26 protein-coding genes are annotated in these 44537 nt (G+C 70.8%); 15 read left to right on the top strand and 11 right to left on the bottom strand.

Annotated features, from left to right (window positions below):
- Positions 1 to 290: 290 nt before the first annotated feature.
- Complete coding sequence (locus EJ903_RS04675) at positions 291 to 998, top strand: TetR/AcrR family transcriptional regulator (RefSeq protein ID WP_126612628.1); 708 nt, start codon at positions 291 to 293, stop codon at positions 996 to 998.
- Between the two features lie 59 nt (positions 999 to 1057).
- Here EJ903_RS04675 and EJ903_RS04670 read toward each other — a convergent pair whose 3' ends face one another.
- On the bottom strand, positions 1058 to 2041 hold the full coding sequence (locus tag EJ903_RS04670) for an aldo/keto reductase (RefSeq protein ID WP_126612626.1): 984 nt from the start codon (positions 2039 to 2041) through the stop codon (positions 1058 to 1060).
- 109 nt (positions 2042 to 2150) lie between these two features.
- Between EJ903_RS04670 and EJ903_RS04665 the strand changes: the two genes are divergently transcribed.
- On the top strand, positions 2151 to 3041 hold the full coding sequence (locus EJ903_RS04665; RefSeq protein ID WP_126612624.1) for a LysR family transcriptional regulator: 891 nt from the start codon (positions 2151 to 2153) through the stop codon (positions 3039 to 3041).
- Between the two features lie 30 nt (positions 3042 to 3071).
- Here the strand turns inward: EJ903_RS04665 and EJ903_RS04660 are convergent, their stop codons facing one another.
- The 7 genes from EJ903_RS04660 to EJ903_RS04630 all read right to left on the bottom strand — a co-directional run bounded on the left by EJ903_RS04660 (position 3072) and on the right by EJ903_RS04630 (position 23162).
- Positions 3072 to 4466, bottom strand: coding sequence for an MFS transporter (locus EJ903_RS04660; protein ID WP_210211376.1), 1395 nt, complete (start codon positions 4464 to 4466; stop codon positions 3072 to 3074).
- A 48-nt stretch (positions 4467 to 4514) separates the two neighbouring features.
- Positions 4515 to 5324 (bottom strand): alpha/beta fold hydrolase, encoded by an 810-nt coding sequence (locus EJ903_RS04655; RefSeq protein ID WP_126612622.1) that lies wholly within the window; start codon positions 5322 to 5324, stop codon positions 4515 to 4517.
- 165 nt (positions 5325 to 5489) lie between these two features.
- Positions 5490 to 11474, bottom strand: coding sequence for a non-ribosomal peptide synthetase (locus tag EJ903_RS04650; protein ID WP_126612620.1), 5985 nt, complete (start codon positions 11472 to 11474; stop codon positions 5490 to 5492).
- Between the two features lie 60 nt (positions 11475 to 11534).
- Positions 11535 to 13301 (bottom strand): non-ribosomal peptide synthetase, encoded by a 1767-nt coding sequence (locus tag EJ903_RS04645; protein WP_126612618.1) that lies wholly within the window; start codon positions 13299 to 13301, stop codon positions 11535 to 11537.
- A complete protein-coding gene (locus EJ903_RS04640) occupies positions 13301 to 14338 on the bottom strand; it encodes a TauD/TfdA family dioxygenase (protein WP_126612616.1) in 1038 nt (345 codons plus the stop codon). The genes EJ903_RS04645 and EJ903_RS04640 overlap by 1 nt, the downstream gene beginning before the upstream one ends.
- 3 nt (positions 14339 to 14341) lie before the next feature.
- Positions 14342 to 22111, bottom strand: coding sequence for a non-ribosomal peptide synthetase (locus tag EJ903_RS04635; RefSeq protein ID WP_126612614.1), 7770 nt, complete (start codon positions 22109 to 22111; stop codon positions 14342 to 14344).
- A 10-nt stretch (positions 22112 to 22121) separates the two neighbouring features.
- A complete protein-coding gene (locus EJ903_RS04630; RefSeq protein ID WP_126612612.1) occupies positions 22122 to 23162 on the bottom strand; it encodes a TauD/TfdA family dioxygenase in 1041 nt (346 codons plus the stop codon).
- A gap of 346 nt (positions 23163 to 23508) precedes the next feature.
- Between EJ903_RS04630 and EJ903_RS04625 the strand changes: the two genes are divergently transcribed.
- The 10 genes from EJ903_RS04625 to EJ903_RS04580 all read left to right on the top strand — a co-directional run bounded on the left by EJ903_RS04625 (position 23509) and on the right by EJ903_RS04580 (position 37176).
- Positions 23509 to 23718, top strand: coding sequence for an MbtH family protein (locus EJ903_RS04625; RefSeq protein ID WP_126612611.1), 210 nt, complete (start codon positions 23509 to 23511; stop codon positions 23716 to 23718).
- A 46-nt stretch (positions 23719 to 23764) separates the two neighbouring features.
- Positions 23765 to 25228 (top strand): diaminobutyrate--2-oxoglutarate transaminase, encoded by a 1464-nt coding sequence (locus EJ903_RS04620; protein WP_126612609.1) that lies wholly within the window; start codon positions 23765 to 23767, stop codon positions 25226 to 25228.
- Positions 25229 to 25246: 18 nt separating this feature from the next.
- Complete coding sequence (locus tag EJ903_RS04615) at positions 25247 to 28444, top strand: non-ribosomal peptide synthetase (protein ID WP_158627873.1); 3198 nt, start codon at positions 25247 to 25249, stop codon at positions 28442 to 28444.
- Entirely contained in the window at positions 28441 to 30108 is a 1668-nt protein-coding gene (locus tag EJ903_RS04610) for a cyclic peptide export ABC transporter (protein ID WP_126612605.1), read from the top strand. Before EJ903_RS04615 ends, EJ903_RS04610 begins: the two co-directional genes overlap by 4 nt.
- Before the next feature lie 83 nt (positions 30109 to 30191).
- A complete protein-coding gene (locus tag EJ903_RS04605; protein ID WP_126612603.1) occupies positions 30192 to 31334 on the top strand; it encodes a GNAT family N-acetyltransferase in 1143 nt (380 codons plus the stop codon).
- A 3-nt stretch (positions 31335 to 31337) separates the two neighbouring features.
- Positions 31338 to 32699, top strand: coding sequence for a lysine N(6)-hydroxylase/L-ornithine N(5)-oxygenase family protein (locus EJ903_RS04600; RefSeq protein WP_126612601.1), 1362 nt, complete (start codon positions 31338 to 31340; stop codon positions 32697 to 32699).
- 17 nt (positions 32700 to 32716) lie between these two features.
- Entirely contained in the window at positions 32717 to 34924 is a 2208-nt protein-coding gene (locus EJ903_RS04595; protein ID WP_158627872.1) for a TonB-dependent siderophore receptor, read from the top strand.
- Positions 34924 to 35271: an iron uptake protein gene (locus EJ903_RS04590; protein WP_126612597.1), complete on the top strand. Its 348-nt coding sequence runs from the start codon at positions 34924 to 34926 to the stop codon at positions 35269 to 35271. The genes EJ903_RS04595 and EJ903_RS04590 overlap by 1 nt, the downstream gene beginning before the upstream one ends.
- Entirely contained in the window at positions 35268 to 36863 is a 1596-nt protein-coding gene (locus EJ903_RS04585; RefSeq protein WP_126612595.1) for a PepSY-associated TM helix domain-containing protein, read from the top strand. The genes EJ903_RS04590 and EJ903_RS04585 overlap by 4 nt, the downstream gene beginning before the upstream one ends.
- Positions 36856 to 37176 (top strand): DUF3325 family protein, encoded by a 321-nt coding sequence (locus EJ903_RS04580; RefSeq protein WP_126612593.1) that lies wholly within the window; start codon positions 36856 to 36858, stop codon positions 37174 to 37176. The genes EJ903_RS04585 and EJ903_RS04580 overlap by 8 nt, the downstream gene beginning before the upstream one ends.
- Positions 37177 to 37194: 18 nt before the next feature.
- On the opposite strand, the gene EJ903_RS04575 is transcribed toward EJ903_RS04580, so the two are convergent.
- A complete protein-coding gene (locus tag EJ903_RS04575) occupies positions 37195 to 38958 on the bottom strand; it encodes an ABC transporter ATP-binding protein/permease (protein WP_126612591.1) in 1764 nt (587 codons plus the stop codon).
- A gap of 252 nt (positions 38959 to 39210) precedes the next feature.
- Between EJ903_RS04575 and EJ903_RS04570 the strand changes: the two genes are divergently transcribed.
- Positions 39211 to 40182: a glutathione S-transferase family protein gene (locus tag EJ903_RS04570; RefSeq protein ID WP_126612589.1), complete on the top strand. Its 972-nt coding sequence runs from the start codon at positions 39211 to 39213 to the stop codon at positions 40180 to 40182.
- Here EJ903_RS04570 and EJ903_RS04565 read toward each other — a convergent pair.
- Together EJ903_RS04565 and EJ903_RS04560 are read right to left on the bottom strand one after the other, a co-directional pair.
- Positions 40170 to 40544 carry a hypothetical protein gene (locus tag EJ903_RS04565; protein ID WP_126612587.1) on the bottom strand — a complete coding sequence of 125 codons (375 nt, stop codon included), beginning with the start codon at positions 40542 to 40544 and terminating at the stop codon, positions 40170 to 40172. The two genes, EJ903_RS04570 and EJ903_RS04565, sit on opposite strands and share 13 nt — an antisense overlap.
- Positions 40545 to 40639: 95 nt before the next feature.
- Positions 40640 to 41041, bottom strand: coding sequence for a response regulator (locus EJ903_RS04560; RefSeq protein WP_126612585.1), 402 nt, complete (start codon positions 41039 to 41041; stop codon positions 40640 to 40642).
- Between the two features lie 210 nt (positions 41042 to 41251).
- Here EJ903_RS04560 and EJ903_RS04555 point away from each other — a divergent pair, with 210 nt between their 5' ends.
- Positions 41252 to 43228 (top strand): PP2C family protein-serine/threonine phosphatase, encoded by a 1977-nt coding sequence (locus tag EJ903_RS04555; protein WP_126612583.1) that lies wholly within the window; start codon positions 41252 to 41254, stop codon positions 43226 to 43228.
- Between the two features lie 107 nt (positions 43229 to 43335).
- Positions 43336 to 44421, top strand: coding sequence for a bifunctional DNA-binding transcriptional regulator/O6-methylguanine-DNA methyltransferase Ada (ada, locus tag EJ903_RS04550; protein ID WP_126612581.1), 1086 nt, complete (start codon positions 43336 to 43338; stop codon positions 44419 to 44421).
- The last annotated feature ends 116 nt before the right edge of the window (positions 44422 to 44537 follow it).

Genomic DNA, 44537 nt, shown 5'->3' with positions numbered 1-44537 from the left:
GGGGGGGGGGGCGGTGATGCGGCAGGATAGGCCGGGTGATCGCCGGGCGGCCTGTCGGTGGTTCTGCTCCGGTGCCGCCCGCCCTCGAAAGAGAACGTACTAGTTCGTACATTTTGCCGCAACTGATTTCTTCACCAAACAATCCGATTTCCGATAGTCCTTACTAGGATTGAGTGTTTGGGCGGCTATCGCCCAAATCCGGCGGCGTTTGCGGGATTGAGATTTTGGTCCGGTTGGTTCATTACACGGGGCTTCGGGGTGTGCGATCCCGACCGCGCAGGGATGAAGGCATGACCGCAGACGACCCGACGACGCCCGACGCCTCCACCGCGTCCAAGCCCGGCCGCAAGAACAACCCGGAAGCGACCAGGCAAAACATCCTGGACGTCGCGCGGGAGGAGTTCGCCAATCTGGGGTTCAGCGGCGGGCGGGTGGACGCCATCGCCGAGCGGACGCGCACCACCAAACGGATGATCTATTACTATTTCGGCAGCAAGGAGGGGCTGTATCTGGCCGTGCTGGAGCAGGCCTACAGCGACATCCGCCGCATCGAAAACACGCTGAATCTGGACAATCTGGAACCGGAACAGGCGATCCGCACCCTGATCGACTTCACCTTCGATTACCAGGAGCAGCACGAGGATTTCATCCGGCTGGTGAGCATCGAAAACATCCACCGCGCCGAACACATGAAGGATTCCACCGTCATCGCCAATCTGAACGTGACGGTGATCGACACGATTGGCCGGATCCTCGACGCGGGCCGCGCGACGGGCGTGTTCCGCAACCCGATCTCACCGACCGACCTGCATCTGATGATCAGCGCCTTCTGTTTCTTCCGGGTGTCGAACCGCCACACCTTCACCCTGATTTTCCACCAGGATCTCGCCGCCCCCGCCACCCGCGCCCGCCACAAGGCGATGATCGCCGACGCCATCATCAGCCTGCTGAAATCCGACGGAACTGCTCCGGTCCTTCCTCTTGCCCATTCAACGTGAAAACGCCCCCGCTCCGGGGGGAACGGGGGCGTTGCGGCGGGTCCGGCGCGTGTGGTGGATCAGCGCCCGACCATTCGGGTCAACTGCTCTGGGTAACGGTCCCCCTGCACCGGGATCGTGGCCAGCGCGTCGGCGATGGCGTTGAGGTCGGCCTCGGTCAGCGTCAGATCGGCGGCCCCGATGTTTTCCTCCAGTCGGTGGAGCTTGGTGGTCCCGGGGATCGGCACGATCCAGGGGCGTTGCGCCAGCAGCCAAGCCAGCGCGATTTGCGCCGGGGTGGCCCCCTTGTCCGCCGCGATGGCGGCCAGACGGTCCACCAGCGCCAGATTCGCCCGCCGGGCGTCGGCTGCGAAGCGGGGCACGCTGTTGCGGAAGTCGCTGGGGCTGAAGCTGGTGTCGGCGGTGATCGCCCCGGTCAGGAATCCGCGCCCCAACGGGCTGAAGGGAACGAAGCCGACCCCCAACTCCGCCAGGGTTGGGAAGAGGTCGGTTTCCGGGCTGCGCCACCACAGCGAATATTCGCTCTGCACCGCCGCCACCGGCTGGACCGCGTGGGCGCGGCGGACGGTGGCGGCCCCGGCCTCCGACAGGCCGAAATGGCGGACCTTGCCCGCCGCGATCAGGTCGCGCACCGCGCCCGCCACCTCCTCGATCGGCACATCGGGATCGACGCGGTGCTGGTAGAACAGATCGATCACGTCGGTGCGCAACCGCCGCAGCGACGCGTCGGCCACGGCGCGGATGGTCTCGGGGCGGCTGTCCAGCCCGTCTTGCGGGTTGGCGTTGCGGAAACCGAATTTGGTGGCGATCACCACCCGGTCGCGCAGCGGGGCCAGCGCCTCGCCCAACAGATCCTCGTTGGTGTGCGGGCCATAGACCTCGGCGCTGTCGAAAAAGGTGACGCCGCGTTCGACCGCCCCGCGCAACAGAGCGATGGCCGCGCCGCGTTCCATCGCCGGACCATAGGCGAAGCTCAACCCCATGCAGCCCAGTCCGATGGCCGACACCGTCGGGCCGCTGGTTCCAAGCGTGCGCGTGTGCATGACTTTTTTGCTCCCAAGATCGCCGGTGTGGTGGGGCGTCACTATATGGAGGGAGAGGTTCAGCGATTAGGCGATAAAGTGGGCATGAACTTATGCTTGGAATTCATGAATGAAGCGTGAGGAGTTGGGCGATCTGGTCGCCTTTGCCACCGTGGCGGAAACGCGGAGCTTCACCCGTGCGGCGGCCCGGCTGGGGGCCTCGCAATCCTCCCTCAGCCACACCATCCGCCGGTTGGAGGCCGATCTCGGCATCCGTCTGCTGGCGCGCACCACCCGCAACGTGGCCCCGACGGAAGCCGGGGAGCGGTTGCTCGCGTCCCTGCGTCCGGCCTTGCAGGAGATCGATGGCGCGCTGGCCAACCTCAGCGCCCTGCGCGACAAGCCCGCCGGTCTGGTCCGCATCACCACGGCCCGCCACGCCGCCGAAACGGTGCTCTGGCCGAAACTGGCCCGGCTGCTGCCCGATTACCCGGACGTGAAGGTGGAATTGTCGATTGACAGCGCGCTGACCGACATCGTGGCCGAACGCTTTGACGCTGGCGTGCGTCCAGGCGAACGGGTGGACAAGGACATGGTGGCGGTGCGGATCGGGCCGGATTTGCGGATGGCGGTGGTCGCCGCGCCGTCCTATCTCGCCAACCACCCGCCGCCGGACTCCCCGCACGACCTGACGCGCCATTCCTGCATCAATCTGCGCCTGCCCACCCTGGGCGGGATGTACGCCTGGGAGTTCGAAAAGGACGGCCGCAGCCTGAATGTCCGCGTCGATGGGCAATTGGCCTTCAACGACCTGCCGATGGTGGTGCAGGCGGCGGTGGCGGGCTTCGGCCTTGCCTGTGTGCTGGAGGATCAGGTGGTCGGGATGCTGGCCGACGGGCGGTTGGTCCGCGTGCTGGAGGACTGGTGCCCGCCCTTTTCCGGCTATCACCTCTATTACCCCAGCCGCCGCCAGCCGACTCCGGCCTTTGCTCTGCTGGTGGACGCGCTGCGCTACCGGTGAGGGTGGGGTGCCGGCGAAGGTGGGGGCCGCTCACCGCCGATGCCCGCTGACCTCCGCCCCGGCGTTGGGCGTCAAGCGCAGGAACAGCAGCGCTCCGCTAAGGCCGACGACACCGACGATCGCGAAAGCCAAACGGAACTCCGGCAGACCGAGCGATGGTGCGCCGTGCAGCGTTTGGGCGCGTTCCAGCAGGAAGGCGGCGAGCGCCACGCCCAGACAGACCGCCATCTGCCCGGACAGACTGGACAGGGTGGCGGCGGACGCGCGGTGTTCGGCATCGATGTCGGCAAAGGCCAGCGTGTTCATGCCGGTGAATTGCAGGGATCGGGTCATCCCGGCGATCAGCAGCAGCGGCAGAAGGATGGCCAGAGGCGTGTCGGGCCGCAGGAAACCGCAAGCGATGATGGCCCCGCCGCACAGCGCCCCGTTCACGGTCAGGACGGTGCGAAAGCCCCAGCGCCGCAGGATCGGCGTCGTCACCGTCTTCATGCCGAGATTCCCGGCGAAATAGACCAGAACCAGCGTCCCCGCCTGCCACGCCGACCAGCCGAAACCCAGTTGGAACAGCAACGGCAACAGGAACGGGGTGGCGTTGATGGCAACCCGGCACAGGGTTCCCGCCCGCAGGGTGGCGATGGCGAAGCTGGGCGCGTCGAGCGTTCGCAGGTCCAACAGCGGGGCCGGTGCCCGGCGCAGATGCGCCACGGCCAGCCACCCGGTGGCCAACCCAACCAGCGCCACCGTGGCCGGTTCCCCCCAATCGGCCCCGGCGTGGGCAACGCCATCCAGCCCGCCAAGCAGGCAGACCAGCGCGGTGGCGGTCAGCGCGACGCCCTGGCGGTCGAGCGGTGCGCGCTCCGTCGCCCGGCTGTTGGGAATGTGCCGCAGCACGAGGGCCAGCCCAATCAGGCCCAGCGGCAGATTCATCAGGAAAATCCAGGGCCACGACGCGTGCGTGGTGATGAAGCCGCCCAGGGCGGGGCCAAGCACCGGCGCGGTCAGCGCGGGCCAGGTGATGATGGCGACGGCCCCCATCAACTGGGTCTTGTCGGCGCTGCGCAAGACCACCAGCCGACCCACCGGCCCCATCAACGCCCCGCCGACGCCCTGGCACAGGCGGGCCAGGGCAAAGCCGGTCAAGCTGGTGGACAGGGCGCAGGCCAACGACGCCAGCGTGAACAGGACAATAGCCCCGGCGAAGATCCGGCGCGCGCCGAAACGGTCGGCCAACCAACCGCTGATCGGCAGACAGGCGGCGGTGGCCAGCAGATAGGCGGTGATGCCGACGCTGAGATCGGTCGGGGTGACGCCGAAACTGGTGGCCATCTGCGGCAGAGAGGTGGCGATGATCGCCTCGTCCAACCCCTGCATGAAAAAGGCGCTGGCGACGATCAGGGCGATGCGCCGCGAAGGCAGTGTCGTCACGATGGAAACACCGGCAGCCGAACGGGGTGGGCGGGGCGAGGGGGACGGTCAGTGCGATGCGGCCAGGAAATCCCGGATTACCCCCACCGTCTCCGCCTCGCGCTCCCGGTGGGGGACGTGGCCGGTGTCGGCCAGCAGGCGCAGGGTCCCGCGCCCGGCGGCGATGCGGGTGGGGTGGGCGACGGAGCCATACTCGTCGCGGTCGCCGTGCAGCGCCAGCACCGGGCAGGCGATCCGCTCCAGCGCGGCGGACAGACTCCAGTCGGCGAAGGCGGGCGACAGCCAGGTCCTGATCCAGGCGTTGACCACCCACGCGGCCTTGTCGCCGTGGTACTTCGCCAGCCGCGCCAATTGGCCGGGATCGCGGAACCCCTCCTCCGCCACGCGGATTCCGGCCAGGGTCCGGTCTTCGACAAAGGCTTGCGCGGCGATCGTGACCAGCGCCCGGCAGCGCTCCGGCCAACGGGCGGCGGTTTCCACCGCCATGCCGCCGCCGACGCTGTGCCCGCAGGCGACGAAATCGGCAATGTCCAACGCCTCGCAAAGCGGGTGAACGATGCGGTCGGCCTCCTCGCGGACGAAATCCAGGCCAAGGGAGCCGGGGTGCGGGTCGGACGCGCCAAAGCCAAGCCGGTCATAGGCGACGACGCGCCGCCCGGTCGCGGCGGCCAGCGCGGCGGGAAAACCGCGCCACAGATCGACGCAGCCCAAGGAATCGTGAAACAGCAGGATCGGCGCACCCGAACGGCGGTCGGTGCCGTCGGGTGTCCAGCGCTTGACGAACAGGCGGCCCCCCGGCCCCGCAACCAAACCATCCTGTTCGATCACGGTGCGGGGTGGGGCGTCAGGCGAAACCATGGCGGGCGGGTCCGTGCAATCCACAGGGAAGCGTTCGGTCGCCACTCTTCCGCAAGACGCCCGCGCGAACAAGGGCGCATTCGAGGCGGTTTGGCGTCTGGCCACGCCCAGCGCTCCGCCGCTTCCAGGCTCCTTGCCCCAGGAACGGACCAGAAGGCTCACCGGTCAGCGGGCCAGGCGCATCACCTCCGCGATCAGCCGGTCGGCCAGGGCGGCGATGTCCGCCGCGCGGAAGCACGCGCCGTTGTGCTCCAGCCGCAGGGTCAGCGTGTCGCGCGGGACCACCACCAGGGTCAGCGGGTGGCTCATCCGCCCCCGGTTGCCGACGTCGCGAAAGGACAGGGTGGCCCGCTCGCTCTGGCGCAGCGCGTCATCGACCGGGTAATTTTCGAAGATCATCAGGCTGTCGTAGGGCGCTCCCTCCGGGTCGGTCCAGCATTGCCGGTCGGGCGGCGGGGAATGCTCGTGCTGGCGCGCGGCGATGTTGGCGGCGAGCAGGCCGCGCAGCCACGCGCCGTCCGTCTCCCCTTGCGGGTTGGCCGGATGCACCAGCGGCAGCGCGCCGACCAGCAGGCCGGTGATGTGGTCGATCCCCGGCAGGTCGATGGAGCGACCCGACATCACCGCGCCGAAGGCCACCCGGTCCTGTCCGGTCATCGCCCCCAGCACGCGCAGCCATCCGGCTTGCACCAGGGTGTTGAGCGTCACCTTGTCCGCAGCGGCGGCACGCTGGAGTCGCCGCACGTCGTTGGCGTCGAGCGTGCGTTCCACCGCCCCGTCCGGTTCCGGCGCGTCGGGTCTGGGCAAAACGGCGGTCAGGCGGGTGGGGGCGGTCAGGCGGGCCAGCGTGTCGCGCCAATGGGCGTGCGCGGCGGCGCGCATCGCCGCGCGTTCCGGCGCGAGAAGCCACGCGGCGTGCGCCCGCAGCTCCACCGCTGGCGGCGGCACCGCTTCACCGTCGTACAGGCGCAGAATGTCGCCCAAGAGGCGCGACATGCTCCAGCCGTCGAGCAAGGCGTGGTGCCAGGTCCACAGGAAACGGTGGGTGCGCGGGCCGGTCTGGACCAGGGTCAGGCGCATCAACGGGGCTTGGCTCAGGTCGAAGCGTTGCGCGAACTCCGCGTCGCACAGCGTGTTCCACGCGGCCTCCACGTCGGGCCGGTCCCGCCAGTCCAGCGCGCGGATCGGCGGTTCGCCGTGTTTGCGCACGACCAGCAGCGGCGGTTCGCCATCCTCCCCGTCCGTCCCATCCACCAGGGCGGCGCGCAGGATGGTGTGGCGGGCGATCACCGTGCGCCAGACCGCCGTCAGCCGTTCCACCTCCAGCCCGTCGATGGTGGCCCAGACCTGAACCATGTAGGCGTCGGAGGTCGGGTTGAGGCGGCCATGGCGCAACATCCCGGCTTGCATCGGCGTCGGCGGCAGGATGTCGGCGATCTCCGGGGCTGGAATCGGCAGCGCGTCGAGCCGCGCCTGCGTCAGCGCCACCAGCGGGAAATCGGAGGGTGTGGCCTGCCCCGGCACGGTGGCGGCGCAGTGGGCGGCGATGCCCGTCAGCGCGCGGTCCACCGCGTCCATCAGGTCGCGCAAAGCGTCGGCGGGCAGCAGGGCGGCGCTGGCGCGGGCGTGCAGGGTCAGCTCGCCCCCCGACACCTGCCCGTCGAAGGCCAGCCACGCCCCCAGCGGCGCGTCGGGGTCGGTGCCGTCGCCGCAGTCTTCCGGGGCGACGCGCCACGGCCCATCGGCGGCGGTCCCGTCGAACTGGCCCAGATAGTTGAAGGACACCCCCACCGGTGGGTCGGACAGGGCGGCGCGGTCCTCCGCCGATCCCAAATGGCGCAGCAGGTTGAAACCGATGCCGCCGTCGGGCACGGCGCGCAACGCCTCCTTGGTGTGGCGGATCGCGCGGTCCCAATCGGTGGAGGACGGATCGGCGGGCAGATCCAGCCGCAGCGGGTAGACGCTGGTGAACCAACCGACCGTGCGCCCGATGTCGAGGTCGGGGAACAGCGCCTCCCGCCCATGCCCCTCGACATGGATGGTCACGCGGTCCAGCCCCCAACGCGCGCCGACCGCCTGGGCGACGGCGGCGAGCAACAGCGTGTCGATCCGGGTCCGGTGGGTGGCGGGGGCGTCGGTCAGCAGCGCGCGGGTGCGGGCGCGGTCCAGCCGCAGGCTGTGGGCGACGGCGTGGCGGCGGCTGTGCGGGCGACCGGGGTCGGCCAGCGGCAGGGGCGGGGCGTCCAACGCCGCGCGCCAGAACCCCCGCTGCGCCTGGAAGCGGGGCGAGAGCGCCGCGTCGGCCAAACGCCGCGCCCACAGGGCAAAGGGCGCGCCGGGGGTGGGTTGACGGTCGAGCACGCAGGAGCCTTGCAGGGCGGCGGCCAGCTCGTCGAGCAGGATGCGCCAGGACACGCCGTCCACCACCAGATGATGGGCGACCAGGAACAGCCGTTGCCCGCCATCGGCCATGGCGATCAGCAGCGCCCGCATCAATGGCCCGTGGGTCCGGTCCAAACGGCCCTGAAGCGCATGGCACAGGCGGGTGACGTCGGCGTCGTCGCGGGCCTCGGCCCGTTCCAGCGGCAGGGCGGCGGGGCCGTCGGCGTGGGTTTGCGTCCACACCCCGTCCACGTCCTGCGTGAAGCGCAGGCGCAGGGCGTCGTGGCGCGCGGCCACCAGCGCCAGGGCCGCCGCCAACCGGTCGGCCTCCACCGGTTGGGTGGCGGCGAGCAGCACCGATTGGTTCCAGCGGTTGGGCTGCGGGATCGGCTGGGCGAAGAACCAGGCCTGGATCGGGGCCAGCGGCGACGGGCCGTCGGGGACCGTCATGGCCTGGGCGTCGTCCGCCGTCACCGGTTCGGCCACCAGCGCCAGCGCGGCGACGGTCTGGCGTTCCAGAAGCTGTTTGGGGGTGATGCGCAGACCGGCGGCGCGTGCGCGGGCCACGATTTGCAGGGCGATGATGGAATCGCCGCCGATGTCGAAGAAATTGTCGGTGGTCCCGACGCGCTCCAGCGCCAGCGCCTCGGCCCACAGGCGGGCGAGCGTGTCCTCGGTCGGGGTGGCGGGGGCAACCTGCGCGGCGGCCTCCCAACGCGGCAGCGGCAGGGCGGCGCGGTCGAGCTTGCCGGTGGGCGTGACCGGCAGGCGGTCCAACAGCAGCAGCCGGGCCGGAACCATGTGGGCGGGCAGGACGGCCGCCAGCCCCGCCGTCAGCGCGGCGGCGTCCAGCGCGCGCCCGGCCTCCGGCACAGCATAGCCGATCAGGCGGGTGACGCCGCCGCCGTTGCTCTCTTCGTCCTCGCCGCTGTGGGCGATCACCACCGCCTCGCGCACGTCGGGCAGGGCGGTCAGGTGGGCCTCGATCTCGCCCAGTTCGATGCGGAAGCCGCGCAGCTTCACCTGATGGTCGCGGCGGCCCAGATACTCCACCGTGCCGTCGTCACGCCAGCGGGCCAGATCGCCGGTGCGGTAGAGCCGCCCGCCGGGCGGGCCGAAGGGGTCGGGGATGAAGCGCTCCGCCGTCGCCGCCGGACGGTCGAGGTAGCCGCGCGCCAGCCCGCCGCCGCCGATCCACAGCTCCCCGGTCACGCCGATGGGTTGGGGGGCCAGTTCCTCGTCCAGAATGTGGGCGCTGCGGTCGCCCACCGGGCGGCCGATGGGGACATAGGGGCAATCGGGCAGGGTGGAGCCGTCGCCCTTCCACACCAGCGGCGTCACCACGGTTTCGGTGGGGCCATAACCGTTGATGGCGTGGCGCGGGCGCAGGCTGCGGAACAGCCGCTCCAGCCCGGCGCGCGGCATGGCTTCCCCGCCGAAGGAGCAGATCGTCAGGGCCGGGCGGTCGCCATCGGGATCCCGTGCCGCTTGCTCCTCGGCCCAGGCGGCGAGCTGTTGCAGGTATTTCGGCGGGAACCCGGCGTGGGTCAACCGGTGGCGGCGCAGGGCGTCATAGGTCTGTTCGACCGTCCACAGGCTGTCGTCGCGCAGCAGGATGGCCCCGCCCGCCGTCAGCGCCGTCATCCAACGTTCGTGCGCGCCGTCGAAGGTGAAGGACAGGAAATGCAGCTCGCGGCTGTCCGGCCCCATGTCGTACAGGACGGCGGTGGCGGCGCAATGCATGGCGAGCGCGCCATGCTCCACCGCCACCCCCTTGGGCGCTCCGGTGGATCCCGAGGTGTGGATGACATAGGCGAGGCTGCGCGGGTGCGGGGTGACGGCGGGGAGCCGGTCGAGTGCTGCATCGTCCTCATCATCCGCCACGCGCGGATCCAGCGTCTCCAGCCCGTCGAGCGGTTGGTCGGACAGCAGCAGCGTCACCCCCGCCCGCGTGGCGATGGCGCTGCGGCGCTCCGCCGGGTCGGCGGGGTCGAGCGGGACGAAGGCCGCCCCGGATTTCAGCACCGCCAGCAGGGCGACGATCAGATCGGGCGTGCGCGGCAGACAGACGCCGATCCGCCGTTCCGGCCCCGCCCCGCGCGCGATCAGGCGATGGGCCAGCCGGTTGGATCGACGGTCGAGCGCGCCACGGCTGACCACCGCGTCACCGAACAGCACAGCGGGGGCGTCGGGCCGTTCGGCGGCCAACGCCGCCAGCCGCAGCGGGACCGTCGGCGGCTCCCCACCGGGGCCATCCCCACCCCGCCACGCGGGATCGCGCGACCATTGGGCGATGGCGGCGCGTTCGTCGGGGCTGCGCGGGTCAAGCGCACGCAGGGGCTGGTCCGGGTCGGCGGCGATCCGGTCGAGCAGCGCCCGCCAGCGCCGCAACAGGCGCTGCGCTGGGGCGGCGTCGCCCCGGTGGGCCAGCCGGACCAGCACCGACCCGTCGGGTTGCTCGGTTCCGGCCAGCGCCAGATCGAATTTCGCGGTGCGGACGGGCAGTTCCACCGGCTCCACCGCCACCCCATCCAGATCGGTGAGGGTGGGCGGGGCCGGGCGGTGGTCGAACATCACCGACAGCAGCGGGCTGTTGCCGCGCTCCGGCTTCAGCGCCGCGACGATGCGGTCGAACGGGGTGTCGGCGTGGTCCTGCGCGTCGGTGACGACCCGCGCCACCGCGTCCAACCATTGGCGGAAGGGCTGCGCCGGAACCAGCGTCAGCCGCAGCGGCAGAATGTTGACGAAGCAGCCGATCAGCCGTTCCGCCTCCGGTGCGCGGCGACCGGCAAAGGGAACGCCGACGATCAGGTCGGCCTGTCCGCTCATCCGCCCCAACAGCAGGGCGTAAGCGGCCAGCAGCAGGGTGAACAGGGTGCAGCCCTGCTCCATCGCCAGCCGTTGCAGGGCGCGGGTCAGGTCGGGCGGCAAACGGTCGGTCTGCTCCGCCCCCGCATCGTCGCTGCCGGTGGTGGTGCCGCCGGTGGTGGGACGGTCGGGCAGGGTCATGCGGTCGGGCGCGCCGCGCAGGCTGGTCCGCCAATGGTCCAACTGCCGGTCGCCCTCCCCGGCCTCCAGCCACGCGGCGGTCCAGGCGGCGACGTCGGCGGGCTGCACCGGCGGCGGGTTGCGGTCCGGCTCCTCCCCCCGGCGCAACGCGCTGTAGGCGGCCGACAGCTCCGCCATCAGCAGGCCGACGCTGGCCCCGTCGGCGGCGATGTGGTGCAGGGTGACGAGCAACCAGTGCTCCTCCGCCCCCAGCCGCAGCAGATCGGCGCGCCAGGGCGGGGCGCGTTCCAGGTCGAACGGCACGGCGGCCAACCGTTCGGCCAGCGCCCTTGCGGCTTGCGGGTCGCCGGGTGTGTCATGGCGATTCAGCGCGACGGGCTGTCGTGGCAACACCGTCGCCCACAGGGTCCCGTCCGTGTCCTCGTGATAGACGGTGCGCAACATCTCATGACGGTCGGCGACCACACCCAGGGCCGTTTCCAGCGCGTCGATGTCCAGCGGTCCGCGCAGGCGGAACAGCCCCGGCATGTGATAGGCGGCGGAGTCCGGGGCCAGCCGGTGCGCGGCCCACAGACGCTGTTGCGCGGACGAGGCCAGCGCCGGAGCCGTCGGATCCTCGCGGCGCAGGACCGGCAGCCGGGAAAAGGCGATGCCGCGCCCCCGCAGGGCGTCGAGGAAGGCCCGCCGCCGCGCGCTGGGCAAACGGGCGAATCCCCGCGCGATGTCGTGCAGGGATGGGGCGGCGAGCGTGTCGGGCATGGCAACGAACCGTTTGTGTGGGGAAGACAAGGTGGGAAGACCGGGACGGACGCGCCGCCGTCAGGCGGCGGCGCGGTCGAGTTGACCCGGTTCCGCCTCGTCCGCGCGCAGGGCGCGGGCGAGCGCGGCGGGGGTTGGGTGGTCGAAGACGAGGCCGGGCGGAACCTCCACCCCCAGGCGGCGGCGCAGGCGCGACACCAGCTTGATGACCATCAGCGAATGGCCGCCCAGATCGAACAGGTTGTCGGACGGGCCGACCCGCTCGCGCTCCAGCAACCCGGCGATCAGGTCGGCGATCAGCGTTTCCAGCGGATCGCTGTCACCGCCGGGCGTTGCCGGGACCGCTGGTGCCGTTGCCGTGGCGGGGGCCGCCGGTTCGGGCAGGGCGGCGCGGTCGATCTTGCCGTTGCCCAGCCGGGGCAGGTCGTCGAGGATCACCAGCGCCGTCGGGATCATCGCGTCGGGCAGCCGGTCGCGCAGGGCCGCCCGCAGCGCGGCGGGATCCAGTTGGTCGCCGGAACGGGCCACGGCGTAGCCGATCAGCCGGTCATCGCCCCACAGCCGCACTGCCGCTTGCGCCACGCCGGGCAGGGCGCGCAAGGCGGCCTCGATCTCCGCCGGTTCGACGCGGAAACCGCGAATCTTGATCTGGTCGTCGGCCCGGCCCAGCAGCAGCAGGCCACCGCCGGGCAGCCGCCGGGCGCGGTCGCCGGTGCGGTAAATCCGCCCGCCGGGTGTGGCCGGGTCGGCGGCAAAACCGCCAACAAAGCCATCATCGGCGGACGATGCGCCGAGATAACCGCGCGCCACCTGCGCCCCGGCGACGATCAGCTCGCCGACGTCGCCCACGGCCACCGGCATCCCATCGGTCCCCAGAATCTCCACCCGGCTGCCGGTCAAAACGCGGTCGAGCGGCAATCGGTCGGGCAGCGGGGCGTCGGGCGGCAGGACATGCACCATCACGCCGACGGTGGTTTCGGTCGGGCCGTAATGGTTGACGATGCGGGTGGTCGGGTTGACCCGGCGGATCGCCTCCAACAGCGGTCGGTCGGTCGCCTCCCCGCCCAGAATCAGCGTGGCGGGCAGGGCGGGCGACGGGGTGTCGAGCAGGGCGGTCAGGTGGGACGGCGTGATCTTGACGACGTCAACCGCCGCGTCGCGCAGGAAGCGGGCGAAGGCCGCCCCGTCCTGCATCGTTGCTGCGTCGGCCACCACCAGACAGCCACCGACGGCGGGCGCGCCGAACAGGGTGGTGTTGCCCAGATCGGCGGCCACGGTGGAACTCAGGGCAAAGCGGCCACCGGACGGCAGGGCGAGCGCGTCGGTTACGCCGTCGGCGTAGGCGGCCAATTGCCCATGCTCCACCACCACCCCCTTGGGCGTGCCGGTGGATCCGGAGGTGAACAGGACATAAGCCGCGTCCCCCGCCGTCGGCGGCGGCAGGGCGATGTCGGGTGCGGGTTCGTTCAGCAGGGTCGTCACGTCGGCGGGGGTCAGGCAACGGCGGGGCGAGGCCGCTGCGATCACGCCCGCGCGCCGGGCCTCCGGCCAATCGGGATCGACGGGGACATAGGCCCCGCCCGCCCGCATCACCGCGTGCAGGGCGATCACCAGTTCCGCCCCGCGCGGCAGCAGCAGGGCAACGCGTTGGTCGGGACCGACGCCGTCCCGGCGCAGGTGGCGGGCCAACCGCTCCACCTCCGCGTCCAACGCGGCGTAGCTCCAGTTGCGGAGGCCGTCGCGCAGGGCCGGGGCGTCGGGCTGACGGGCGGCGGCGTCGCGCAGGCGGTCCACCACGGTCATCGGGGGCATGGCTGGCGCGCTCATCACGCCACCTCCGCCAGAGCGGGCACGACCGACCGGCGGTCCGTCATCGCCCCCATGGCGACGACGACGCGGCGCGGCCCCTGGTAGGGATCGCGGGCGTGGGCGGTCAGCATGTTGTCCACCATCACCGTGTCGCCGGTTTCCCAGACGAAGCGGACGGCACAGGCCTCATACGCGTTTCCAATCACGGTCATGGTCTCGTCGGGGATGGTCTCGCCGTCGCCGAACAGGACGTTGCGGGGGAAACGGTCGATCCCGAACAGGTCGAGCAGATCCTCGCGCACCTCCGGGTCCAGACAGGCGGGGTGGTGCAACTGCATCTGGTTGAAGAACACGCGCTCGCCGCTCAACGGGTGGCGGATCACCGCCGGGCCACGGGTGCGGGTCTGCGGCGTTTCGGGGTCGAGCCAGCGCAGGCCGATTCCCCCGGCGGCGCAGCGCGCGGCCACCTCCGCGCGGTCGTCGGTCTTGAAGAAGTCGCGCCAATCGACATCCAGGCGCGGGGTGAAGGTGCGGACATAGAGCAGCCCGCGCGCCTCCAGCGCCGCCACCAGATCGGGCGGCAGCGCGCGCAGCATGGCACGGCCATCGACGATGGGGGTGCAGCCGCCCACCGGGGCCACCTGTTCGGCAAAGAACCACTGCTTGCGCGGCCAGCGGTCCAGATGGCTGCTTTCGTTGTGGTAGAGGATCATCTGCCGTTCCGGGTAGGGGGTGGAGCGGTAGGTGTTGCGCCCGCCCTCCTTCTTCGGCAGGTCGCCGTAGGACCCGAACAGGCCGGTCGGCTCCAGCGCTTCGGCGAAGCGTTCAAAGCGCTGCGGATCGGGCAGGGCGAAGCCCCGGAACAGGATCGCGCCATGGCGCAGCAGCAGGGCGTCGAGGGCCGCGCGGTGGGTCTGCGCCCAGGCCACGGGATCCAGACCGGGGGCGGTCGGCTCCAACCGGGCGGGGAACAGCGCCCCCGGCGTCAGGGTGGACAGGCGCACGCCGTCCAGATCGGAGGGAAGCGGGGCGCAGGCGCGCAGGGACTGGTCCATGGGTCAGGTCTCCAGGCCGAGGGAAACGGCGGTGGATGCGGGAAAAACGGGTTGCGAGGGGTCGGCGGCGGCGCGCTCCAGCAGCGCCACCCAGGCGCGATGCAGCCGCTCCACCGTCGGCGGATCGAACAGGGCGGCGGCGAACACCCAGTCGGCGGCGAGCGACGGCCCGTCGGCGCTGGCCTCCGGCTCCAGGAACAGCGCCAGATCGAATTTGGACGACCGTTCGGCGGGCGAGCGTTGCTCAACGCGCAGATCGGGCAGGGCCAGCGGGTCGCCGGGGGTGTTTTGCAGGACGAACAGCGTCTGCACCAGCGGGTTGCGGCTGCGGTCGCGCGGCACGCCCACCGTTTCGACGATGCGGTCGAAGGGCAGGGCGTCCTGTTCGAACGCGTCGAGGGCGGTGGCGCGCACGCGGTCCAGCAGCGCGTCGAAGCTGTCGCCCTGTTCCAGCCGGGAGCGCAGCGGCACGACGTTGACGAAGAAGCCGATCAACCCCTCCAGCGCGCGGTCGGGTCGCCCGGCGGTGTCGGTGCCGACCAGCAGGTCGTCCGCCCCGCTTTCCGCGTGCAGCAGCGCGGCGAAGACGGCGAACAGCGCCATGAAGGGGGTGGCGTTGCGCCGCCGCGCCCAACCTTCCACCCGCGCCAGCAGGGCGGGGGGCAGCGTCCGCCGCAGGCTGTCGCCACGGGTGGAGGCCACCGCCGGGCGGGGCCGGTCGGTCGGCAGGGCCAACGCGGTTGGCGCACCGGACAGGCGGTCGCGCCAGAACCCGCGCAGCCGCTCCAACCGCTCGCCCGACAGAAACGCGCGGTGCCACACCGCGTAATCGGCGTATTGCACCGGCAGCCCGGCCCAATCCGGGGCCTGACCGGCCCGCGCGGCGCGGTAGGCGTCGGCCAGATCGCGGCACAGCACCCCGACCGACCAGCCATCGGCGACGATGTGGTGCATGGCGAACAGCAGGCGGTGGGTCTGCGCGTCCAACCGCAGCAGGCGGGCGCGCAGCAGCGGGCCGCCCGACAGGTCGAACGGGGTGCGGCTGTGATCCTCCTCCAGCACGCGGGCGCAGGCCGCCCGCTCCGCCGGGGGCAGGATCGACAGATCGTCGAGCGGCAGCGGGACCGACAACGCGGGCGCGATGACGGCGGCCGGTTCCTCCTCCACCTCCGGGTAGGCGGTGCGCAGGATCTCGTGGCGGGCGACGACGGCGTTCAGCGCGGTGTCGAGCGCTGCCGCGTCGAGCGGGCCGGTCAGATCCAGCGCCGCCGCCATGACATAGGCGCTGCCCCCGCCCGACAGCCGGTCCACCAGCCACAGCCGGTGCTGCGCCGGGGACAGGGGCATCACCGCCCGCCGCGCCACCGGGCGCAGCGGCGGGGTCTGGTCATCCCCGCCGACGCGGGCGGCGTCGAGCCGGGCGGCCAGGGCGCGCAGGGTCGGCGCGTCGAACACCGCGCGCAGCGGCAGATCGGGCCAGCCCTGCCGCCGCAGCCGGGCGACCAGCCGGGCGGCGAGCAGCGAATGGCCGCCCAGCGCGAAGAAATCGGCGTCGCGCCCCACCGCTGCGGCGGGCAGCAGTTCCCGCCACAGCGCGGCAAGGGCCTGTTCGGTCGGAGTGGTGGGCGGCTCCTGCGCCGGGTCCGCCGACGCCCGGTCTTGCGGGTGAGCGTCCGGCAGCGCCTTGCGGTCCAGCTTGCCGTTCGCGTTGCGCGGCCACGCGGTGACGCGCCCCCAGCGGGTCGGGATCATGTAGGGCGGCAGGTGCGCCGCCGCGTGGGTCATCAGGGCGCGGTTCACGGCGGCGTCGTTGCCGCTGCTTGGCTCCACCGGCTCCCACCAGGCGGTCAGATGCTCCGCGCGGATCTGGACGACGGCGCGGCGGACGGCGGGGTGGCGCTCCAGCACCGCTTCCACCTCTCCGGCTTCGATGCGGAAGCCGCGCAGCTTCAGTTGGAAGTCGCGGCGGCCCGCCCATTCGATCACCCCGTCCGCCGACCAGCGGCCGAGATCGCCGGTGCGGTAGAGGCGGGAACCCGGCGCGCCGTCGGGGTCGGGGACGAAGGCCGCCGCCGTCCGGCGCGGGTCGCCGAGATAGCCGCGCCCAACCCCGACGCCGCCCACCGCGATCTCCCCCACCGTTCCGATGGGAACCGGGGTCAACTGGTCGTCGAGCACGCGCAGTTCGGCCCCCGCCGTCGGGCGGCCGATGGGGATGGTTGCCCCGGCGGCGGGGGCGGCGAACAGCGGGTGGAAGGCGACGTCGTCGGCGCATTCCGCCGGGCCGTAGGCGTTCATCAGCGGAACGGTCGGGTGGGCGTCGAACCAGGCGCGGGCGTCGGCGGCGGTCAGCGCCTCCCCCGTTGGCAGGACCCAGCGCAGCGCGGGCAACGGGCGGTCGTCGGTCTGTTGCGCGTCCGCCAGCGCCCGCATCAGGGCGGGAACCGGCTCGAACAGGGTGACGCCGCCGCGCGCCAGCCGGTCGATCAGCGCGTCGGGGTCGCGCACCACCGCGTCGGGGATGATCTCCACCACCCCGCCCAGCAGCGGGGCTGTCAGGGTCTGCCACACCGAAATGTCGAAGCAGGCCGGGGCGGTCTGGGCGATCACGTCGCGCTCGCTCAGGCCCAGCGGGGCGAGCTTGGCCAGCATGTTGTTCAGCATGCCGTCGCGCGTGACCATCGCCCCCTTGGGCGTGCCGGTCGAGCCGGAGGTGAAGAGGACATAGGCCCGCTGGTCGCCGCGCGCCGGGCCGGTCGGCAGCACGGCACCGTCGGCGCGGGCCAGCAGGTCGGTTGCTGTCAGGGCCGGGGGCAGGGCCGACAGATCGCAATGGACGGCCGGATCGCGCACCAGCAGCGCGTCCCCGGCCTGCGCCATCACCTGCGCCCAGCGGGCGGGCGGGTGGCTGGGGTCGAGCGGGATCCAGGCCCCGCCGGCGCGCAGCACCGCCACCATCAGGCACAGCAGATCCAGCCCGCGCGGGGCCAGCAGCGCCACCGCGCCATCAGGCCGCAGACCCGAGGCGATCAGGCCACGGGCCAACGCCTCCGACCGCAGCCACAGCGCGCCATAGCTCAGGCTCGCCCCGTCGCAGCGGGCAACCGTGCGGGTGGGGTGGGCGGCGACGCGCGCGGCCACCCGCGCCACCCAGTCGGGCGTCAGGTCATAGGGGGCGGTGTGGCGGCCCCATTGGCGCAGGGCGCGCGCCTCCGCCTCGCCCATGCGGGGCAGGGCGGACAGCGGGGTGGCCGGGCTGCGGGCCAGCGCCAGCAGGGCGGTGCGCAGCCCCTGGGCCAGCCGGTCCAGTGCGTCGCCGTCGATCCGGCGGGCGTCGGCGTCGATGACGGCGCTCAGATGGTCGCCGGGAAACACCTCCACCGTCAGGGCGTAATGGGTGCGTTCCACATTGGCGCGCTGACGCAGGTCGAGGGCACCGACGCGGCGGCGACGCCCCTCCAGCATCGGCAGATTCTGGAAGACCAGCAACGTGTCGAACAGCGGGCCGACGGCCAAATCGGCCTGGAGTTTGGCCAGATCGCTGTGCTCATGCTCGCGCATTGCGGCGTTGTCGGCCTGGATGCCGCGCAGCCAGTCGCCCACCCCCTGCGCGGCAGGCAGGCGGACGCGCAGCGGCAGGGTGGTGATGAAAACGCCGAGCGTGCGCTCGTCCCCCTCCACCTCCCCGGTGCGCCCGGCGGAGGTGACGCCGAACACCACGTCGGCTGTGCCGGAGCGGGCGGCGAGCGTCAGCGCCCACGCCCCTTGCAGCAGCGTGTTCAGGGTCACGCCCAGCGCGCGGGCGGTGGCGGTCAGCCGGGCGGTTTCCCCGGAGTCCAGCGTGACGCTGCGGCTGAGCGGGATCGCCGCCCCCCCGTCCGGCGGAGGGGCCAGCAGGGGCAGCGGCGTGGCCCCCGTCACCCCGTCCAACGCCGCGCGCCAGAAGGCGGCAGACGCGCTGTCGTCCTGCCGTTGCAGCCACGCGATGTGGTCGCGGAACGGGCGGCGGGTGGGCAGGGTGGGTGTGTCCCCGGCCAACCGGGCGCGGTAGCGTTCCAGCACCTCGTCCAGCAGCAGGATGGAGCACCAGCCATCGACGATCAGGTGATGGCGGCTCCACACCAGCCACCAGCGGGCGGGCGCGCAGCGGATCACCGCCAGCCGCATCAGCGGGGCCTGATCCAGGGCGAAGCCGCGCGCCCGGTCCTCCGCCAGCAGGCCGGACAGGGCCGTTTCCCGTTCCCCGCCGCTCAACCCCGACCAGTCGCGTTGGGCCACCGGCAGGGCGGCGGCGCGCTCCACCCGTTGCAGCGGGCGGTCCAACCCGTCCCAGAGGAAGGCGGTGCGCAGGATCGGGTGGGCGGCGACGGCGTCCCGCCACGCCCCGACCCAGGCGTCGGGGTCGAACGGGCCGTCGGCCTCGATCACCAATTGATTGACGTAGGAACCGCTGGCCGGGTCGAGCAGGCTGTGGAACAGCAGGCCCTGTTGCAGCGACGACAGCGGATAGGCGTCTTCCGCCCCCGGATGCTGCGCCCGCAGAGCCGCCAGGGCCTCGGCGTCCAGGCCGCTCAGGGCGAAGGGGGCCGACGGGTCGGTGTGGCTGGGCGCGGCGTTCGGGGCGAGTGCCGGTGCGGCGGCGGGTTTGGCGGCAAGGCTCGCGGCGATGGCGGCGATGGTGCGTTTCTGGAAAAACAGCTTGGGTTTCAGCGCCAACCCTTGCGGGCGCGCCTTGGCGATGATCTGGAGCGCCAGGATGGAATCGCCGCCGATGGCGAAGAAATCCTCCTCCACCCCGACCGACGGGCGGTTCAGCGCCTCCGCCCACAGGCGGGCCAGCACGGCTTCAGCGTCGCTCAGGGCGCGGGACGGGGCGGCGCTGGCGGAAAGTTCCGCTGGGGGATCGTCGGGCAGTGCCTTGCGGTCGATCTTGCCGTTGGGCAGCCGGGGCAACGCCGCCAGGGTCCGCCAGACGGCGGGAACCAGGGCGTCGGGCAGTTCGGCGGCTATGGCGGCGCGCACCGGGTTCAGGTCGGTTCCGGGCGCGACCGGAACGACGAAGGCGGTCAGGCGCAGCCCGTCGCCGGTCGGTGACGGGCGGGCGACCGTCACCGCCTCGCGCACGCCGGGGTGACGGCGCAGCCACGCGTCCACCTCGCCCAGCTCGACGCGGAAGCCGCGAATCTTCACCTGATCGTCGGCGCGGCCCAGAAACACCACCTGCCCGTCCGCCGTCATGCGGGCGCGGTCGCCGGTGCGGTACAGCCGCCCGCCGACGCTCCACGGATCGGGCACGAAGCGGTCGGCGGTCAAACCCGGACGGTCGAGATAGCCGGTGGCGACGGTCGAACCGCCAACCACGAGGTCGCCCGCCACCCCCAGCGGCACCGGGTGGCCATGACGGTCCAGCACCGCCACGCGCACACCGGGCAGGGGGGTGCCAACCGGGATCGGGGCGCTTGGATCGGTGGCGGGCGTTGCGGTCAGGCAGCCGACCGTCGTTTCGGTCGGGCCGTAGTGATTGAGGACGCGGCAGGCCGGGGCCAGCGCCCGGACGCGGGCGACCAGCGCGCCGTCCAGCGCCTCCCCACCGAACACCAGACAGCGGCGGGGCAGCAGCCGGGCCGGATCGGGGACCGCCATCAGCGCGGCGAGGTGGGAGGGCACGATCTTCAACGCATCGACCGGCCGGTCGGCCAGATGGCGGGCCAAAGCCTCCGGGTCGTCGGCCAGGGCCGGGGCGATCACCCGCAGGGTCCGCCCGCTCAACAGCGCGCCGAACCACGCGGTGTAGCCGAGATCCGCCGTCACCGCCGCCAGCGTCGCCAACGTGGCGTTCTCCGGCAGATCCATCGCCGCCAGCACGCCGCGCGCGTAGCGGGCGAGGTTGCCCTGAGCGACGACCACCCCCTTGGGCGCGCCGGTGGAACCGGAGGTGTAGATCAGATAGGCGGGCAGGGTCGCGCAGACGGGCGGCGTCAGCGGCGCGCCGTCGTCGGCCCGGTCCTCAGTCCGCTCGCCCTCCAGCTCCAGCCACGCCGCAGCACCGCACCAGCCCGGCATCGCGCCATCGCCAATGATGGCGCGGGCAGCGCTGGCGCGCGCCAGCAGCTCCAGCCGGGCGTCGGGCAGGGCGGGGTCGAGGCAGAGATAGGCCGCCCCGGCTTTCCACGCCGCGATCATGGCGACGGCCAGCCCGGCCCCGCGCGGCAGGTGCAGCCCCACCCGGTTGCCCGCCGTCACGCCGCCCGCGCGCAGCCGCCGGGCCAGCCGGTCGGCGGCGGCGTCCAACGCGCGGTAGGTCAGCGCCTCGCTGTCCGTTTCCACGGCGCAGCGGTCGGGGTGGCGGGCGACGGCGGCGGCGAAGAGGCCCAGCGCGGTGTCGGTGTTGGTGTCGTGGTCGAGATCGGCGGCTTGGCGCAGCGCGGTGTCGTCCGCCGCGTCCCCGATGGTGGCGAGCAGGCGGGACAGGGGTTGCGCAGGGTCTTCCAGCGCGGCGTCGAGCAGCCGGAGAAAATCGCGCTGCATCCGGGCCGTCGTGGCGGCGTCGAACCGGGTCGGGTCGGCGCGCCATTGCCCGACGAGGTCGGTGCCCTCATCCACCCAACGCAGGTTCAGCGCGTTGGCCGCCCCGCGCTGGTGGGCGAACAGGTCACGCTGCACATGTCGGTAGATCGTCGCGCGGTCGCCCACCGGAACATAGGTGGTCATGTGGTGGAACAGCGGGCCGCCGCGCCCGGCCAGCGCGGTGATGCGGGCCAACGGCCAGCGCCGGTGCCGCAGCAGCTCCATCAGCGTCCGATGGGCGGTGCGGGCCAGCGTGGTCAGGCTGGGGGCGCCGGACAGGTCGGCGGGCCAGGGCAGGGCGTTCAGCGTGTAGCCGACCATCGCCCGGTCGGCGGCCCCCTGCCGTCCCGACACCGGCGTGCCGATGGTGAAGGCGTCCTGCCCGCTCCAGCGGTGCAACAGGATCTGGTAGACCGCCGTCAGCAATGGGAACAGGCCAACGCCCAGCCGGTCGGCCACCGCGCGCGCGCGCGCCGTGGTGGCGGGGCCGAGCCGCAGCTCGCTTTCCTCCCGCGCGGCGTGGTCTGCGGCGGTGAGGGCGGTGGGAAGCTCCGGCGGGGGCGGCAGATCGGCGGCCCGGTTGCGCCAAAAGGCGTCCAGCCGGACGGCGTCAGCTCCACTCTGACGGGCGCGCTGGCGCTCCAGCCACGCGGCGTAGACCCCGGCGGGCGGATCGACCGGCTCCGCCCCGGCGCTCAGCGCGTCATAGGCGGCGAAGACCTGTTGGCACAGGATTTCAAAGGACAGGAAGTCGCCCGCGATGTGGTGGATGACAACCAGCAGGGACACGGTTGGCCGATGCGCTGTGGCGTCGGGCGACACCAGCAGCCGGACCCGGCAGGCCACCCCCTGGTCCAGGGCGAGCGGAGCGTCGGCCTCGCGCTCCAGCCACGCCCGGCGGTCGGCCTCGGTCATCGGCGGGGCGTGGTGGACGCGGATGTCGGGGGCAAAACCGGGCTGGCGCTCCATCACCAGCCGCCCGGCGGGATCCTCGCGGTAGCGGCTGGTCAAGGCGTCGTGCCCGGCGATGATCCGGGCGAAGGCGGCGGCGAGCCGCTGCGGATCGGTCCCGTCCCGCAGATCCGCCGCGTAGGACATGTTGTAGCCGGGATCCTCCGGGGCCAGCCGCCAGGCGGTCCACAGGGCGTGCTGCTCCTCCCCGGCCAGGAGCGAAACGGGCGCGGCGGCGATCAGATGGCTGTCCATGGCGGGGGCCTCACACGACCGGAAGAGCGGGGGAGCGGATCGGGTCGGCCATCGCCACCACCACCTTGCGCGCGCCGCTGAAGGGATCCCGCCCGTGGGCGGCCAGCATGTTGTCCAGCATCATCACGTCGCCCTCCTCCCAGAGAAAACGGCGGGTGCAGGCGTCCAGAACCGCGCGGATGTGGTCCAGTGCTGTGTCTTCGATGGGGGTTCCGTCGCCGTAGAAGACGTGGCGGGGCAGCGCGTGTTCGTCCTCCACCACCGCCATCAGGCTGTCGCGCACGGCGGGCGGCAGGTTGGAGACGTGGAAGAGATGGGCCTGATTGAACCAGACCATCGCCCCGCTGCCGGGGTGGCGGGCCACCGCTGGGCAGATCTGGCGGGTTCGCAGTTCGCCATCCTCGGTCCACTCCCAGGCAATGGCGTTGGCGCGGCAGAAGCGTTCGACCTCCGCCGGGTCGTCGGTGTTGAAGGCGCGCTGCCAGGGCAGATCCAGCCCGTTGCCATAGTTGCGGACATACATCAGCCCCTTGGCGGCGAAGCGGTCGCGGATGGCCGGGTCGATGCTCTGGTAAACGGCGCGGCTGTCGGCGATGGGGGTGGCCCCACCGCTGGCGGCGGCGGTCACGCAGTGGAACCAGATCAGCCCCGGCCATTGCAGGGTGTAGGCCTGCTCGTTGTGCAGCGGAATCGACTGGTGCGCCGGGTATTCGGTGGAGGTGTAGACCCCCTTGTCCACCGCCGACCGTGGGGTCGAACCGAAATCGTAATCCAGCAGCGCCCGGCCAAAGCTTTCGGCGAAGGCGCGGAACGGGGCGTCGCCGTGCAGGCCAAGGCCACGGAACAGCAGCCCGCCCACCTCGGACAGGTGGGAGCGCACGATGGCGTGGATGTCCGGCAGCCAATCCCGCCAGTCCGCCACCCTCCCGCCCGCGCCATCACCGTCGGCGGGCGTCACCAGCAGCGGCAACGCGCCGCCGGGCAGCAGCGGGCGAACGGTCAGCCGGTCGGTCGGCGCGGTCAGCGGCGGAACGGTGGGGCGATGATCCATGATCGGAACAGTCCATTGGGAAGGGTGGGCGGACGAGGAAACGCCTTTACTACGACTAAGAATTATTCGCATTATAGAGGCGTGGCGGTCCGTCCAGAGGCGGGATGCAGCAATTTGATCGGGTGTTTGTTCGTCTGGCTGCGCGCGATGACGGCATGCTTTCGTCTCCACACCAACAGTGCGGGTGTTTCCGCCGAAACGCCGCAGCCAAAAGGACCCTATCCGAACGCGATTAAACTTGCAAATAAGAATCGTTCGCGATATTGACGGCGTCATCGGAACAAGCGGGCCGCCCCGCCGCGCTTGTCCCCCATTCCCTCGCCTCCAAACCGAAAGGAGAACCGGCATGAGCTGGGACAGCCCGGACACGCGTTTCCACGTGGTGGTGAACGAGGAAGAGCAATATTCGATCTGGCCGGACCATCGACCGGTGCCCGGGGGATGGCGCGCCGTCGGGGTCAGCGGCTCCAAGGACGATTGTCTGGCCCACATCGAACGGGTGTGGACCGACATGCGCCCGCTCAGCCTGCGCCGCGCGCTGGGCGAGGCCGCCTGACCGCACCGTTTCCCGCATTCTGGTCCCTGAACCGGGAGGTTCCGCCATGACCGTGACCCACGCGGCCCCCTTCGGCCTGGCCCCTTTTGGCCTGGACGGCTTCCGTGCCCAGCCGCCGATCCGCCTGCACGACGACCCGCTGCTGCGTCGGCAGGAGGCGCGGGAGTCGAACGCGCGTTCCTACCCGCGCCGCATCCCGCTGGCGCTGACCCAGGCGCACGGCGTCTATCTGCGCGACAGCGCCGGTCAACTCTTCATCGATTGTCTGGCCGGGGCGGGCACGCTGGCGCTGGGGCACAACCACCCCGACGTCGTCGCCGCCCTGCGCGCCACGCTCGACAGCGGCCTGCCCCTGCACACGCTGGACTTAACCACCCCGGTCAAGGACCGCTTTGTCGAGGATCTGTTTGCCGCCCTGCCGCCCGGCTTTGCCCGCCACGCCCGGATCCAGTTCTGCGGCCCGACCGGGGCCGACGGGATCGAGGCGGCGATCAAGCTGGCCCGCACCGCCACCGGGCGGCGCACGGTCGTCGGCTTTGCCGGTGGCTATCACGGCATGACCCAAGGCACCCTGGCGATCATGGGCAATCTGGAACCCAAGCGCCCGTTGGGCGGGGGAACCGGCGACGCTCACATGCTGCCCTATCCCTACGACGCCCGTTGCCCCTTTGGCTTGGGGGGCGAGGCCGGGGTGGACGCCGGGCTGGCGATGATCGAGCAACTGCTGACCGATCCCGAATCCGGCGTCGTCACCCCCGCCGCTATGGTGGTGGAGGTGGTGCAGGGCGAGGGCGGGGTGATCCCCGCGCCGATCCGCTGGTTGCAGGGCTTGCGCCGCCTGACCCGCGCCCATGGCGTGCCGCTGGTGATCGACGAGGTGCAAACCGGTCTGGGCCGCACCGGTCATCTCTTCGCCTTCGAACGCGCGGGCATCGAACCGGACATCCTGGTGTTGTCCAAGGCCATCGGCGGGGGGCTGCCGCTGTCGGTGGTGGTCTACCGCGAGGATCTGGACGTCTGGTCGCCGGGCGCGCACGCCGGAACCTTCCGGGGAAACCAACTGGCGATGGCGGCGGGAACCGCCACCCTGCGCCGCATCCGCGCCGACCGGTTGGACGAGCACGCTGCCGCCATGGGCGCGCGCCTGACCGGCCATCTGCGGGCGCTTCAGGCCGAACAGCCTTGCGTCGGTGACGTGCGCGGGCCGGGCCTGATGATCGGGGTGGAGATCGTGGACGAGCGGATGCCCCCGGCCCGTCCGGGTCTGCGCCCGGCCGATGGCGCGCTGGCCCGCGCGCTGCAACGCCGCTGTCTGGAGCGCGGCCTTATTCTGGAGTTGGGTGGGCGGCACGGCGCGGTCGTGCGCTTCCTGCCGCCGCTGATCGTCAGCGCCGAGGAGATCGACGAGATCGCCGACCGTTTCGCGTCGGCCCTGCGCGCCGCGCTGGCCGACCGGGTGTCGGGGGGCCAGGACGCGCTGCACGTCCCCACCGGTCTGGCGGCGGAATAGGCGGCCCTGAACATGCGAATGAGTCCAAATCGCACAGAACGGATCGCCCCGCTGTCGCTGGCGCAGGAACGGCTGTGGCTGTTGCAGCGGCTGGATCCCGGCGACACCGCTTACAACCTGACGCGCGCCTTCCGCCTGCGCGGCGCGCTGGATGGCGCGGCGCTGGAGCGAGCCTTGTCGGCTCTGGTCTGGCGGCACAGCCTGTTGCGCACCCGCTTTGCCGAACAGGATGGCGCGCCGGTGCAACTGGTGCTGTCCCGCCCGGCCCTGACCCTGCGGCGGGAGGATGCCCCCCTCGATGATGCGGCGTTGGCTGCGCGGATCGAGGCGGAAACCCGTCGGCCCTTCGATCTGGCTGCCGGGCCGCCGCTGCGCGCCACGCTGCTGGCGCTGGCCGGTGGTGACGCCGCGCTGCTGCTGTCGATGCATCACATCCTGTCCGATGGACCGTCGAACCCGATTCTGGCGCGCGATCTGCTGACCGCCTACGTCGCCGCCGTCGCCGACGAGGAGGCCGACCCCGCCGAACTGCTGCCGCCCTTGTCCGTTCACTATGCCGACTTTGCCCAGGCGCAACGGGGGGAAGCGGCACAGGCGCGCATCGCCCGCGCGCTGGACCGGGCGGTGGAGCGGTTGGGCGGGCCGATCCCGGCGCTGGAGCTGCCGACCGACCGGCCACGCCCGGCGATCCGGGGGACCGGCGGCGCGCGGGTGACGTTCGCCCTGTCGGCCCCGACCGTCGCCGCCCTGCGCGCGCTGGCGCGGGCGGAGGGCTGCACGCCCTTCATCCCGCTGCTGGCGGCGTGGCAGGCGCTGCTTGGGCGCTGGTCCGGGCAGGATGATTTCGCCGTCGGCGTCCCCGACGCCGGGCGGGAGGACGAAACGCTGGAGCCGCTGGTCGGCTTCTTCGTCGACACCCGGATTCACCGCGCCCGCCTGTCGCCGGACCTGACCGGGCGCGCCCTGTGCCGCCGCCTGCGGGCCGAGGCGCTGGTCATGCTCAACGACGGGGCCGCCCCGGTCGAACGGCTGGTGGAGCGGTTGGACCCGGTGCGCGACGGCAGCCGCACCCCGCTGTTCCAAACCCTGTTGAGCGTGCGGTTGGACGCGCCCGCGTCGCTGCGCCTGCCGGGGTTGGAGGTCAGCCCGATCCCCGTGCCGGAAACCACGGCCAAGCTCGACCTGTCGCTGGATGTGGCGATCGGTGCCGATGGAGCCGATGGGGCGCTCGATTTTGCCACCGACCTGTTCGACCGGGCGACGGTGGAACGGCTGGCGGCCAGCTTCGTTACCCTGCTGAACGCGCTGCTGGCCCAGCCAGACGCCCCGCTGGCCGACCTGCCGTTGCTGGAGCCGGAGGCCCGCACGGCGGAGTTGACGCGCTGGAACCGCACGGCGCTGCCGCTCGATCCCGCCGTCGATCTGGTGGCGCTGGTGGAGCACGCCGCTGGTGCCCACCCGGACGCGGTGGCGGCGGTGTGCGGGGCCGACCGGCTGACCCACGGCGCGCTCAACGCGCGGGCGAACCGGCTGGCGCGCTGGCTGGTCGAACGCGGCGTCGGCCCGGACCGGCTGGTGGCGGTGGCGTTGCCGCGCGGCCTGGATCTGCTGGTGGCGTTGCTGGCGGTCCAGAAGGCGGGCGCGGCCCATCTGCCGCTCGACCCCGATCAACCGCCCGCGCGCAACGCCCACATCCTGGCCCACGCCGCCCCGGCGCTGGTCATTGACCAACCGCTCGACACGCTGGTCCCGGACTGGGCGCGCTGGGACGACGGCAACCTGGGTTTGGCGGTGCATCCCGGCCAACTGGCCTACACGCTCTACACCTCCGGCTCGACCGGCATGCCCAAGGGGGTGGCGATCGACCGGCGCGCCTTTGCCAGCTTCCTGCACGCCATGCAGGCCCAAGTGGATTTGAGCGCGGACGACCGGCTGCTGGCGGTGACGACGGTCGGCTTCGACATCGCCGGGCTGGAGCTGTTCCTGCCGCTGGTGGTCGGTGGCCGCGTCGTCATCGCCACCACGGAGGAGGCCGCCGACCCGCATGCGCTGGCGCGCCTGATCGACCGGCAGGGCATCACGGTGATGCAGGCCACCCCGGCGCGTTGGCGCACGCTTCTCGACGCCACCGATCACGGCTGGCCGGGGCTGCGCGCGCTCTGCGGTGGCGAGGCGCTGGCCGCCGATCTGGCCCGGCGGCTGCTGGCGCGCGGGCTGCGGCTGGTCAACGTCTATGGTCCGACCGAAACCACCGTCTGGTCCTCAGCCTTCGTGGTGGAGCGGGTGGAGCGTCACGACGCGGTGATGCCCATCGGCCACGCCATCGCCAACAACCGCCTGCACATCCTGGACGACCGGCTGGAGCCGGTGCCGCCCGGCGTGGTCGGCGATCTGTGGATCGGCGGGGTGGGGCTGGCGCGCGGCTATGCCGTCCAACCGGCCCTGACCGCCGCCGCCTTCGTCCCCAACCCGTTTCCCGAGGCCGACGCGCCGGGCAGCGGGGTGGGAAGCCGCCTTTACCGCACCGGCGACCGCGCCCGCCGCCGCACCGACGGGGCCATCGAGTTTCTGGGCCGCATCGACCATCAATTGAAGATTCGCGGCTTCCGCATCGAAGCGGGGGAGGTGGAGGCGGCGTTGAACAGCCATCCCGCCATCCGCGCCTCGGTCGTGGTTGCCCACCGCGCGGCGGACGGCGACGCGCTGCTGTGCGCCCATCTGGTCACGCGGGACGGACGCGAGCCGGGCGACCTCGACGCCCATCTCGCCGCCCGCCTGCCCGCCTACATGATCCCGACGCTGCGGGTGGTGCTGGATCGGCTGCCGTTGAACGCCAGCGGCAAGATCGACCGCCGGGCGTTGCCGCCGCCCACCGCTCTGCCCGCGCCGCAGGGACGGCGGGAACCGGCGGCCACCGACACGGAACGTCGCCTGCTCGCTCTGTGGGAAGAAACGCTGGAGCGGCCCGATCTGGGCGTGACCGACGATTTCTTCCGGCTGGGCGGCCATTCGCTGCGACTGGTCCGGCTGCAGACGGCAATCCGGGGGGCCTTCGGGGTCGATCTGCCCCTGGCCGCGCTGTTCCGCGCGCCGACGGTGCGAGCGATGGCGGCGCTGATCGACGCCGAGGGGCCGCGCGACGAGGCCGAGGATCTGGCCTTCATGGCCGCGCTGCTGGCCGATGAGGGCGCGTTGGCCCAGGCCGGTGCGCGATGAGCCTGTTGATCGTTCTGCTGCGCCGGTCGCGCGGGCGCTTGCCGCTGGCGCTGCTGCTGGGGGCCGCCGGGTCGCTGGCCGGGTTGGCGGTGATCGCGTTGGTCAACCGGCTGATTGCCGGAACCGCCGACCCCGACGCCGCGACCTTTGGGATCCTGGGCCTGCTGCTGGCGGCGGTGTTCGGCTGTGGTTTCGCGTCCCAGGCGCTGTTGACGGCGCTGGGCCACGCGGTGGTGTGCGAGTTGCGGACGGCGACGGTCAAGCGGCTGCTCGACACCGACGTCGAACGGCTGGAGGCGGTGGGCGCGCCCGCCCTCTACGCCACGCTGACCAAGGACATCGCGGCGGTGGGGCAGGCCTTCAACCGTTTGCCCTTCGTTTTCTGCAACGGCGTGCTGGTGCTGGGCGGTTTCGCCTATCTCGCCTGGCTGTCCGCGCCGCTGTTCCTGGTCAGCGCGGCGGCCATCGGGCTGGCGGTGGGGGCGGCCTATGGTTGGGTGTCGGCGATGCGGCGGTTGATGATCGCCGTGCGCGCCATCGACGACCGGCTGTTCGCCGGGTATCGCGGCGCGGTGGAGGGGCGGAACGAGCTGGCGCTCAACACCGCGCGCAAGCGCGTGTTCCACCGGCATGACCTGACCGCCGTCGCCGAACTGGCCCGCGACACCGAAACCCGCGCCGACCGCTATTGGGTGTTGAGCCTGAGTTGGACCGCGCTGGTCATTCTCGGCGTGATCGTCGGCATCTTCGCGGTGGGCGACGCGCTGGGCCAGCCGCGCAGCCTGACCGCCGGATTCGTGCTGGTGCTGATGTTCCTGCGCATGCCGCTCAGCGATCTGGTTGGCACGCTGCCGATCCTGCTGTCGGGCGGGGTGGCGCTGGCCAAGGTGGAGGCGCTGGGGCTGGAGCCGCACCGCGCGTCCTTCGACAACCCGACCGCCAGGGCCGATGTCCCCGCCGCCCTTCCAACGGCAGGCCCGCTGCTGGAACTGTCCGGCGTGGTCTATGACCATCCCGCGCAGGGGGGAGAGCCGGGCTTTCACCTCGGCCCGGTCGATCTGACCCTGCGGGCGGGGGAGATCCTGTTCATCGTCGGCGGCAACGGCGGCGGCAAATCCACGCTGCTGACGCTGCTGGCGGGGCTGCGCCGCCCCAGCGCCGGAACCATCCGTCTGGCCGGGATTGAGGTGACGGAGGAGCGGCGCGGCTGGCTGCGCGAGCAGATCAGCGCCGTCTTTTCCACCCCCTACCTGTTCGACCGGCTGGTCGGCCCCGACGGGCGCTTGGATGAGGCGCTGGCCCAGTCCTTCCTGCACCGGCTGCGGCTGGACCGCAAGGTGACGCTGACCGGCGACCGCCTGTCCGACATCCGGCTGTCGCAGGGGCAGCGCAAGCGGCTGGCCCTGCTGGCGGCGGCGGTGGAGGAGCGGCCGATCCTGCTGCTCGACGAATGGGCGGCGGATCAGGACCCGCAGTTCCGCGCCTTCTTCTACGACGAATTGCTGCCGGAGCTGGCGCGCGGCGGCCGAACTATCGTCGCCGTCAGCCACGACGACCGTTATTTCCACCGCGCCGACCGGGTGCTGCGCTGCGACGCCGGGGTGCTGACGCCCTGGACCGGTCCGGCGGCGGAGTCCCCGCCGGTGATGGAGGCGGCGCAATGACCCCTTCCGCCCTGCCGTTCCCATTCCCCCTTTCACCCAAGGCCGCCGCTCCCTGCGCGCCGCCTGAACAGGAGGCGTCCGAGATGACCGCCGCAACCGACGACACCCTGGCCGCCGACACCCTGGCCGCATCCGGCGGTGCACCGGCACCGTGCCGCGCGCTGGGCCGCCCCCTCGTCACCCGCTGGGTCGACGACCGTCTCACCGTCGCCCTGGACGACCACACGATCCAGCGCTGGCGTCTGCTTGGTGACGGGAGCGACGCCACGCTGACCTTTGACGGTGCGCCGGACACGGCGGCGTCCATCGCAACGGCTGAAGTCCAACGGCTGGCCGCCCTGGCCGCGCTCGACGCCGCCTTTGCCCGCGCCGACACCCCGTCGCGCCTGCGCCTGCTCGCCCCCGACGCGCTGGCCGAGACGCTGCGCGGCGACGGCGTGGCGGTGGAGGACGCGGGCGGCGGCCTGTGGGCCTTGGCGGGCGCGCTTTTCCAGCGCCCCGACCTGTGGCTGCTGACGGCGGGATCGGGCGGCTACCCGCAAACGCATGTCCTGTCGAACGGGCGCTATCACCCGCGCCGCCCGCCCAAGCCGCAAGGCACGCTCTACGCCCGCCACATCCCATGGCTGGGCCAGACCCTGAGCTTCCGTTTGGCCGATCCGGTGCGGGATCTGGAGCGGTTCCACCGCTGGCAGAACGATCCCCGCGTCGCCGCCTTCTGGCAGGAAAGCGGGGATCTCGACCATCACCGCGCCTATCTCGACGCGCAGACGTCCGATCCCCACACGATGCCGCTGATCGCCAGCCTGGACGGCGCGCCCTTTGGCTATTTCGAAGTGTATTGGGCCAAGGAGAACCGCATCGGGGCCTATTACGACGCCCAGGATCATGACCGGGGATGGCATGTCCTGATCGGGGAGGAGCGTGTGCGCGGGCGCGCCTATGTCAGCGCCTGGCTGCCGTCGCTGGTGCATTTCATGTTCCTGGACGATTCCCGGACCCAGCGCATCGTCGGCGAACCGCGCGCCGATCACCACCAGCAGATCCGCAACCTCGACCGTTCCGGCTTCGCCAAGGTCAAGGAGTTTGATTTCCCGCACAAGCGGGCCATGCTGGTCATGCTGCTGCGCGAGCGTTACTTCGCCGACCGCCTGTGGGTGCCGCGCGCCGATCCGGCCCCGGCCATTACCGCCGCTGCCGCAACCGCACCCCGGCAGGGGGGCTGAGGGATGGACGGAACCCCCACCCCGCTGCGCGCCGACGAAACGCGGGCGCATGATCTGGTCGGCGTCGGTTTCGGCCCGTCCAATCTGGCCTTGGCGGTGGCCCTGCGCGACGCGGGGTCGCCGCTGTCCGCCCGCTTTCTGGAGCAGCGCGACCGCTTCGTCTGGCACGGCAACATGCTGTTGGACGGCAGCCGCATGCAGATCTCCTTCCTCAAGGATCTGGTGTCGCTGCGCGATCCGACCAGCCGCTACAGCTTCCTCAGCTACCTGCACCGGCGGGGGCGGCTTCAGGATTTCATCAATCTGCGGACCTTTTACCCCAGCCGCCGGGAGTTCAACGACTATCTCGGCTGGGTGGCGGCGGACTTCGCCGACGTCTGCGGCTATGGCGTGACGGTCACGGCGGTGGAGCCGGTGCGTGGCGCTGGCGGTGGGCTGTCGCAGGTCCGGGTCCACGCGCGGGATGCGGCGGGGCGGGACCGCAGCCTGTTGGCCCGCAACGTGGTGATCGGGGCCGGGGCGACGCCGCAGGTGCCGGAGCCGTTTCAATCCCTGGTCCGCAGCCATCCGGTGCCCGATGGTCCGCAGGATGGCCCGCTGGTGATCCATTCGAACGGCTATCTGGCCGCCGCCGACGCTCTGGCGCGGGCCGGGCGGGTGGCGGTGATCGGGCTGGGGCAGAGCGCGGCCGAACTGTTCCTTGACCTGCACGGGCGCGGGGTGGCGGTGGACGTGATCGCGCGCGGCCCGGCGATGCGGCCCGCCGACAGCAGCCCGTTCGCCAACAAGGTCTTTGACGCCGACTACACCGGCTACCTCTATGGCCTGCCCGCCGACGAGCGCGCCGCGCTGCTGCGCGCCTTCCACAACACCAACTACGCCGTCGTCGATCCCGACCTGATCGACGCGATCTACGCCATCTTTTACCAGCAGAAGGTCGCGGGCGCGGAGCGCCACGCCATGCTGACCCGGCGGGAGGTGGTGACCGCCACCGCCCGGCCCGACGGTGATGGCGTCACGCTCGCCCTGGCCAATCTGGACGACGGATCGCGGGAGGAACGGCGCTACGACGCCGTCCTGCTCGCCACCGGCTACCGCCGCCGCATCCACGAGGCGTTGTTGCAGCCGATGGAACCCTGGCTGACCGGCGGGGAGGTCGGGCGGGATTACCGCCTGCCCACGGTCCCCGGCTGTTCCGTCGGCCTGTACCTGCAAGGCTGCTGCGAGGCCACCCACGGCCTGAGCGACAGCCTGCTGTCGATCCTGCCCATCCGCGCGCAGGAGATCGCCACCGCCCTGACCGCCGCCGTTCCGGCGGACGCACAAGGCGACACCATCCGCATGTTGACATCCGCACAGCGATGAATTGGGGGATTATTCCGATGAAGAGCATCAGGCAGCCTGGACGCCTTGGGGAGTGGAGCAGGGGGCGCGTCCGTCTGCTGGGGTCGGTCGCGGCGGCGGCGTTGCTGCTGCCGTCGGTGGTGATGGCCCAAACGACGGGGACCACCGACGCGGCGACAACCGAAAGCCTGTCGCTGCCGACCATCAGCGTCGGCGGCGAGCGCCAGCGCGACGCCAACCCGCCGACCACCGTCGGGTCCAAGCTGCCGCTGGCCCCGCGCGAGGTGCCGCAAACCATCACCACGGTGCCGCGCGAACGGTTCGAGGAGCAGAAGCTCGTCACGCTGGACGAGGCCCTGCGCCAGACGCCGGGCGTGACGGTGGAGCCGATCGACGGCAACCGCCTGAACATCTATTCGCGCGGGTTCGAGATCACCAACCTGCAATACAACGGCGTACCGACCACGCTGGACGACCGCATCTTCGCCTCGCCCGATCTGGCGATGTATGAGCGGGTCGAGGTGCTGAAGGGACCGGCGGGCCTGCTGAACGGCATGGGCGGTCCCGGCGGTGCGGTCAATCTGGTGCGCAAGCTGCCGAAAAAGTCGCTGGAAGGCTATGGCGAGCTGACCGCCGGATCCTACGCCAACTATCGGGGCGAGGGCGACATCACCGGGTCCCTGAACGAGTCCGGCACGCTGCGCGGGCGCTTCGTCGGGGCCTATCAGGACCGCAACAGCTTTCAGGACTGGACCGACCAACGCCGCGCGCTCGGTTATGGCAGCATCGCCGCCGACCTGACCCCCGACACCACGCTGACGGCGGGCGCGTGGTATCAGCGCATGGACTACAGCGGGGCGTGGAATCTGCCCGCCTACGCCTCGGTCGTGGGTGGTCAGGCGCAGTTGCGTCTGCTCGACGTGCCGCGCTCGACCTCGCTCGGTCTGGACTGGAACCGCGACGTGTTCACCACCAAGGGCGGCTTTGCCGACCTGGAACACCGCTTCGGCAACGGTTGGAACGTCAAACTGGCCACCCATTACATCAGCAACGAGATGGACCGGAAGATGGCCTACGCCTATTCTCCGGTCACACCGGGGGTCAACCGCACCACGCTCTACGCCCAGAAGGTGCGTTACGACCAAGAGCAGTTTGGGGCCGATCTGTCGGCCAGCGGCGATTTCCGTCTGCTGGACCGGACGCACGAGGCGGCGGTCGGGGTCAATTACGAACGCACCACCTTCCGCCACCGCGCCGCCAACCCGGTTGGGAGTTGGTCGGTGACACAGAACATCTTTGCGGCCAACGCGTCCACCGCCGAACCGGCGTGGCGTGACTGGCAGCGCGACACCCACACCACAACCGACAGCTGGGGCGGTTACGGCGTGCTGCGTCTGCGTCTGGCCGAGCCGTTGCGCTTCATCGTCGGCGGGCGGATCAACTGGTGGCAGACCAAGGTGGATGCCGACCGGCTGGCCGGGACGGCGGAATCGAGCGCGTCGGTCGATGGCAAGGTCACGCCCTACGCCGGGCTGGTCTATGACATCAACAGCACCTACGCCCTCTACACCAGCGTCTCGCAGGTCTATCAGCCGCAATCCTATGTGGACGCGGCGGGCAAGGTGCTGACCCCGCTGAAGGGCCGCCAGTACGAGGCCGGGGTGAAGGCCGATTATTTCGGCGGACGCCTGCACGCCACCGCCTCGCTCTTCCACATCACGGAGGAGAACCGCCCGCAATCCGATCCGCGTTACCCCAACCAGTCGATCTATGTGTCCGGCGGCAAGGCGCAGAGCCGTGGTGTGGAGCTGGATCTGTCGGGTGAGGTTCTGCCGGGCCTGGACCTGTACGCCGGTTACACCTACACCAACGCCAAGAGCCTGGACAGCAGCGCCAACGCGGCGAGCGCCTTCACCGCCATCGCCCCCAAGCATCAGGTCCGCCTCTGGGCCAATTACCGCCTGCCGGAGGCCATTGACAGCCGCCTGAGCGTGGGCGGCGGCGTCAACGCGCAGACCTCCATGTACAACGAGTTCCCCTCGCTGAACTACGCCCGCCTGACCCAGGGCGGTTACGCGACGGTGGACGCCCGCGTGGCCTATGACGTGACCGAAAAGGTGACGGCGGCGGTCAACGTCAAGAACCTGTTCGACCGCAGCTATTACCAGCGCATCGGCAACGCGCAGTCGGGCAACATCTATGGCGAGCCGCGCACCGTCCTGCTGACCCTGCGGGCCAAGCTCTGATGGGCGCGAAGACGGTCCGCCGGGCCGAAACGGGCCGGTCCCCCTCCGGTGGGGCGCGCCCGTCGCGCCCGGCCTGGACGACCGCCGCGCGGGTGACGGCGGCCGTCTTCGGTGCCTATGGCTTCGCCTGGGGGCTGGCGGCCTTCGGGGCGGAGCTGGGGGTGTTGATCGGGCTGGCCCCGGCGGAAGCCGTGACGGCGGCCAGCCTGTTGTCGTTGCTGATCCTGCCGATGATGGCGCTGTGGGCCTTCGCGGTTCCACGCGCCGCCGTCGGTTGGGCGGTTCTGGGCGGTGGCGGCATCGTGATGATGACCGCCTCCCGCCTGATTGGGATCATCTTGCCATGAGCACGAAAAAGCGCGCGCTCATCAGTCCGGCGCTGCGCGCCGCGATGCTGTGGCCGCACACCTGGGCGGGGGTGACGCTCGGCGGTCTGCTGATGCTGATCTTCTTCATGGGGTCGCTGGCGGTCTTCGCCGACGAGATCGACCGCTGGATGATGCCCGACACCCGCGTCGGCGCGGTGGGCGCGCACAGGCCGGACGCGCCGTTCTCGCTCGATCGCAATGTCCTGCCGGTGGTGGAGCGGCTCGCCGCCGGGCGGGGGCTGCGCGACTGGTACGCCAAATTGCCGGACGGCCGCCGCCCGGTGATGGAACTGCGCGTGCGCACCGACGGCGGTGTTTCCGGCGGCATGGCGACGGCGGACGGGCGGTTGCTGCCGCCGGTCGGCACGCTGGGGGCGACCTCCTTCTTTTACCCGCTGCATTACAGCCTGCATCTGCGGGCGGGCTTCGTCGGCTATTGGATCGTGTCCTTCGCCACCGTGGCGATGCTGGCCGGTCTGATCTCCGGAATCATCATCCACGCCCGCATTTTCAAGGACTTCTTCACCTTCCGCAGTTGGGGGCAGTTGCGGCGGTCGCTGCTGGATCTGCACAACCTGACCGGCGTTCTGGTGCTGCCCTTCCATCTGATGATCTCCTTCACCGGGATCGTCATCATCCTGCCGATGGTGCTGCCCGCCGGGGTGAACGCCCTGTATGACGGCGACGTGCAGCGCTTCTACGACGACGCGCTGGGCAATTACAGCCGCCCGCGCAGCGGAACCCCGGCCCCGCTCGCCCCGCTCGATCCGATGCTGGCGGAGGCCAAGCGCCTGTGGGGCGGGGGGGAGGCGGCGGTCGTCTTCGTCATCAACGCGGGCGACGCCGCGTCGATCGTGCGCCTGAACCGCGACACCGGCGACCGTCTGAGCCTGGACGTCGAGCCGATCTTTTTCGATGGCGTGACCGGTGCGGTGCTGAAGCACCAGCGGCCCGGCCCGGTGGTGGCCACGCATCGGCTGTTGTCCGGCCTGCATATCGCGGCGTTCGACCATTGGCCGCTGCGCTGGCTCTATTTCCTGTTCGGCCTGAGCGGGTGCGTGTTGATCGGCACCGGCCTGCTGTATTGGCTGGAGAAACGCCGGGTGGTCGAGACCGCTGTCGTCGGACTCGGGTGGCGCAGCGTCGGGGCCTTGGCCTGCGGCAGCATCACCGGGTTGCTGATCGCGACGCTGGCGATGATGGCCGCCAACCGGCTGTTGCCCGCGACCGTGCCGTCGCGCGAGCTGGTCGAGGCCGGGCTGTTCTTTCTGGTCTGGATCGGCAGCGTCATCCACGCCGCTCTCCGCACCCGGCGCGATCCGCCCTGGGCGGCGCAATGCTGGGCGGTGGCCGCGCTCGCCGGGGCTTGCGTGGGGCTGAACTGGCTCACCACCGGCGAACACCCGCTGCGCGCCATCGCGTTGGGCGATTGGCCGGTGCTGGGGGTGGATGCGGTGTTGGCGCTGACGGCCTGGACGGCGTGGCGGGTGGCCCGCCGCCTGTCCCATCGCCTGTCGGGCCGTCGGGACGCACCCGCCGTGACGATGACGGAGGCGACGGATCATGTCTGACGCTTTGGCGGTGGTGACGGTGTTCGCGCTGTGCGGTCTGGCTTTTGCCGGGTTGGCGCTGACGGTGGGGCGGCATTGGGGCGATCTGGTGGACCGCCGCCGCGACCCGCCGCGCCGATTGGTGGCGCGGCTGCGGGTGGCCGCCGCGCTCTGTCTGGCCGCCGCCCTCTCGGTCGCGGTGCGTCACGAGGGGGTGGGGTTCGGCCTGCTGCTGTGGGTGCTGGCATTGTCGGCGGCGGCGTTGGCGGTGGCGGCGGGCGTCACCGCGCTGACGGCCGGCACCGCGACGACGCGCAACGCAAAGCCGCGCTGAGGGGCGGCGGTCGATTCCTCAGACAGGAACCACGCGGCCCGCCTCTTGTGGCGCGTGGTCGTTCCGCTGCACCGCCACGTGACGGGTGTGGTGCGCCACCAGACTGGTGCGGTGGCCGACGCTGACGATGGCCGTGCCGGGCAGACGGTCCCGCAGCAGACCGTAAAGCCGGTTTTCCGTGTCGGGATCGCAGGCGGAGGTGGCCTCGTCCAGATAGAGCCACGCCGGTTTGTGGAGCAGGGCACGGGCCACGGCCAACCGTTGCTGCTCGCCGCCGGACAGGCGCTGACTCCAATGATCCTCGTCGTCCAGGCGGTCGGCGAAGGCGCTCATGCCGACATCGGTCAGCAGACCGCGCAGGGTGGCGTCGTCAAAACCATCGGCGTTGGCGGGGTAGGCGAGGGCGGCGCGCAGCGTGCCGATGGGGATGTAGGGTTTCTGCGGCAGAACCATGCTGGTGGCCGGAAGCGCCGCCGACCCGGCGGGCAAGCGGATCCGTCCCCGTCCGAACGGCCAGATCCCGGCCACCGCGCGCAGCAGCGTGCTCTTGCCCGACCCCGACGCGCCGGAGATCAGCAGCCGTTCGCCCGGAGAGACCGTCAGGTCGGCGGTCAGCAACGGGTCGGCGTGGCCGGGCAGCGACAGGGCCAGCCCGTCCAGATGCAGGGCATCGTCGGTTCCCTCCACCCGCTCAACCCCGCCCTGCCGGGCGCTGGCGGCGCGCACCGTTTCCACCGCCTGGTGAAAGCCGACCAGGCGGCTGGTGGTGGCGTGCCAGTCGGCAAGGTTGGTGTAGGCGTCGATGAACCAGGACAGCGCCCCCTGCACCTGCCCGAAGGCTTGCGAGGTCTGCATCAGCGCGCCCAACGGAATGGCTCCGCTGAAATAGCGCGGGGCGGCGACCAGCAGCGGGAAGATGACGGCAACCTGCCCATAGCCGGCGGTGAACCAGACCAGCTTCTTTTGCGTCCGCATGATCGCCCACCAATTGGACACCACATGACCGAAGCGGTCGGCGAAGCGGCGGGATTCCTGTGGCTCGCCGCGCTGAAAGGCGATGCTCTCGGCGTTCTCGCGCAGGCGGACCAGGGCGAAGCGGAAATCCGCCTCGTATTTCTGCTGGTCGAAATTCAACCGGGCCAGCGGCTTGCCGATCTTGTGGGTGATCCAGGTGCCGAGCACCGCGTAGACCAGCGCCACCCACACCATGTAACCGGGGATGGTGATGCCGAACAGGCCGACGTCCCCCGACAGGCTCCACAGGATCGCCAGGAAGGACAGCAGCGAGACGATGTTGCTGAGGAAGCCCAGCGACAGGCTCAGGGTCAGTTGGACAAAGCCGCGCAGATCCTCGGCGATGCGTTGGTCAGGGTTGTCGGTTCCGGGGCCGCCGCTGGCGGTGACGAAATTCAGCCGGTAATAGGTCTGGTTGTTCAGCCAGTCGCCGAGATAGCGTTCGGTCAGCCAGCGCCGCCAGCGGATTTGCAGCATCTGGTTCAGGTAGAGCCGATAGACCGCCACCGCGATGAAGACCAGCGCCAACCCGCCGAACATCAGCAGCGCGTCGACGAAAGCCCCCTGGTCCTTTTCCTCCAGCGCGTTGAAAATGGCGGAGTTCACCTTTGTCAGCCACACCTCGATCGCGACCGTGCCCAGGTTCAGCGCGACGATGGCCGCCAGCAACCCGCGCGCCGCCCACCGTTCTTCGGACGACCAATAGGGGCGGGTCAACCGCCAGACATCGGCCAGAAAGGCGCGAACCACGGACAGGCGTTCGAGCATCGGGTTGTTCTCCGGTCAGGACGATGGCGCGTGTGATGGCGCGTGTGGGGATCCGACGGCGGCCACCGTGACGGACTTGTTACGCTGCTGACGGCGGAATTCGGTGTTCTTTTTTTGCGATCAAGCCGATTTGCGGGCGGTGTGCGGTCCATGACGTCCGGCCCGGACGATTCCGGCGCGTTCAGGGGCGCAAAACACTTGCGCCTGGCTGTTGGCGGTGGTCCGCTGGGGACGCAACGGAAGGGGCGCGTCATGGGGTTGTTGATCGAGGGGCGGTGGCACGACCAATGGTATGACACCCGCAAGACCGGTGGCGCGTTCGTCCGCACCGAGGCCCAGTTCCGCGACCGCATCACGGCGGACGGGTCCGCCCCCTATCCGGCGGAGGCCGGGCGGTACCGCCTGTTCGTTTCGCTGGCCTGTCCCTGGGCGCACCGGACCTTGATTGTGCGCGCGCTGAAGGATTTGACCGGGGTGATCGACGTGAGCGTGGTCGATCCGCTGATGCTGGCGGACGGCTGGGTGTTTCCAACACCCGATCCGGCCACCGGAGCCACGCGCCTTTATGAGATCTATTGTCGGAGCCAAACGGATTACACCGGGCGGGTGACGGTGCCGGTTCTGTGGGACAGCCGCAGCGGGCGGATCGTGAACAACGAATCGGCGGAGATCATCCGCATGTTCAACAGCGCCTTCGATGGCATCACCGGAAACCGCCGTGATCTCTATCCGGTGGAGCTGCGGGAGGAGATCGACCGGGTCAACGGTTTCGTCTATGACCGTGTCAACAACGGTGTGTACAAGGCGGGATTCGCCACCGCCCAGGACAAATACGAGGCGGCCTTCGATGCCCTGTTTGACGCCTTGGACGAATTGGACGCGCGCCTGTCCGGTCAACGCTGGCTGGTGGGCAACCGACTGACCGAAGCCGATTGGCGGCTGTTCACCACGCTGGTGCGGTTTGACGCTGTCTATGTCGGGCATTTCAAATGCAACCGCCAGCGCATTGTTGATTATCCCAACCTGTCGGGCTATCTGCGGGACCTGTTCAGCGTTCCCGGTGTGGCCGAGACGGTCAATCTCGACCACATCAAACGCCATTATTATGGCAGCCACCCCACCATCAACCCGACCGCCATCGTGCCGAAAGGGCCTGCGCTGGATCTGACATCCCCGTCCGGGCGCGAGCATCTTGGTCCCGGCTGGCTGGATCAGGGCTTGTAGCAGCGGGCCATGTCGTCCGGGTTTCCCATCGCCTCGCATTGATAGCCGTTGGAAAATTTGAAGCGCATCGGCCCGGTTTTGCGCACGCTGACCACCGGCTTGCCGCTGGCGTCCTCGAACGCCACCCACGCGCTGGAATCGAACCGTGTCTTCAGCCCGTTGGTCAGGCTGACACGGCCTTGGTTGTCCTTGCGGACCTGAACCCCGCTGTTGAACAGGATGTGCGGCCCGTCGTTTTTGGCGGACATGCCGTTTGTGCAGTTGGCCCCTTCCGGTTTCACCGCGACGCATTCGTAGGACGTCGGATGACCAGCGGTCAGGACCATGGCGTAAACGGCGATTTCCAGAATGTTCATCGGCATGGCAACCCGCCGGTCAGGGAAAAGAGGCGCATCATGCTGTATGCGGATGGGTTACGAAACCAATAATTACGCTGAGTGGGATGGATTGTTGCGCATTATGGTTCTCCCGGGCTTGGCTCCCCCAGGATCCGGGTCAGCCGGTCCGCCAGGGACGCGGGGGTGACGGGTTTCACCAGATACCCGGCGGCCCCGGCGTGCAGGGCGGCCAGGACGATGTCCGATTCGTTGTGCTTGGTCAGCATCACAACCGGGGTCTCGGCGGACGGGGTGCTGCTGCGGGTTCGCAAGGCGCTCAGGAAGCCCAACCCATCCAGCGGCTCCATCTCCACATCGCAGAGAATGGCGTCAAAGGCGACCCGGTCGCAGCGGGCGAGCGCTTCGGCCCCATCGGCGGCCTCCATCACCGTGCCGACGCCCAACTGTCGCAGCAGGCGCACCGTCACGGACCGGGCGATGATTTCATCCTCAACCACCAGTATGCTGTGGGTCTCAAACATTGCGGGAAACCTCCAGCGTGCGGGCAACCGGACATACGCGGGAGTGTAGCCGTTCCGCTGAGGGAACGAAACAGCCACGACGGCGCTGTGCCGGTGTCGGCCCGGTGATTTGGCCGCAGGCTGCCCGCATCGGCTCCCACCGCCTGGACTTGTGCGCCGCACCCCGGTAGAAGCGATGATCGAACAGGAATGAAGGGCGGGCGATTCCCCATGACGTTTCAACAACGTTTGATCCTGCTGGTGACGGGGCTGGTGGCGCTGGCGGTGGTTGCGATCACCGCCGCCTTGGCCTGGACAACCCAGGGTGCCCTTTTGGCGCGGATCGAGGCGGATGGCCGGATGGCCGCCGGTCTGCTCGCCCGTGCCGCCACGCAAACGCGGGACCTCCCGCGCGAGGTGGAAATCCTGCTGGGCGAACGCCTGCTGTCCGAAGCGACGCTGACCGCCCATGTGGTGGCGCTGGCCGAACAGGCCAAGCTCGCGCCCAAGCAAATCTCCGACCGGTTGAAGCAGATCGCCGAGGCCGGTGGACCGGATGAGATGTGGATCACCGACAACCGGGGCCGCGCCTATCTGCACAATCTCTCCGGCCCCGACCCGCTGTTTGGCCAGGACAGCAAGGCGCATCCGCGTCATTCGGCCTACACCGGCTTGTTGAACCGGTCGCCCTCGTCCCTGGTGTCGGACGCGGCGGTGGAAGGCGGCAAGCTGATGAAGTTCGCCGGGGTCGCCGGGGTGGACAAGCCGCGCATCGTCCAGGTGGGGGCGGAGGTCAAGCGGTTGGGTGACATCGCCAAGAAGGCCGGAGCCGATGGCCTGATCGACGCGCTGCTGGCCAGCCGCGCGGTCGAGGCCGCGTGGTTGCTCGACCGCGATGGCCGCATCGTCGCGCGTGGCGCGGTGATTGGTGAGGCCGGAGGCGGTCCGCTGTCGTCCTCGGGAACCGAAACGGCCAAGGCGGTGGCGGCAGCGGGTGGCGATGTGCGCGTCGTCCAGGATGGCGGCAGTCTGCTGGCCTTGGCCCCGATCAAGCTGACGGGCAATGGCCAGGGGCAACCCGCCGTCGCCGTGGTGCGCCTGCCCGCCGAGGAACCGGGGGTGATGCTGCGCCGACAACTGAAAATCGGTGGCCTTCTGGGCATCCTCGTCATCGGTTTGGGTGTCTACAGCGCCGTTCGCTTTGCCCGTCGGCAGATGGCCCCGGTCGAACGGTTGAGCGAGGCGGTGGCGGCGGTGGAGGCCGGGCGCTTCAACCCCTTCACCCTGAACGAGGCGACGGCCCGCGACGATGAATTCGGCCGCCTGTCCCGCGTCTTCCGCAGCATGGCGCTGGAGGCCTCGGCCCGCGAAGAGACGCTTGACGCCCAATTGCTGCTGCGCGGTGCCGAGTTGGAAACCAAATCGGAAAAGCTGGCGCTGGCCGAACAGTTGATCGAGGAGGAGCAGCGCGCCGCCCGCGACGTGCAGGCCAGCCTGCTGCCGCGCCAGCTTCCCGCCGGGCGCGACAGCCAATGCTTTGCCGCACTGGTTCCGGCCCACACCGTCAGCGGCGACTTCTACGACGTCATCGAACTGGACGAGCGTACGACGCTGTTGGTGACGGTCGGCGTCTCCGGCGGTGGGGTTCCGGCGGCGTTCCTGATGCTGATCCTGCGCGGGGCCATCCGCGAATTGGCCCGTCCCGGCGTCACGCCCGGCGCGCTGTTGGCTGGGGTCAACGAGCGGTTGGGGGCGGAAAGCCCTTTCGATGGGTACGCCACCGCCTTCGTCGGCGTGTATGATCGGGTGACGGGCGCGCTGCACCACGCGGTGGCCGGTCAGCCGGGTGGGTGCCGCATCCTGGCCGATGGCAGCGTGGAGCCGTTGACCGAGGCGGGCGGCCCGGTGCTCGGCACGCGCAAAAGCGTGACCTTTGCCGAGGCGACCGTCGTGCTGAATCAGGACGACACGCTGTTCCTGTGCACCGACGGCGTGCTGCGGACACTGGACCAGCAGCGGATCCCCTTTGGCGCGGAACGCTTCGGCGCGGTGCTGCAACAGGGGCGGGTGCTGTCGGCGCGTGACCGGGCCGAACTGGTTTTGCGCGCGGTGGAGGCCCATGCCGGGCCGGAAGGGCTGGCGGGCGATCTGCTCTGTCTGGTGCTGCGCCGTCTGCTGCCGGTGGTGGCGGAGGGGGACGCGCTCTGATTTGACCGCAAGACGCGGGGTGTTGGGCGAGGCGGCGGCGGGCAGGATGCGGCTCATGGATCGATTCCGATGGGTCGGGATGGACCGTGATGTGAAGGAGCCGCGCCATGACTCATCCCGCCCTTGCCCCGGTCATCAGCGCAGAGAATGACGACGAGCGTTGGGAAACGGTACGGCGGCGCGACCGGGCGGCCGATGGCCGCTTCGTCTACGCGGTGTCCAGCACCGGGGTGTATTGTCGGCCAAGCTGCCCGTCGCGGCTGGCCAAACGCGCGAATGTGAGCTTCCACGCGGATTGCGACGCGGCGGAGGCGGCGGGGTTCCGTCCGTGCAAACGCTGCCACCCTCGCGACACCAGCGCCGACGACCGCCACGCCGACAGCGTGGCCCAAGCCTGCCGCCGGATCGAAGCGGCGGTGAAAGACGGTGAGCCGGTGCCCTCCCTGGCCGATCTGGCCGCGCAGGCCGGTCTGTCGCCGTTTCATTACCACCGGGTGTTCAAGGCGATCGCCGGGGTGACGCCGAAAGGCTTTGCCTCCGCCTGCAAGACCGCGCTCGCCCGCACCGGACTGGCGGCGGGCAAATCGGTGACGGAAACCATCTACGATGCGGGCTATTCCTCCTCCAGCCGGTTTTACGACGGCGCGACGGCCCGGCTGGGCATGCGCCCATCGGATTACCGCGCGGGCGGGCGCGGGGCGGACATCCGGTTTGCCGTTGGCACCTGCTCCTTGGGGCAGGTCGTGGTGGCCGCCACCGACAAGGGGGTGTGTGCGATCCATTTCGGCGACGATCCCCAACGGTTGGTCGAGGCGCTGCAAGCCCGCTTTCCCAACGCGCGCCTGGTGGGTGGGGACGCGGGCTTTGAACAGACGGTGGCGGCGGTGATCGGTGCCGTTGAAACCCCATCCCAACGCTGCGACCTGCCGCTCGATCTCCAGGGGACGGCGTTTCAGCATCGGGTGTGGCAGGCCCTGCGCGCCATTCCGCCGGGATCGACCGCGACCTACAGCGACGTTGCACGGGCCATCGGCCAACCCGCCGCCGTGCGGGCGGTGGCCCGTGCCTGCGCGGCCAACCCGGTTGCCGTGGTGGTCCCGTGTCATCGGGTGGTGCGCACTGACGGCAGCCTGTCCGGCTACGCCTGGGGGGTGGAGCGCAAGCGCGCGCTGCTGGACCGCGAGGGGACCTGAAGGGTTTTTTTGGAAAAATGCGTTTTTGGTGAAAAAAGGTGTTGCGTGAAATTGGGATGCCGCCTATAAAGCGCCTCCCGACGCGAACGACGCCGACGCGCTCCGAACGGAGCGGC

The sequence above is a fragment of the Azospirillum griseum genome, from assembly GCF_003966125.1.
Taxonomy (GTDB): Bacteria; Pseudomonadota; Alphaproteobacteria; order Azospirillales; family Azospirillaceae; genus Azospirillum; species Azospirillum griseum.
The sequence above is the reverse complement of the archived record's forward strand: the minus strand, read 5'-3'. Positions and strand labels throughout refer to the sequence as shown.

What these genes read in the sequence shown, in the direction of transcription:
- EJ903_RS04675 (WP_126612628.1), top strand. Translation starts at nt 291, where the DNA reads ATGACCGCAGACGACCCGACGACGCCCGACGCCTCCACCGCGTCCAAG.
- EJ903_RS04670 (WP_126612626.1), bottom strand. Translation starts at nt 2,041, where the DNA reads ATGCACACGCGCACGCTTGGAACCAGCGGCCCGACGGTGTCGGCCATC.
- EJ903_RS04665 (WP_126612624.1), top strand. Translation starts at nt 2,151, where the DNA reads ATGAAGCGTGAGGAGTTGGGCGATCTGGTCGCCTTTGCCACCGTGGCG.
- EJ903_RS04655 (WP_126612622.1), bottom strand. Translation starts at nt 5,324, where the DNA reads ATGGTTTCGCCTGACGCCCCACCCCGCACCGTGATCGAACAGGATGGT.
- EJ903_RS04650 (WP_126612620.1), bottom strand. Translation starts at nt 11,474, where the DNA reads ATGCCCGACACGCTCGCCGCCCCATCCCTGCACGACATCGCGCGGGGA.
- EJ903_RS04645 (WP_126612618.1), bottom strand. Translation starts at nt 13,301, where the DNA reads ATGAGCGCGCCAGCCATGCCCCCGATGACCGTGGTGGACCGCCTGCGC.
- EJ903_RS04640 (WP_126612616.1), bottom strand. Translation starts at nt 14,338, where the DNA reads ATGGACCAGTCCCTGCGCGCCTGCGCCCCGCTTCCCTCCGATCTGGAC.
- EJ903_RS04635 (WP_126612614.1), bottom strand. Translation starts at nt 22,111, where the DNA reads ATGGACAGCCATCTGATCGCCGCCGCGCCCGTTTCGCTCCTGGCCGGG.
- EJ903_RS04630 (WP_126612612.1), bottom strand. Translation starts at nt 23,162, where the DNA reads ATGGATCATCGCCCCACCGTTCCGCCGCTGACCGCGCCGACCGACCGG.
- EJ903_RS04625 (WP_126612611.1), top strand. Translation starts at nt 23,509, where the DNA reads ATGAGCTGGGACAGCCCGGACACGCGTTTCCACGTGGTGGTGAACGAG.
- EJ903_RS04620 (WP_126612609.1), top strand. Translation starts at nt 23,765, where the DNA reads ATGACCGTGACCCACGCGGCCCCCTTCGGCCTGGCCCCTTTTGGCCTG.
- EJ903_RS04615 (WP_158627873.1), top strand. Translation starts at nt 25,247, where the DNA reads ATGAGTCCAAATCGCACAGAACGGATCGCCCCGCTGTCGCTGGCGCAG.
- EJ903_RS04610 (WP_126612605.1), top strand. Translation starts at nt 28,441, where the DNA reads ATGAGCCTGTTGATCGTTCTGCTGCGCCGGTCGCGCGGGCGCTTGCCG.
- EJ903_RS04605 (WP_126612603.1), top strand. Translation starts at nt 30,192, where the DNA reads ATGACCGCCGCAACCGACGACACCCTGGCCGCCGACACCCTGGCCGCA.
- EJ903_RS04600 (WP_126612601.1), top strand. Translation starts at nt 31,338, where the DNA reads ATGGACGGAACCCCCACCCCGCTGCGCGCCGACGAAACGCGGGCGCAT.
- EJ903_RS04595 (WP_158627872.1), top strand. Translation starts at nt 32,717, where the DNA reads ATGAAGAGCATCAGGCAGCCTGGACGCCTTGGGGAGTGGAGCAGGGGG.
- EJ903_RS04590 (WP_126612597.1), top strand. Translation starts at nt 34,924, where the DNA reads ATGGGCGCGAAGACGGTCCGCCGGGCCGAAACGGGCCGGTCCCCCTCC.
- EJ903_RS04585 (WP_126612595.1), top strand. Translation starts at nt 35,268, where the DNA reads ATGAGCACGAAAAAGCGCGCGCTCATCAGTCCGGCGCTGCGCGCCGCG.
- EJ903_RS04580 (WP_126612593.1), top strand. Translation starts at nt 36,856, where the DNA reads ATGTCTGACGCTTTGGCGGTGGTGACGGTGTTCGCGCTGTGCGGTCTG.
- EJ903_RS04575 (WP_126612591.1), bottom strand. Translation starts at nt 38,958, where the DNA reads ATGCTCGAACGCCTGTCCGTGGTTCGCGCCTTTCTGGCCGATGTCTGG.
- EJ903_RS04570 (WP_126612589.1), top strand. Translation starts at nt 39,211, where the DNA reads ATGGGGTTGTTGATCGAGGGGCGGTGGCACGACCAATGGTATGACACC.
- EJ903_RS04565 (WP_126612587.1), bottom strand. Translation starts at nt 40,544, where the DNA reads ATGCCGATGAACATTCTGGAAATCGCCGTTTACGCCATGGTCCTGACC.
- EJ903_RS04560 (WP_126612585.1), bottom strand. Translation starts at nt 41,041, where the DNA reads ATGTTTGAGACCCACAGCATACTGGTGGTTGAGGATGAAATCATCGCC.
- EJ903_RS04555 (WP_126612583.1), top strand. Translation starts at nt 41,252, where the DNA reads ATGACGTTTCAACAACGTTTGATCCTGCTGGTGACGGGGCTGGTGGCG.
- ada (WP_126612581.1), top strand. Translation starts at nt 43,336, where the DNA reads ATGACTCATCCCGCCCTTGCCCCGGTCATCAGCGCAGAGAATGACGAC.